This window comes from Streptomyces sp. NPDC001135 (assembly GCF_053598395.1).
The window spans coordinates 1-54,191 of record NZ_JBSFKD010000001.1 but is presented as its reverse complement, the minus strand read 5'-3'; the positions used below and the strand labels follow the sequence as shown (position 1 = coordinate 54,191).

Here is a 54,191-nt window from a genome sequence, read left to right as displayed (position 1 = left end):
AGCACCAGGCCCTGGGCGTTGCGCTGGGCCAGCCAGCGGCGGTGCAGCAGGCCGCGGTCGTCGGCGGCCACGGGCACCGGGAAGGCCAGGTCGATGTCACGGCTGGGCAGCAGCACCCGGACGTCGATCTTGGCCGGTTTCAGCCGCCCGGCGTGGATCTGCCGGAGCGGCTCCCCGATGGCCATCGTGAGCGAGACCGCGGTCAGGCACAGGGCGTCGATGCGCACGTGCGGGACGGCGAAGGCCTCCGCGATGCGGGGCGCGAGACCGACCATCGTGGGCTGCGGCGGCGCCGCCGGTCCGGCCGGCGGGCACACCGGCCCCGGCACCGCCGCCACCGTGGCCGGGCTGCCCTTGGAAACGTCGGTCAGCAGCCGCTCCGACTGCAGGATGCGCAACGCCTGCCGCACGGCGCCCCGTTCGACACCGAACTCGTCGGCCAGCGCGGCCTGCGTGGGCATGCGCTGACCCGCCCGCAGCACACCGGACCTGATCCGGGTGCGCAGTTCGTCGGCGATGTCGCGGGACGCGTGAGGCCGGTGTGACCTCGTCCGTCCATTGGCGGAGGCGTGCTCCGGGTCCACGAACAAACACTACAACTTCCCGCCAACTTACGGCAGTTCACCGACGGCTGGTTATGAGTCGCTTCCCAACGGAGATAAGTACAGTGGAGTTGGCTGCCAACTCGCATGACATGGTCAAGCTTCCCAGTGGTTGGCCGCCGGGCTCCCTTCCGGAGGGGAGCCGGGAGTCCGGACAGGGGACGGCCACCGAAGCGCACAGTCACAACTGAACACGACTTCGCACAGCCACAACTGAACACCGCGGCACAGCCACAACTGAACAGCTCGCTACGGATGAACGGTCAGCGTCACCGGGAGAGAGGAGCGGTCAGAAGATGTCCGGGCACCACGGCCGCCCGGACGAGCGGAACAGGGCGTCGGCCTTCCGGGCGGCGCCCTCTCGTTCTTCCTGGACCCGGCCGAGCGCGGCCAGCCGCAGCAGGGACTCGCCCCCGAGCCAGAGCGACGCCAACTCGCCCACGTCCAGCGTCAGATCGGCGCTCTCGGTGCTCGCCGGCGTGCAGGACGCCCCCTCGGGCGAGACCTCCAGCCGGAACCGGCCCCCGGCGAGACCGTCACCGTCCACGACCTCCAGCACGACCGTGCCCACCCGGTCGTACGTCCGCGCCTCCAGGGCCCGTACGACGTCCAGGATCCGGATCCAGAGCCAGTCCGCGTGCGAGGTGATCCGGGCCGCGCGCGGGTCGGGGAGATAGCGCGGGAGCAGGTCGTCGGGGCCGCGGTAGCCGCTGTCGACCTTCGTGATCCAGTCGATGGAGCACAGGAAGTGCCACAGGGCGCGCTCGGCCGCCGCGCTGGTGGCGACGAGCCCCCGGACACCGGCGGTCTGATCCGGCTGCTTGCCGGTCCAGGTCTCGTCGGACCGGTACGCCACCAGGCCCTCGACCTCGCCGTGGGCCGAGCGGTAGACGGCGTAGAAGGGCTCGGTCCAGTCGTCGTGGAAGCGGACGGCCCCGGTGTTCACCTGCCACCACAGCTCATCGCGGCTGACCGCGCCGGGCTGGAGACGACGGAACCGCTCGTACAGCTCGGGGCCTAGCTTGCGTACGTCCTCGCCGTCCACCAGGTCGATCCGGCCCCCGTCGTCCGGCCCCGACCAGCGCGGGTCGAGGCCGGCCCGGGGCACCTCGATGATCCACTGGTTCGACCAGGTGGCCGGGCCGAAGCCGTAGCGGCCGTAGATCGGGTACTCGGCGGAGATCAGGGTGGCGAGGACGTCACCGCGCTCCTTCGCCGCCGGGAGGTCCCGCGCCATCATCCGGCTCAGCAGGCCGCGGCGGCGGTGGGTGGGGCTGACACTGACGTTGGTAATGGCGTCCGCGGCCACGGGCGCGCCGCCCACCGCGGTCAGTTCCTGGTCGAAGGAGCGGAAGGTGGCCACACAGCGGCCGTCGTCGAAGGCCCCGAGCAGCCGGCCCGGCTCGAACTGCGCCCGCCGGGCGTCGATCTGTTCGGGGGTCAGGGCGGGCGGGCGCAGAAACCCGACGGCGTGCGCGCGCAGCCAGTCCTCGAACTCGACCTCGGTGACGATTCGGACGTCGCTCATAGGGCCACGGTAGGCCGCGCCCCGGAACCTGTCGCCCGCATGACGCCGCGCCCACCGCCCCCACCGTCCACCACCGTGTTGCACCATCCCCCGCCGTCCTCCCGTCGGCTCAGAGGAGCAGGTCGTCCACCTGGGCCTCGCCCACGCGGTAGCGGCGGGCGATCTCCGCGCTGCAGTCGTCGGCCGTGCGCTGCAGGTGCTGGCGGCGGCGGGAGACCTCCTGCTCGTAGCGGACCAGGCGGCCCATCGCGGTGGCCAGCTCCAGGTCGGTACGCGCCTGGAGATCGCTCAGCTCGACCTCGGCGAGCATCTCGGCGGCCAGTCGCCGGTACTCCTCGTTGTGCGGGGTGCCGAGCGTGACATGGCGGGCCGAGGAACGGTGCCGGGCCGGGGCGTCCTTGAGGATCTCCGGGAGCCGGTCGACCATGGAGCCGTCCGCCGGCGCCGGCACGGACGCCCGGCCGCGCCCGCACTGCTCGGCACGCAGGATGTCGATCCGGCCCTGCAGCAGCCGCCGCACATAGCTGAGGTCCGCCTCGTCGCGCTGGGCGTCGCGGCGCAGGGTGCGCAGCTCGGGCAGACTCAGCCGGGCCAGGTCGGGCTCCGGAGGCTCGACGGGCAGGGCCGGCTCCGCCGGAGTGTCGGCGCGCTGGGCGGGCGGCCGGTACGTCCCCTGTACCTCCCCCACCCCCTGCACCCCGTGTGCCCCGTGTGCCCCCTGCGTCTCCAGCCGCCCGCTGGTACTCGGTGTGCTCATGTGCTTCTGACCGTCCCCTCGACCGGCGTGTGGGAGCATCGTGCCACCCCAACTGGCCACTATGTGACCGAGTGCCCCCGAACAGCCCCAGATGGGGGGTAAGGGATCTATATTGGACCCCCTGTGACCACGTACCGGGCACCCGGCATGATGGTCCGCATGCGTGCGGTGGTGCAGAGGGTGGACGGCGCGAGCGTCGTCGTGGACGGCGAGACGGTCGGCGCGATCGAGGGCGAGGGGCTGTGCGTCCTCGTCGGGGTGACCCATGAGGACACCAAGGAGAAGGCGGCGCAGCTGGCCCGCAAACTCTGGTCGATCCGCATGCTGCAGGACGAGAGGTCGTGCAGCGACATCGACGCCCCGCTGCTGGTCATCAGCCAGTTCACCCTCTACGGCGACGCCCGCAAGGGCCGCCGGCCCACCTGGAACGCGGCGGCCCCGGGTGACGTGGCCGAGCCGCTGGTGGACGAGGTCGTGGCCCGGCTGCGGGCCCTCGGGGCGACGGTGGCCACCGGTCGCTTCGGCGCGAAGATGCGGGTGTCCTTGACGAACGACGGCCCCTTCACCGTGCTGCTGGAGATCTAGCCGGCCGGTGACCGCGGGAGGTGTGCCGTGCGGTCGCCGCCCCCGAGGGCGACGCCACGATCGAGAGTGAGGCCGCGCCGGGTACGGACCCTCCTGAGCGGCTCCTGACGGCGCACGACCGCTACGGCTCGACCACGACCTCCTGGGCGGCCGCCGTCTCTCCGGCCAGGAGCCTCGCGTCGACCGGCACATTGCGCTTGATCAGCGCCAGCGCCACCGGCCCCAGCTCGTGGTGCCGTACGGACGTCGTCACGAAACCGATCTTCCGGCCGTCCGGACCCTCGTCCGCGACACGGATCTCCGTGCCCGCCACCGGCAGGTGGACGTCGCTGCCGTCCAGGTGCAGGAAGACCAGGCGGCGCGGCGGCTTGCCCAGGTTCTGGACGCGGGCGACCGTCTCCTGCCCCCGGTAGCAGCCCTTCTGCAGATGCACGGCCGTGCCGATCCAGCCCAGCTCGTGCGGAATGGTCCGGTGGTCGGTCTCGAAACCGAGCCGCGGCCGGTGGTGCTCGACGCGCAGCGCCTCGTGGGCGAGGAGCCCGGCGGCCGGGCCGTGCGTGGCCGCGAAGGACTCCAGGTCGGCACGCGGCAGGAACAGATCACGGCCGTACGCCGTCTCCCGTACGACGACCCCGTCCGGTACCTCGGCGATGGACCCGGCGGGCAGGTGCACCACGGCGAAGTCACCCGTTCGGTCGGCGACCTCCACCCGGTAGAAGAACTTCATCGACTCCAGGTACGCGATCAGCGCGTCCTGCGTACCCGGCTCCACGTGGGCCCAGACGGTGCTGCCGTCGTCCACCAGGTACAGCGCGTGCTCGATGTGCCCGTGCGCGGACAGGATCAGCGCCTCGGTCGCCTCACCGGCAGGCAGTTCACTGACGTGCTGGGTGAGCAGGAGGTGCAGCCAGCTCAGCCGGTCGTCGCCGGTGACGGTGACGACGCCCCGGTGGGACAGGTCGACGAATCCGGTGCCGTCGGCGAGGGCGCGCTGCTCGCGGAACAGGTCGCCGTAGTGGGCGGCGACACCTTCGTCCACGCCCTCGGCTGGGACGGCGCCGGGCAGGGACAGCAGGGGGCTCTTCATGGGGCCAGCCTACGACGTGGTAGTTGAACTCTTCAGGGAACAGTCCCTGCACCGGCCGAAGATCGCGAAGTGCTTCATGTCGGTGTCGAACCCGAACTGCGTACGCAGCTTCGCCGTGAACTCCGCGGCGACGTCCACATCGGCCTCGATCACGTTCTCGCAGTCGCGGCACACCAGGTGCAGATGGTGGTGGCGGTCGGCGAGGTGGTAGGTCGGCGCACCGTGCCCGAGGTGGGCGTGGCTGACCAGGCCCAGTTCCTCCAGCAGCTCCAGGGTCCGGTAGACCGTGGAAATGTTGACCCCCGACGCCGTCTTCCTCACCTCGCTGAGGATGGCGTCGGGGGTCGCGTGCTCAAGGGTGTCCACGGCTTCGAGGACAAGCTGCCGCTGCGGCGTCAGCCGGTAGCCGCGCTGCCTGAGGTCGCTCTTCCAGTCGGTGCTCACCACACCGCCGAGTCTAGGACTACTTGAAGAAGGCGATGCCGTCGTCCGGCATGTCGTCCGGGAGGGCCTTGGCCCAGCGCTCGACGTCCTCCGGGGTGACGACCTTCTTCAGGTGCGCCGACATGTAGGGGCGCAGCTCGACCTCGGGGGTCTGCTTCTCGCCGACCCACATGAGGTCGCTCTTGACGTAGCCGTAGAGCCGCTTGCCACCGCTGTACGGCTGCGAGGCGGCCGTCCGGGCGACGGCGTCCGTGACCAGGTCGATCTGCGGCTTCTTGTCGGCCATCTCGCCGTACCAGATCTCGATGACACCGTCGTCGCGGGTCATCGTCACCTCGACCTTGCGGTCGGCGTCGATCCGCCAGAAGCCGGACTCCGACTCCAGCGGGCGGATCTTGTTGCCGTCGTTGTCCAGCACCCAGGTGCGGGAGTGGTACTCCAGGAAGTCCCGGCCGTCGTGGGTGAAGCTGACCTCCTGGCCGAAGTTGCACTTCTGGGAGCCGGGGAAGTCATGCACGCCCGCACCGGCCCAGTTGCCGAGCAGGAAGGCGAGCGGGACGAGGTCCTTGTGCAGGTCGGACGGGATCTCGATCATGAGGTGCGGTTTCCTAGGTGGGGGTCAGCGCTGGCCCTGGTACAGCTTCTTCACGGTCAGACCGGCGAAGGCGAGCACGCCGACGCAGACCAGGACCAGCAGGGTTTCGAAGAAGATCTCCACGGGTGCTCCTTGAGCGAGGGTGGGCATACGACAGAGCCGGGGCCCAGCTTACGCGGCCGGGGTCGGGCCCTCTTGACGAGGTGGGCCGACCAGGGGCCCGGCCCCATTCAGCCCGCCCGGCTCGCCCCGGGACCGGCCGGCACCGAACCTTGATCCAGGTCCCACCTGAGATCGGAGAGAAGAGCATGCTCAAGGTGCTGCGCACGATCGCGACGGGTGTGGCTGCCGGGCTGTTGCTGGCGGTCGCGCCGACTACCGCCCACGCCCAGAACTCCGGTTCCACGGCACACGCCCCCGCTCCCAGCGCCGAAGATCCTGCGGCCCTGTCGGACGTCACGGACCTGGTGGGCACCCCGCTGAACGCGGGCCTCTTCGGCTGAGCCCCGCCCTCGTCAGGATCCGGCCTTGACCCCGCCCACGAACACCGCCCAGGCGCCCGCGCCGATCAGCAGCGGGGTGCGGGTGGTGTCCTTGCTGTCGCGGACGGGGACGAGGGGGAGGTTGGCGCCGACTTCGACGCACTGGCCACCGTCCGAGTTGCTGTAGCTGCTCTTGCGCCAGTCGGCGGCGTGGAGGAGGTTGGCGGCGACTTCGACACACGCGCCGCCGTCCGGGTTGCTGTAGCTGCTCTTGCGCCACGTCACGCCGCTCAGGTCGATGGCTCGCACGGCATTTCCTCCAACGTCCGCAGGATGAACTTCCGCGACTCGGCCGGGTTCAGAGCCAGGTCACGCATCGCATCGTACGCACGGTGCAGCCGCTCAACAGAGCCGTTTTCCTCGACCAGTTCACCGCGCAGGGCGTTCTCCGTGTACGCCACCATCCGCCCGTCCAGCAGCCGCAGGAACATCACATCCGTGCTCACCAGACCGTGCAGTCCGACGCTCTGCGGCAGCACCTGGATCGTGACGTGCGGCTGCTCCGACACCTTCAACAGGTGCTCCAGCTGCCGTTGCCACTCGACCGCGTCCCGCAGCGGTGTCCGCAGCACCACCTCACCGAGGAGAGCCCGGAACGGCGGGGCGTCCTCGCCTTCCAGCAACTTCCGTCGCCCGGTGCGGGCCTCGACCTGCTGGTCCAGCTCCTCCCCTCTGGCGCCTCCCAGCGCGAGCACCTCACGGGCGTACCCATCCGTCTGGAGCAGGCCATGGACAGTGCTGACGCCGTAGTGCCACAGCCCCACGGCCTCCGACTCGAGGATCATGTACCGGCGGTACTGCTCCTTGAACTGCGTGGGGTCCGCCATCGCCAACTCCCACAGCGTCACCAGCAACCCAGGTGTCCCGTAGTACTGGTCCAGCGCCTGTACGACCTCCGGGCCGCCCAGCGTCCGCCCGCTCTCCATCTTGCTGAACTGGGACGCGTCCCAGCCCACCTCCTTCGCGAGGTCCCGCAGGCTCAGGCCGCGCTCGCTCCTCAGGCGCCGTAACTCCTCGGCGAACCGCGCCCTCGGCTCCTGACTCCGCCCCGTGATCACCAGCCGCTGCGGCATCCCGCTCCTGTTGAACTTGTTGAATTTGGCAGGCCCAGCGTTGAATTTGGGCCGCTCAACAGCCCAGACGCCCTGTCCGTGCGCCATGCTCATCAGCATCCCGAACACGCAGCGTAGCCACAGCCGTGCGCTGCGCACAGGCGTTCATGGAAAGGAGCTGGCCACGATGACAACGACGTCGGAGTCCCACGAGCCCGGGCGTCTCCTCTACGACCCCGCCACCCGCCGCGTCGGCGAGTACCAGGACCGCTCAGGCCCGTACGCGAGGCTGCGCCCCGTCGGCGGCGGCCGGGAATGGCAGGCCGACCCCGCCACGCTGCGCCCCGCCACCGACCGCGAACGCCTCAGCGCGAGCGTCCACGCGGCGAACGGCCGTACGCGGGCCGTGCCGCCCGACCCCGCCGACCTCAGCCGCCCGCCCCGGCCGGTCCCCGGCTGCGCCGCGTGCATGACGCTGGCCGAACGGCGGGACACCGCGCGGGTGGAGTACGACCGGAGCGCGGAGACCGACGCCAACGTGCTGATGCGGCAGCACCAGCGGCAGGAGCACCGCGCATGAGCGGCATCCAGGGCAGCCTGCCGTACGAGGAGTGCCGACGGGGTCGGCGGCAGGCGTTACCGGCCGGACGGACACCGCTCCATCTGCCCTACGCCCTGCCGCCGTTCCATCCGGGCACGCCGACGACGCCCGACTCGCCCGTGCCGCCCCCCGGGCCCGCCCCGGCCCGGCTCCCCGCCCCGCGGAGACGGGTCCGCAGGCGGCGGGTCCGGCCGGTGGACGACGCGCGCATGAGCGGTCTGCTCGGCGTGCTCTGCCTGACGGCGCTGCTCGCGGCGATCGTCTTCGCGGCCCTGCGCCCGCGCGGCTGACGCCGCCCGCGAGGGCTTACGCTTCCGGACATGACCAAGAAGCTCGTGATCAAGGTGACGGCCGGGGCGGACGCACCCGAGCGCTGCTCGCAGGCGTTCACCGTGGCCGCGGTGGCCGTGGCCAGCGGGGTCGAGGTGTCGCTGTGGCTGACCGGGGAGTCGTCCTGGTTCGCCCTGCCGGGGCGGGCCGCCGAGTTCGAGCTGCCGCACGCCGCGCCGCTGCCGGACCTGATCGAGTCGATCCTCGCCGCCGGGCGCATCACGCTGTGCACCCAGTGCGCGGCCCGGCGGGAGATCACCGAGAAGGACGTCATCGAGGGCGTACGGATCGCGGGCGCGCAGGTCTTCGTCCAGGAATCCCTCGCCGACGACACGCAGGCGCTCGTCTACTGATCCACAGTGATCGGCTGGGACGAGCGCCTGCTCACGCGTCTCAGAAGACGAGGGCGTCCGCCGCCGTGGGCTCCCAGACCGTGATCTTGGGGGCGTGGACGTACGTCTTCACGGGAACCCGGACGGTGTCACCGCCGTCGAGCTGCACGGAGAGCGTGGAGGTGTGGGTTGCACTGCCGGGGGTGTCCTGCTGGTCCAGGGAGACGCCCTCGTAGTTCGCCTGGCCCGGCTTGAGGATGTTGGGACCGCCGCCGATGCCGTCCGGGGTGGTGGCCTTGATCCTGCCGTCGAAGGTGACCAGGCCGATGATCCCCAGGTCGCACGGGCTGCCGCTGGTGTTCTTGGCGGTGATCAGCAGGTGGTTCAGGGGACGGGACACCGGCGCGGCGGTGACGGTGAGCTGGTCGGCCCGGCAGGAGGGAGCCTTCTTGTTCCCGGACGCGGTGGCGGTGCGGTGGGCGTCGCCCGTCGTGCTCGTGCGGGAGCCGGCCTGCGCCGTGCTGCCACCCGTGGACGAAGCGTGCGTTCCCGGCGTACCGGTGGTGTGGGACGGCGACGCGGTCGAGGCCCGGACGGCGGACGCGGACGGCGCGGTGCCGGAGGCCGACGAGGTGCCGCTGCAGCCGACGGCGGCGGCGGAGCCGAGGGCCAACGCGGCGGCGGTGACGAGGATGCGCTTGGCGGACATGTGTGTCTCCCGTTGGTGGTTCTCTCGGTGGCCGGACCCGGTGGACCGGCCGCTGCACCGAACTGTGGGGTGAGATGTGTCCCAGTCGCCATGACCGCCGGGAAATCTGGAACCCTGGAACGCTTGCGCGCACTCTCACCAGGGGAAACGGCAGAGCCTGGAATGCCGTTCCGGGATGGGGAGGGTGGCATGGGCCGGGAGACGGACGCGCTGGCGGAGTTGCTCCGCGCATTAAAGGACCGGTCCGGGCGCAGTTACGGCGCGCTCGGCAAACGGCTCCACGTCAGCACGTCCACCCTGCACCGCTACTGCAACGGCACGGCGGTGCCGACCGAGTACGCGCCGCTGGAACGGTTCGCCCGGGTCTGTGGGGCGAGCGCGGAGGAGCTGGTCGAGCTGCACCGCCGCTGGATCCTGGCGGGCGCCTCCCGCCGCCGGGACGGGGGACGGCCGGGTGGGGACGCCTCTGTAGCGGGTGCCGTCTCCGGGGGGCGTTCAGCCGATGCTGCGGACGGGGCGGGGACTGAGGCGGGGGCCGGCGCGGGCGAGGAGGTCCGTGACGGCGCCCCCCGGGGCCCTTCCGGAGACGTTCCGGGCCGAGAGGCCTCCCCGTGCCCGACTGCCGCCCCGGGCCGGGAAACCACCCCGCGCCCGGAAGCCGTCCCCGTCCCGGCGGCCCTGCGCACGTCACGTACCGCCCGCCTCCGTCGCCCCCGGCTGCTGATCGCCGCGGGCGTGGTGGCCGTCGCCGCCGTCGCCGTGCCGGCCCTGGTCACCGCCGCGGACGACTCCAGAAGGCCCTCCGCGCATTCTGCCGCCGGCGCGACCGCGGACGGGTCCGCAGCCCCCGTCCCGCGCGGCGGCACGGGCGGCACCACCGCCACCGCCACCCCCACCGGGTCGGGGTCTCCCGCCGGCACCCCGTCCCAGGCCGCCGGCCGGGCGGACTCCGCCGGTTCCTCCCCCAGCCCCTCGCACCCGGTGACCGCGCCCGCCGCGGCTCCCTTCCACGTCAACGTCCTGACCAACAACTGGGACAACTCCTGTGACCAGTGGTTCCTGCTGAACAGCGACCCGAGGAAGGTGTCTCCGCCCCCCGCGAGCCAGGCCACCGACGGCTGGGCCGCCGCGATGGGCGCCGTACCCGCCGGGCATCTGCGGCTGCAGGTGACCGTGCAGGGTGACAGCAGCCGGCCGGTGGTGCTGCACGGGCTCCACGTCCGCGTCACCGGCACCCGCAAGGCCCCCGCGTGGAACGCCTTCACCATGGGCGGGCAGTGCGGCGGTGATCTGGCCCCGGCGTCCTTCGCCGTCGACCTCGACGCTCAGGCCCCGAGCGCGAAGGCGGTGCCGGGACACGAGGGGTACAACAAGACCCGGGCCACGGACTTCCCGTACAAGGTGTCCGCCGACGACCCGGAGGTGCTGAACATCGACGCCGCCACGGCCGCCCAGGACGTCGACTGGTACCTCGAACTCGTCTGGAGCAGCGGCGACCGGCAGGGCACGACCCGCATCGACGACCACGGCAGGCCGTTCCGCACCGCCGGCATGCGTGGCGCCAAGCAGTACTGGTACAACGGGGCGGTCGGCGCGGGCGCCTGGCAGCCCTGGACGGACTGAAGCGCGGGCTACCGCCGCTTCTTGCCGTCCAGCTCGTCCCACCACTCGTCGGACTGGGGATCGCCGGAGGGATCGTCCCACCACCGGTCCTCCGGGCCCCGCCGGTTGGCGATCATCGCCGCGACCGGCGGGATGACCATGGCCACGACGCACATGCCGACGGCCGCCGGCACCGACCAGAGGCGCACGACCCCCCACGCCAGGACGAAGAGCCCGATGCACGTCCCCATCATGGCGAAGTAGATGTGGCGCCGGCGCGCGTACATGACTCCAGGGTAGGGCGGGCACCCCCTGTCACAAGTGATCCACAATTCCCCCTCGGCCGTCCCGGCGGAGTTACCGTGGCGTAGCCACACCTACCGACGACCCGGGGGAAACACCACATGCGCGCCCTGCGAATAATCCTGATCCTCGTCGTGATCCTGGGCGGGCTGTTCGTGATCGCGGACCGGGTCGCCGTGCACTTCGCCGAGGGTGAGGCCGCCGACAAGCTGAAGGCGACCGAGAACCTGGCCTCGACGCCGGACGTGGACATCAAGGGGTTCCCGTTCCTGACCCAGGTCGCGGGCGGGTCCCTCGACGACGTCGAGGTCGGGATCAAGGACTACCAGGCCGCCACCGGCAAGGCCGGGCAGACGATCAGGATCGACGACCTGAAGGCCGACATGAAGGGCGTCACGTTCTCCGGGGACTACAGCTCCGCCACCGCGGCCAGCGCCACCGGTACCGCGACGATCTCCTACTCCGAGCTGCTGAAGACCGCCAACTCCCAGCCGACCGAGGTCGCCCCCGGGATCACCGCCCGGATCGTCGGCCTCTCCGACGGCGGCAACGGCAAGATCAAGGTCATGGTGGAGGGCACCGTCTCGTCCCTCGGGATCAAGCAGACCGTGCCCGTGCTCAGCTCGGTGACCGTCGAGAACGACAAGGTGCAGGTCCACGCCGACTCGCTGCCCAGGCTCGGCGCCGCCGCGATCGCCGAGAACCGCATCCGCGAGATCACCGACTTCCAGCAGGCCGTCGACCGGCTGCCCGGCGGCATCAAGCTGGACAAGGTGCAGGCCGCGAAGGACGGTGTGGAGATCATGGTGAAGGGTTCCGACGTCAAGCTGGCGGGGTAACGGAACGGAAGGGCGGGGCAGGAGGGCGATCGTCCGGCCTCGTCCGACTGGCGAGACGGGGTCGTCCGCAGCGTAGATGCGAAGACCCGTGCGAGCGCTCGGCAGGCCGTACGACGGCCGCCGGGCGCTTCTTCGTTCCGCCATACGGACGATCGTGTCTCGCCATATGACACACCGGTGACATGCCCGCCCGGACGTCCCTACGATCGCACCCATGAAGCGACAGGCGGATCTCACGAAGCGGCGGGCAGTGGACCTGTGCCGCGTTGCCGCCATGCTCTGTCGCCCCTTCTGAGCGCAAGTCCCCGACTTCCGCGTCCCTCAGCCGCCCTGCTGCAAGGGCACCCGTGCGCCGCCGTTCCCCGACCGCGCGCACCCCTCTACTCGCACGCCCCGCCGCAACTGCCCCGGAGGAGAAAGAGCATGAGCCGCACCGACGTCCTGGTCGACGCCGACTGGCTGCAGGAGCACCTGGACGACCCGGCCATCGCCATCGTCGAGGTGGACGAGGACACGTCCGCCTACGAGAAGAACCACATCAAGAACGCGATCCGCATCGACTGGACCAAGGACCTCCAGGACCCGGTCCGCCGTGACTTCATCGACCAGGAGGGCTTCGAGAAGCTCCTGTCGAAGAAGGGCATCGCCAACGACACCCTGGTGATCCTCTACGGCGGCAACAACAACTGGTTCGCGTCGTACGCCTACTGGTACTTCAAGCTGTACGGCCACGAGAACGTCAAGCTCCTCGACGGCGGCCGCAAGAAGTGGGAGCTGGACGCCCGCGAGCTGGTCGCCGGCGACGAGGTCCCCGAGCGCCCGGCCACCGACTACAAGGCCAAGGCGCAGGACACCTCCATCCGGGCCTTCCGTGACGACGTCGTCGCCGCGATCGGCTCGCACAACCTGGTCGACGTGCGCTCGCCCGACGAGTTCTCCGGCAAGCTGCTCGCCCCGGCGCACCTGCCGCAGGAGCAGTCGCAGCGTCCGGGCCACGTCCCGACCGCCCGCAACATCCCGTGGTCGAAGAACGCCAACGACGACGGCACCTTCAAGTCGGACGAGGAACTCAAGGCCCTCTACGCCGAGGAGAACGTGGACCTCGCCAAGGACACGATCGCCTACTGCCGCATCGGTGAGCGCTCGGCCCTGACCTGGTTCGTGCTGCACGAGCTGCTCGGCGTCGAGAACGTCAAGAACTACGACGGCTCCTGGACCGAGTACGGCTCCCTCGTCGGCGTGCCGATCGAGCTCGGCGCCAACAAGTAATCCCAACCCCTCTGGAGAGACAGCATGTGCGGAGCGAAGGCCGGCGGCCCGGACGCCTCGACGATCAAGCCCGGTGAGACCACGATCCAGGGCCAGGTGACCCGCGACGGCGAGCCGGTGACGGGCTACGTCCGTCTTCTCGACTCGACCGGCGAGTTCACCGCGGAGGTGCCCACCTCGGCGACCGGCCAGTTCCGGTTCTACGCGGCCGAGGGCACGTGGACCGTGCGCGCGCTGGTGCCCGGCGGCACGGCGGACCGCACGGTCGTCGTGGCGGAGAAGGGCGCTCTGGCCGAGGTCGCCATCGCGGTCTGAGCGGGCCGCGGGCTGCGCGAAACAGCACCACAGTGACGGTCGAAGGGCCGCACCCCTAGGGTTGGACGCCGGTGGGGGTGCGGCCTTTCGGCTTTCCTCGCCGAAACACCAGGAAGAAACGTCAAGTGGAGTCTCGCGTGGACAAGCGATCGGAACCCGCGGATCACCCCGCCGACGACGAGCCGATGACCTCCGGCGAGAAGGCTCTGGCCCGGGCCGTGCTCGGCGGGGTCGTGCTGTTCGCGATCGTGCCCGTCGGCCTCATATACCTTCTGATCATCCTCGTCACCGCCGCACTCTTCCCCGGCGAAATCGAACTCGACGGAGCGGCCGCGGTGTTCTGGGCGCTGCTGTTCCTGGCTCCGTGCTCGGTCATCGCCATGGCGGTCACGATGCCGGTGCGGCACCTTGTGCGGGGCGCGTTCAGCGTCTCACCCGCGGCCGGCCATGCGGTGGACGCCGCTTTCGGCTGGGTGACGTATTTCCTCGTCGGCGCGATGCTGCTCGCGTGGACACCGGGAGTCCACGCGCATTCGCTGACGCCTGCGGTCGCCGTGGCGACGGCAGGCGTCGTGTTCGGATTGCTTGCCGAACGGCTGGGCATCGGCTAGGGGGTTTCGCCTAGCCCAGCGCGCGCCCCAGCAGCCACACCACCGGTGCCGCCGCCGACAGGGGCAGGGCCACGCCCGCGGTGAAGTGGACGAAGCGGGACGGGTAGTCGTAGCTCGCGACCCGGTGTCCGACCAGTGCGCAGACGCCGGCCGCCGCCCCCAGGGCGGCGCCCTTCGCGCCCAGGCCGGTCATCCCGCCGACGGCGATCCCCGCACCCGCCGCCGCCAGCAGCGACACCACCACCGACACCGGCGAGGGCAGCGGCAGGGCGCGGGCCAGGATCGCCACCGCCACCGCCGCCGCACCCACCGACACCGCGTGCGGATCGGCACCCAGGTAGCCGGTGGCCAGGACCGAGAGGGCCGCCGAGACGACCGTCGCCATCAGGCCGTACATCCGCTCGTCCGGCGAGGCGTGCGAGCGCAGCTGCAGGACCAGGCACAGCAGGACCCAGACGCCGAGCGGGCCGAGGATCGCGGCGGGCACGTGGTCGCGGCCGGCGGCCAGGACGGCCACGTCCGCGGCGAGCCCGCCCGCGAAGGCCAGCGCGATGCCCTGCCGGGCCGGCCACATGCCGTTCAGCCGGAACCAGCCCGCCGCCGTCACCGCCTGGAGCAGCACGAGCGGGACGACCAGCGCGTACGAGGCGACCGGCGCCGTCGCGGCCAGCAGCAGGCCCAGCACCGCGGTCAGCAGCGCCGGCTGCATACCGGGCTCGATGATCGGCGAACGCCCCTCGAGGCGCGCCCGCTGGGCATCGGTGATCCGCGAGTTGCCGCCGAGCGTGGCGGGACCGTAGTCGGGCTCGGACTCCTCCGCCACGGCCTCCGGCGCCGCTGCCGGTGCCGGTGCCGCTGCCGGTGCGGGCTGCGGCTGGGCAGCGGCCGGGTACGGCTGGGCGTACTGCTGCCCGTACTGGCCCTCGAACGTCTGCGGCGGCACATACGCCGCCTCCGCCGCCTGCACCGGCATCTGCACCGACCCGTGCGTCTGCGTCTCCCAGGTCTGCCCCTGCCACTGCTGGGTCAGCTGGGGGTCGTAGCCCGGCTGCCGGCCGTACTGCTGCTGGTCGTACCCGGCCCATTGCTGCTGCTGGTACGGGTCGTAGCCCTCGTAGGGGCCGCCCTGGTACGGCGGTCCCCCCTCGTAGGGCTGTCCGCCCTCGTAGGGCTGTCCGCCCTGATACGGCTGGTCGCTCATCGCCTCATCCTCCTGCGAACGGCGGGAGCACCTCGACCGTGCCGCCCTCGGCCAGCCGTACCGTCTCATGCGCGCGGGTCCCGACGGGGTCACCGTCGACGAGGAAGGAGCATCGCTGCAGTACGCGCGTGAGTTCACCGGGGTGTCGCGCGCGCACTGCGGCCAGCGCGGCGGCGAGCGTGTCCGCGTCGTACGGCTCCTCGGCGACCTGGGCCGCGGCCTTGGCGGCGGCCCAGTAGCGCACCGTGACCTTGGGCATCTCGTTCCTCAATCGGCGGCAAGAAAAGACAGAGACAGAAGACAGATGGTGTCAGGCTAGCCCGCCCGGCCCGCGGCCCAGTGCGCGATCCGGGCGAGGAGCGCGTCGCCGGCCGCGTGTTCGGCGTGGCCCATGCCCGGCTCCACCCAGAGTTCCCCGTGGTCACCGGCTGCCTCGGCGAGCATCCGGGGGTGGTCGAGGGGGAAGTAGGCGTCGCGGTCGCCGTGCACGATCAGCAGGGGCGTGGGGGCGATCCCGGGGACCGACTCCACCGGGGACAGGGGCACCGGATCCCAGTCGCGGTGGTGGATGCGGGTGCGCAGGCCGTAGCGGCCGACCAGGCGGCCCTCGGGACGGGTGACCAGCCAGTGCAGGCGGCGCATGGGGGCCGTCCCCCGGTAGTACCAGCGGGCCGGGGCGCTGACCGAGACCACCGCGTCCACCGTGCCGGGGTGCAGGGCCGCGTGCCGCAGGACCACCGAGCCCCCCATGGAGAAGCCGACGGTCACCACGCGCCCGTGGCCGAGAGCGCGGACCCGCTCGACGGCCGCGGCGAGGTCCAGCACCTCCTTGTCGCCGACCGTGGAACGGCCGCCGGAGCGTCCGTGGCCGCGGAAGGAGAAGGTGAGGACCGCGCCGTAACCGCGCAGGACGCCCGCCACCCGTCGTACGTGCGGCCGGTCCACGTCCCCGGTGAACCCGTGCGCGACGACGAACACCAGGTCGCCCTGAGGTGTACGGGAGGCGTCCGGCTCCGTTTCGTATACGACCGCGCCCGGGTCGTATACGGAATCGACCGGAACGCCGTCGGCCGTGCGCAGAAACGTCCGGATAGGCGCCCGTCTGCCTGTCTCGCGATACGGACGAACGATGGAACGTGCCGCATGACCTGCCGGACCGTTGCTCATGTGGGCTATTCTGCTGGGCAGAGGACTCGGGCAGCGCAGCCCCCGGGTCCTTTTGTGCTTTCGGAAGCGTTGTATACGAAGCGGGAAACCTCGGGTGACCGCCGGTGTACGGGGCCTTCGGGAACGCAGAGCAGTGCCCGTCCGCACAGCCTCGCAGGGACCGAGGAGGAACCAGACGTATGAGTTCTCTGCTGCTCCTGACCAACGCCCTCCAGCCGTCGACGGAGGTGCTCCCCGCCCTCGGCCTGCTGCTGCACAACGTGCGGGTCGCTCCCGCGGAGGGCCCCGCCCTGGTCGACACGCCGGGCGCCGACGTGATCCTCGTCGACGGCCGCCGCGACCTGCCCCAGGTGCGCAGCCTGTGCCAGCTGCTGCGCTCCACCGGCCCCGGCTGTCCGCTGATCCTGGTCGTCACCGAGGGCGGTCTCGCCGCCGTCACCGCCGACTGGGGCATCGACGACGTCCTCCTCGACACCGCGGGCCCCGCGGAGGTGGAGGCCCGGCTGCGGCTGGCCATGGGACGCCAGCAGATCGTCAACGACGACTCCCCCATGGAGATCCGCAACGGCGATCTGTCGGTGGACGAGGCGACGTACAGCGCGAAACTCAAGGGCCGGGTCCTCGACCTCACCTTCAAGGAGTTCGAGCTGCTCAAGTACCTCGCCCAGCACCCGGGCCGCGTCTTCACCCGCGCCCAGCTGCTGCAGGAGGTGTGGGGCTACGACTACTTCGGCGGCACCCGGACGGTCGACGTCCACGTACGGCGGCTGCGCGCCAAGCTCGGCCCCGAGCACGAGTCGCTGATCGGCACCGTCCGCAACGTCGGTTATCGGTTCGTCACGCCCGAGAAGGCCGACCGGACCGCCGAGGACTCCAGGGCGAAGGCCGACCGGGCCAAGGCCGACCGGACCGAGGCGGACCGGGCCGAGGCGCAGGATGCGGACGCATCGGCCGTCCGGGACGGCGCCGAGGTCCACGCGGACGCCTAGTTCCCGTCCGGCGGACCCCTGGTTCCCATCCAAGGGCTGGTACGCCCTGCCCAGGGCGGGTCAATCCGCGTAGACTCCGCGCGTGGCCAAGGTGACTCGGGATGACGTGGCACGGCTGGCTGGGACCTCCACCGCCGTCGTCAGTTATGTCATCAACAACGGACCCCGGCCGGTCGCCCCGGCCACGCGCGAGCGTGTCCTCGCGGCGATCAAGGAACTGGGGTACCGCCCCGACCGGGTCGCCCAGGCGATGGCGTCCCGGCGCACCGACCTCATAGGCCTGATCATCCCGGACGCCCGCCAGCCGTTCTTCGGCGAGATGGCGCACGCGGTCGAGCAGGCCGCCTCCGAGCGCGGAAAGATGGTCCTGGTCGGCAACACCGACTACATCGGTGAGCGCGAGGTCCACTATCTGCGCGCCTTCCTGGGCATGCGCGTCTCCGGGCTGATCCTGGTGAGCCACGCCCTGAACGACCTCGCCGCCGCCGAGATCGAGGCCTGGGACGCCCGGGTGGTCCTGCTGCACGAGCGTCCCGAGGCCATCGACGACGTGGCCGTGGTCACGGACGACCTCGGCGGCGCCCAGCTCGCCGTACGCCACCTGCTGGAGCACGGCTACGAGTACGTCGCCTGTATGGGCGGTACGGCGGAGACACCGGCCGTCGGCGACCCGGTCTCCGACCACGTCGAGGGCTGGAAGCGGGCCATGGACGAGGCAGGCCTGCCCACCGAGGGCCGGCTGTTCGAGGCGCCGTACAACCGCTACGACGCCTATCGCGTCGCGCTGGACATCCTCTCCGGCCCCGACCGGCCGCCGGCGATCTTCTGCTCCACCGACGACCAGGCGATCGGCCTGCTGCGGGCCGCGCGCGAGCTGCGCATCGACGTGCCCGGCAAGCTGGCGGTGGCCGCGTTCGACGACATCAAGGAGGCGGCGCTGGCCGACCCGCCGCTGACCACGGTCGCCTCGGACCGCTCGGCGATGGCCCGTGCGGCGGTCGACCTGGTCCTGGACGACGGACTGCGGGTGGCGGGGTCACGCCGGGAGCGCCTGAAGACGTTCCCGTCCCGGCTGGTGGTCCGCACGAGCTGCGGCTGCGAGGCCTGAGCCGCACAGGTCTTTATACAGGGCAAACGAGGTTCTGCCGGGCTTCTCAGCGAGCACTCAGGAACCTCTCATGGTCACGGGGGATTCTTCTGGACATGACCGAGAGCCAGGGTTCCCACCCCCAGCAGCCCAGCAGCTACTCCGCTCCCGTGAACCCCGAGTGGCCGCCTCCGCCGCCGTACCAGCCGGTGACGGCGGTGGCACCCGAGCCGCGCAAGAAGCGCAACGGCGGCCCCGTCGCCCTCCTCGCGGCCGTCGCGATCGTGGCGGCGGCGGTCGGCGGCGCCACGGCGTACGGCTTCCAGGAACTGGCCGGCAAGGACACGGTCGCCTCCGCCGGTACGACCACGCGTGTGGTGCCGACCGGCAAGAAGGGCGACGTCGCCGCGATCGCCGCCGCGGTCAGCCCGAGCGTGGTCGAGATCAACGCGACCCTGGGCAACGGCTCCTCCACCGGCTCCGGCGTGGTCATCGCCTCGAACGGCGAGATCGTCACCAACAACCACGTCGTCTCCGGCGCGCAGTCCATCAAGGTGCGCACCAGCGACGGCAGCAGCTACACCGCCGACGTCGTCGGTACCGACAGCTCCAAGGACCTCGCGCTGATCAAGCTGCGCGGCGCCTCCGGGCTGAAGCCCGCCTCACTCGGCAACTCGTCGGGCGTCCAGGTCGGTGACTCGGTCGTCGCGATCGGCTCCCCCGAGGGCCTGACCGGCACCGTCACCAGCGGTATCGTCTCCGCGCTCAACCGGGACGTGACCGTCTCCACCGACGAGAACCAGGGCCAGGGCGGCGACGGTCAGTGGCCGTTCCAGTTCGGCGGCCGTGAGTTCAACGGCGACACGGGCTCGTCCACGACGACCTACAAGGCCATCCAGACCGACGCCTCGCTGAACCCCGGCAACTCCGGCGGCGCGCTGATCGACGCGAGCGGCAACGTCATCGGCATCAACTCCGCGATGTACTCGTCGAGCCAGCAGTCCTCCTCGTCCTCGGACGCGGGCAGCATCGGTCTCGGCTTCGCGATCCCCGTCAACACCGTCAAGTCCGACCTGGCCAAGCTGCGGGCGGGCGACAAGAGCTAACGCTTCACCCTCAGTCAGCAGGGAGTACGTCATGATCCAGCATGTCTCGCACAAGACCGCCGGCCGCCGTCCCGCCGACGTCACCCTCGCCCTGTCGATCGTCCGCGATCTGCACGCGCCCGTCCCGGCGCCCCGCGTCCCCGAAGTGGCCCTGCCGTCGGCCCCGCGCGAGCTGATGGGCCTGCGCACCTCCGCCGCCCGCCCCCACCGCCGCAAGGTGCCGCTGCGCCGCCTCACCGCGGTCCAGGCCTGACCCGGACGCTGCGCCACCCGGCGCGACCCCGGCGCTGTGCCGCCCGGCCCGTCGGGCGTGGCAGGCTGAGAGACACCCGTTCATCCTGTCCCCGCACCCCCTGAGGAATCGCGAGCGATGAGCCCCGCCGAAGGCGACCGTGACCCCCAGCGCATCCTGATCGTCGACGACGAGCCGGCCGTGCGCGAGGCGCTGCAGCGCAGCCTCGCGTTCGACGGGTACGACACGCAGGTGGCCGTCGACGGCGCGGACGCGCTGGAGAAGGCCTCCGCCTACAAGCCCGACCTGGTCGTCCTGGACATCCAGATGCCGCGCATGGACGGTCTGACCGCTGCCCGCCGCATCCGCGGCGCCGGCGACACGACTCCCATCCTGATGCTGACGGCCAGGGACACGGTCGGGGACCGGGTGACCGGTCTGGACGCGGGCGCCGACGACTACCTGGTCAAACCCTTCGAACTGGACGAGCTGTTCGCCCGTATCCGCGCGCTGCTGCGGCGCAGCTCGTACGCGGCGGCGGTGTCGGCTCAGGCCCAGGAGGACGAGGCGCTGACCTTCGCGGACCTGCGGATGGACCTGGCGACCCGCGAGGTGACCCGGGGCGGCCGGCAGGTGGAACTGACCCGCACGGAGTTCACCCTGCTGGAGATGTTCATGGCGCATCCGCGCCAGGTACTGACCCGCGAGCAGATCCTGAAGGCGGTCTGGGGCTTCGACTTCGAGCCGTCCTCCAACTCGCTCGACGTCTACGTCATGTACCTGCGCCGCAAGACCGAGGCCGGCGGCGAGCCGCGCCTCGTGCACACGGTGCGGGGCGTGGGATACGTCCTGCGCCAGGGCGGCGCCGAGTGAACAAGCTGGTACGGCGCTACCGCTCGCTTCCGATCCGGGCCCGGCTCGCGATGCTGGTCGCGGCGGCGGTGGCGTTCGCGGTCGCGGCGGTCTCGGTCACCTGCTGGTTCATCGTGCAGCGCAAACTGGACGTGCAGGTCAACAAGACCCTCGACAACTTCAACCAGCGGCTGTCCGAGGACCAGATCACCGCGGTCCTGGCCACCTGCCCGACGAGCGCGGACGAGCCGCCACCCAACGCGGTGCGTCCCACCTTCTACTACATGCAGGTGATCAGGTCGGACGGCCAGGCCTGCGTGTTCAACTACTCCAGGGGAGCGGTGACGCCCTCGGCGCAGGACGCGGCGGTGGCCGCGAAGGGGGACGTCCGCATCTATCACGACGCCAAGGACACCCACGGCAATGACGTACGGGTCAAGACCGTGCCGATACTGGTGGGAGGCCCCGGCATCGTTCCCCAGCGCTACCCCGGGGTCGCCCTGATGGTCGCCGTCTCCCTCAAGGACACCCAGCGGACCCTCAACGACCTGGCACTCGTCCTGCTCCTCGTCTCCGGCATCGGAGTGATCGGCGCGGGAGCCGCGGGTCTCGTGGTGGCCCGTGCGGGGCTGCGCCCGGTCGACAAGCTCACCGAGGCCGTGGAGGAGGTGGCCCGGACCGAGGATCTGACGATCCGCATCCCGGTGGAGGACGACAGCGAGGACGAGGTCGCCCGGCTCTCCCGGTCCTTCAACTCCATGACCGCCTCGCTGGCCAGTTCCCGCGACCTCCAGCAGCAGCTGATCGCCGACGCCGGCCACGAGCTCCGTACGCCCCTGACGTCGTTGCGCACGAACATCGAGCTCCTCACCCGCAGCGAGGAGACGGGCCGGCCGCTTCCGCCGGAGGACCGCAAGGCCCTGCTCGCCTCGGTGAAGGCGCAGATGACGGAACTGGCCGCGCTGATCGGCGACCTGCAGGAGCTGTCCCGCTCGGAGGGCCAGCGCGGCGAGCGCCTCCAGATGGTGGCACTGCGGGACACCGTCGAGGCGGCCCTGCGCCGCGCCCGGCTGCGGGGCCCGGAGCTGACGATCACGGCGGACCTGGAGCCCTGGTACGTCCGGGCGGAGCCCTCCGCGCTGGAGCGGGCGGTCGTCAACATCCTCGACAACGCGGTGAAGTTCAGCCCCGAGGGCGGCACGATCGAAGTGCAGCTGAGCGAGGGCGTACTGACGGTCCGGGACCACGGCCCCGGTATCCCCGAGGACGAACTCCCCCACGTCTTCGACCGCTTCTGGCGCTCCCCGAGCGCGCGCGCGTTGCCGGGCTCGGGCCTCGGCCTGTCCATCGTGGCCCGCACGGTCCAGCAGGCGGGCGGCAAGGTCACCCTGACCCGGGCGAACGGCGGCGGCACGACGGCGTCGGTACGCCTGCCGGGCGCGCCGACGCCTCCGCCGGAGACCCCGGGGACACCTGAGACACCGGGGACGTCCGGGGCGCCGGCCGGCTGAGCGGATCCCGCGGGCGCACCCGGTCGGCTCAGTCCGGCTTCGGCCGGGTGCGCAGGTGCGCGATCTGGGCGCGGCTGAGGTCGTTCGCGCGGCGCATGTGCCGGATGATCACCTGGAGTTCGGCGTCGGTGTGGTCGTCGAAGATGGCCTGCCAGCCCTGCCGCAGATCACCCCACACGGCGGCGACCCGGGCGATGTGCTCCGGGACCGGGGTGACCAGGACGCGGCGGCGGTCCTGCCGGTCGGGGGTGCGGACGACATAGCCGCCGCGTTCGAGCCGGTCCACCAGGCGGGTGGCCGAGCCGGTGGTGAGGCCGGTCATGTCGGCGATCTGGCGGACCGTGAGAGGTTCCGGCTCGGCCGTCAGCAGGCTCAGACACTGCACGTCGGTGGGGTGCAGGCCGAGGTGGTCGGCGACGGCCTGGTTGAACAGGACGTAGGCCGCCAGATAGCGGCGCGATTCCGTGGACAGTTCCTCGTACAGCCGGTCCCGGCTCGGCTCCGTCATATGGCTCGCCTCCAAATCGCTGCGCGGCGCAGCAACCGACTGCTATTCTCCTGCGTGGCGCAGCTAATGCGTCACACAGTCATTCTATTCCACGGGGGACACCCATGCTCACCGTCGCCGTCACCGGCGCCACCGGCGCCCAGGGCGGGGCCACCGCCCGCGCCCTGCTGGCCGCCGGCCACCGCGTCCGCGCCCTGACCCGCCGCCCCGACGCACCGGCCGCCACCGCCCTGCGCACCCTCGGTGCCGAGATCCGCCCCGCCGACTTCGACGACCGCGCCTCCCTCGACGCGGCCCTCACCGGCGCCGACGCGCTCTTCGGGGTCACCACCCCGTTCGGCACCGACACCGGCACCGAAGTCCGGCAGGGCCGGGCCCTGGTCGACGCCGCCGCGGCCGCTCGCGTCGGCCACGTCGTCCTCACCTCGGCCGCGCACGCCGACCGCGGCACCGGCATACCGCACTACGAGAGCAAGTACGCGGTCGAGCGGCATCTGCGCGAGTCCGGGGTGCCCTGGACGGTGATCGCCCCGGCCGCCTTCATGGACAACCACGCGGGCGGCTGGGCCCTGGAGGGGCTGCGCGAGAACACCTTCGGCTGGCCCATGCCCGCCGACCGGCCGATCACACTCATCCCCGCCGCCGACATCGGCGCGTTCGCGGCCCTGGTGACGGAGCGCCGCGAAGAGTTCTCCGGCAGCCGCATCGACATCGCCTCCGACATCTGTACGCCCGCACAGATCGCGGCCGTCCTCGCCACCGCCACCGGCCGCCCGGTCACCCACCACGAGGTGCCCCTGCGGTACGTCCGGGCCCACTCCGCCGACCTGGCGGCCATGTTCGAGTACTTCAACACCCACGGTCTGGACGTCGACGTCGCCGGCCTGCGGCGCGCCTGGCCCGAGGTGGGCTGGCACACCTTCGCGCAGTGGGCGTCCGCACAGGACTGGCCGCGGCTGCTGACCGGCCCCGCCCCGGAGGGATCCCCCGCGTGAAGCCCATCGGCTACTGGCTCAACCGCACCGACAAGGCCCTGACCCGCGCCATGAACGCCACGCTGACGGAGTTCGGTCTCACCCGCGTCGACTGGCAGGTGCTCAACGTCGTCCGCGACACCCCTGGGGCCGGCGACCGCGACGTCCTGTCGGCCCTCGCCGCCAACGCCGACGTCCTCACGCTGAGGGCGTCCGTCGACGCCGTACTCACCGGCGGCTGGGCGACCCGCACCGCACCGGACCGGCTCACCCTCACCCAGGACGGCCGGCGCCGGCTGGCGGCCGTGGCCGAGCGGGTCGACGCGTTCCGCGGCCAGTGCACGACCGGCATCTCACCGGACGAGTACCGCACCGCCGTCCGGGTCCTGGAACGCATGGCCGCCAACGCGGAGGAGGTCACCGCGGAGGAGGGCACCGCGGAGGACGGCAACCTTGTGCCGGGCCGGTGACGACTGCTCGGCGATCACCCCCGGATCGCGTACGGCCTCCCGCTCGCGCTCGCCGCCACCCGGGGAAGCCGTCACCGGGCCCCAGCGGAGGGCGTGTTCGTGCTCGGCGCGACGCATGTGCCCTGGGACGTGGACCCCGCGCATCCTGCTCTGGGCGGGACTGGTGCCGATCGCGGCGACGATCTGGTTCGGCCGGAAGAAGACCACCTGGCCGGAAAAGGGCAATTCCGGTGAGACCTCAATCAATGAGTCACCTGCCGTACCCTCTACCCATGAGCAGCGACGACACCGTACGGGCCTTCCCCGCCCGCTCCATCGAGACCCATTCCGCGCTCACCCCGGACCAGGCCGAGGCCGTGCTGGCCCTGCTCGCCGAGGCCGCCCGGGTCGACGGGCAGCAGCCGGTGTCCGAGCAGGGGCGGCTGCAGCTGCGCGGGGGTGCCCGCGAGGGCGTCTCGCATCTGCTGCTGACCCTCGGCGGCGAACTCGTCGGCTACGCCCAGCTGGAGGACACCGACCCGGTGGAGGCACCGGCCGCCGAACTCGTCGTCCACCCCACGCACCGCGGGCACGGACACGGCCGGGCGCTCGGCTCGGCGCTGCTCGCCGCCTCCGGCAAGCGGCTCCGGGTCTGGGCGCACGGCGGGCATTCCGCCGCCCGGCATCTCGCCCAGGTGCTCGGCCTGACCCTGTTCCGCGAACTGCGCCAGATGCGGCGGCCGTTGACCGACCTGGCGCTGCCCGACCCCGTACTGGCGGAGGGCGTGACCGTGCGGGCCTTCGTGCCCGGCAAGGACGACGCCGCCTGGCTCGAGGTCAACGCCGCCGCCTTCGCCCACCACCCCGAGCAGGGCTCGCTGACCCAACGGGACCTCGACGACCGCAAGTCCGAGCCGTGGTTCGACCCGGCCGGGTTCTTCCTCGCCGAACGGCGTGGGGAGTTGGTCGGCTTCCACTGGACCAAGGTGCACGCCGAGGAGGGGCTCGGCGAGGTGTACGTCCTCGGCGTGCGGCCGGGCGAGCAGGGCGGCGGGCTCGGCAAGGCCCTCACCACGATCGGCCTGCGCCACCTGGCCGCCCAGCAGCTGCCCACCGCGATGCTCTACGTAGACGCCGACAACCAGGCGGCGGTGTCGGTGTACGAGCGGCTGGGCTTCAGCACGTACGAGACGGACCTGATGTACCGCACGGAGACCTGAGCACGGGCCGCCGGTACCGGCGGCCCGACGGCTCGCACAGCACCACCGCCCACCACCGCCCGGCGGCCGGTCAACAGACGCACGAGCACGACGACGCGGAGCCGACGGAGGCGATCAGGGCGACACGCGCGGCACCGAACTGGGCGGCGCGAATCAGCGCGGCGGCGAGCAGGGCGACGGCGAACTGGGCGGCGCGAATCAGCACGCCGCGGATCAGCGCGGCGGCGATGGACCGGCCGGGTCCGGCTCGCCCGTGTGGCGTGCGGGGGCCGCGTCCGCGGCGAGGGCCGGGCACGAACGCGGTGCCGGCCGTCGGGCATCCACGTCACTTTCGCGATCACGACCCCCGGGAGCCTCCCCCCGCTATCCCGCACGTCATGTCTCCGTAACCATCGATTCAGCCAGGCTTGCGACGCTCGGCGAATGAAGCCCGCCGTGCCAGAGCCTTCGCCGCCCCCCGAGGGGCCCGCGGGAAACGGGACCGTGACGCTCCCTCCCGCACGTTCCGACGCGCCCGTCTCGCCCTTGGCGCGGAAGAATGGGTTCATGAGTCAGCAAGACACCCAGGCAGCCGAGGTCCAGCACGTCCAGCCCTCCGTGGGCTCCATCGCAGCGCACCGCCCGCACACGGTGTCCGCGACCGTCTCCGACCTGGAACCCGACATCGATGCCGACCTCGACGCGTACGAAGAGTCGCAGGTCGACGGCGCACCGTTGCCGCAGGGCCGGTTCCTCGACCGTGAACGCAGCTGGCTCGCCTTCAACGAGCGCGTCCTCGAGCTGGCCGAGGACCCGAACACGCCCCTGCTGGAGCGTGCGAACTTCCTCGCGATCTTCGCCAGCAACCTGGACGAGTTCTTCATGGTCCGGGTGGCAGGCCTGAAGCGCCGCATCGCCACCGGCGTGGCCACACGCTCCGCCTCCGGGCTGCAGCCGCGTGAGGTACTGGAGATGATCTGGGCCCGCTCGCGCGAGCTCATGGCCCGGCACGCCGCCTGCTACCACGAGGACGTCGCCCCCGCACTCGCGGACGAGGGCATCCACCTGGTCCGGTGGAACGAGCTGGCCGAGAAGGAGCAGGCCCGCCTCTTCACGCTCTTCCGCCACCAGATCTTCCCGGTCCTCACCCCGCTGGCCGTGGACCCCGCGCACCCGTTCCCGTACATCTCCGGCCTGTCCCTGAACCTGGCCGTCGTCGTACGCAACCCGGTCAGCGGCCACAAGCACTTCGCCCGCGTGAAGGTGCCGCCGCTGCTGTCCCGCTTCCTGGAGGCCGCCCCGGGCCGGTACGTCCCTCTGGAGGACGTCATCGCCGCCCACCTCGAGGAGCTGTTCCCGGGGATGGAGGTGCTGGAGCACCACGCCTTCCGGCTGACCCGGAACGAGGACCTGGAGGTCGAGGAGGACGACGCCGAGAACCTCCTCCAGGCCCTGGAGAAGGAGCTCATGCGGCGCCGCTTCGGCCCGCCGGTGCGCCTGGAGGTCGAGGAGTCCATCGACCGCGAGGTGCTGGACCTGCTGGTCCGCGAGCTGAAGATCAGCGAGGCCGAGGTGTACCCGCTCCCCGGCCCCCTGGACCTCACCGGCCTCTTCCGCATCCACAGCCTCGACCGGCCCGAGCTGAAGTACCCGAAGTTCGTCGCCGGCACCCACCGCGACCTCGCCGAGGTCGAGTCGGCGTCCCCGCCGGACATCTTCGCCGCCCTGCGCACCCGGGACGTGCTGCTGCACCACCCGTACGACAGCTTCTCCACCTCCGTGCAGGCCTTCCTGGAGCAGGCGGCGGCCGACCCGGACGTCCTCGCGATCAAGCAGACCCTGTACCGCACCTCCGGCGACTCCCCGATAGTCGACGCGCTCATCGACGCCGCCGAGTCCGGCAAGCAGGTCCTCGTCCTGGTCGAGATCAAGGCCCGCTTCGACGAGCACGCCAACATCAAGTGGGCGCGCAAGCTGGAGGAGGCCGGCTGTCACGTCGTCTACGGCCTGGTCGGCCTGAAGACGCACTGCAAGCTGTCCCTGGTGGTCCGCCAGGAGGGCGAGACCCTGCGCCGCTACAGCCACGTCGGCACCGGCAACTACCACCCGAAGACGGCGCGCCTGTACGAGGACCTGGGCCTGCTCACCGCCGACCCGCAGGTCGGCGCGGACCTGTCCGACCTGTTCAACCGCCTGTCGGGCTACTCCCGCCGCGAGACCTACCGCCGCCTGCTGGTGGCCCCCAAGTCCCTGCGGGACGGCCTGATCTCGCGCATAGACAAGGAAGTCCAGCACCACCGCGCGGGCCGTCCGGCCTTCGTCCGCGTCAAGGTCAACTCCATAGTCGACGAGGCGGTCATCGACGCCCTCTACCGCGCGTCCCAGGCGGGCGTGCCGGTGGACGTGTGGGTGCGCGGCATCTGCGCGATCCGCCCCGGCGTCGCCGGCCTGTCCGACAACATCCGGGTCCGCTCGATCCTCGGCCGCTTCCTGGAGCACTCCCGCGTCTTCGCCTTCGGCAACGGCGGCGAACCCGAGGTGTGGATCGGCAGCGCCGACATGATGCACCGCAACCTCGACCGCCGGATAGAGGCCCTGGTGCGGGTCGTCGACCCCGCCCACCGCGCAGCCCTCAACCGGCTGCTGGACACCGGCATGTCCGACACGACCGTCTCCTGGCACCTCGGCCCCGACGGCGAGTGGACACGGCACGCGACCGACGCGGACGGCCAACCCCTGCGCAACGTCCAGGAGATGCTCATAGACGCCCGGAGGCGCCGGCGTGGCACAGCGACACCTTGACCCGACGGATCCCACGGCCGAGGTGGTGACCGGGGACGCCCTCGCGGCGTTCCTGCGCGCCCAGGCCACGGAGTTCCTCCGCGCCCTGCGCCTGCACCGCGAGACGGGGGGCACCACGGCGAACGGCACGGAGGAGTCCGTCGACGCGGCACGCCTGCTGCGGCGCTCGGCCCGCCGCATCAGCGGCAGCCTGCACACCTTCCGCCCCCTCCTCGACCCCGACTGGTCCGAGGAGATGCGCCCCGAACTGGCGTGGCTTTCGGGCACGTTGGGCCTTGAGCACGCATACGAGTCCCGCCTGGAACGCCTGCTCCTGGCCTTGCACCGCCTGTCGGGGGCGGCGGTGCTCCCGGTCCAGGCGGTCGATGCGGCAGCCGTCGTGGCCGCGGGCAGCCGTGCCGCCGGGGCGGCGGCCGTGCCCCTGAAAGCGGCAGCCGCCAACGCCAGTGGCCCGGCCGGCCAGACGCCCCCCGCGGAACGCGGCAACCTGACCGTCGGCGCGGCGAAGGCGGGCGCCCTGCTGGAACGCCAGCTGACGCTGGCCCGGACCCGGGCCCACTCCACGGCGCTGCAGGCCCTCGGCTCCTCCCGCTTCCACGCCGTCGCCGACAAGGTCGCCGTACTCGCCAGCGAGGTCCCCCTCACCCCCGCCGCCCCCACCACCGACCTGCACCCCCTGGCAGCCGCCGCGGAGGAACGGCTGACAGACGCCATCACCGCGCTCCCTCTGGTCACCGCGGGCCACCCGTACAACGCGGAGGCCCTCGTCCACGGCCTGTCCCCGGATCCGTCCCCCCACCCCCAGGACGGCCCCTGGCACCAGGTACGCCTGCTGCTGCGCCTGCACCGGTACGCCCGGGAGGTGCTGCACGAGGGCAACGCCCCGGTGGACGTACCGCTGTTGACGGCGGGGCAGGCACTGAACCGGCACCGGGACGCCTCGGAGGCGGCAGCGGCGGCGGCCCAGGCGGCCCGTACCCCCCGGATCGCCCCGGCGACGGCGTACGCGCTCGGAGTGCTCCACGCCGACCAGCGGCACGAGGTGGAGGCCGCCAGGTTCGCCTTCCAGCAGGCCTGGCAGAAGCAGACCGTGAGCGCGCCCTGAGTCGCCGTTCGGGCGCCGAGGGGTAGCTCTCGCGGGGGAGGCGGATCGTCCGTGCGGACGACGCACGCCGTCGCGGTCCGGGCCATGGTCGAGTCATGTCGATCACGCGTTCCCCAGCTTCGTCTGGGCGACGGGCACCACCTTCGGCGCGCGGTCGACGGTGTCGCCGTCGCTGGTGGAGCTCGCTCGCGACGGAGTGCCGTGGTTTGTGGCCGTCCTGCTGGTGACCGGCTTCCTGAAGCTCTTCGGGGCGCTGGTCGGCATCGGCCTCACGCGCCCGCGGGGTTCACGGATCAGCCGACTCATGGTGTTCTGCGGTGGCGGCGCGATCCTGCTCACGTGGCACGGTGGCCTGTGTCCGTGGCCTCGACGGCCACCGGGACCGGATGAGAGCGCTGGTGCCCCGCGTGCGGCACGAGGAAGCGGCGGGGTCCGCCCAGGGGCCGCCCCGGGGTCTCCCGCGCGGGTCCGGCTGTTGACCGTCGCGGCCTGCTGCCCGCCCCGCTGTCCGGTGTCTCCGGGCCGGCCGCGACGGCCCCGCCCACACCTCGGCCCCCGGCGCACGCTCCGTCCGGCGGACGATCGACCCGCGTCCTGCCCGCCCCGCCCGTGCCCGGGACCTCTGCCGTCGGCGCCGCTGCCGGCACGTCAGTCCCCCCGGTGCGTCTCGGTGTCGATGGCGGCGAGGACCGGGGGGATCAGCTCCCTGTCCCGTTCGTAGGTCAGGCGTTCGCGAGCTTCGTCCGGCGGCAGCCAGAGCAGCCTGCTCACCTCGTCGCCGGGTTGGAAGCTTCCGCCCGTCGACTCCGCGGACCAGTACACGACTTCCTTCTGTCGGCCCCGGTGGTCGATGTAGCGGGAGGACGGCAGGGCGGCGCCGAGCCGGCAGGTGTGACCGGTCTCTTCCCGTACTTCTCGCAGGGCGGCCGCGCGGGCCGTCTCACCCTTCTCGATCTTCCCTTTGGGCCAGGACCAGTCCGACCACTTGGGCCTGAAGACCAGGGCCAGTTCGACGCTGCCGGAGGATGAGCGGCGCCAGAGCACACAGCCGGCCGCACGAACCAGTGAGGTACGTCCCATGCGTCCATGGTGCCCGGCTCCAGGGCCGCGCCCGGCCAGGCGCAGCACGGTGTGCGTCCTCCTCGCGAACGGCCCCCCGGGGCGGGTGGGTTGCGGAGCGGCCGAGGCGGTTTCCGGCCACTTCATCCGGATGCCGCGGTCACCGCTCCGTCAGATGGACCTCCGCGTCGGTGCGGGCCTGGCTGCGGGCCCTGCGGGCGGGGCCGCGCCAGCCGCAGCTGCAGCGGGCCACGCAGAAGCGGCCCTCTTCGACCGTCGTGACGAGGTGTTCCTGCCCGGACCGGGCGTGTTCCGGCCCGTCCTGCCGTGCCGCGGTGACTGTCACCCCGACAACGTTACCCACCCGTGCGCAAAAGGGTTCGCACGGCTGTCTCCACGCCCGGCCCGCGCGTGACGGCGCCTCCTACCCGTCGTTAACCGGACGACAGGGGGCCCGTGACGGACGTACCGGCTGGGGGTAGGCAGGCGATGGATCGGCGGCAGCACAGGAACGCGGGCAGGACGTTCGTCGCGGTCGGCATCATGCTCGGCCTCGGGGCGGGTGCCACGGGCTGTTCCGGCACCGGGGCCGCCGCCGAGGACGTCGGGGGCGGGGGCGATCCGGTCGCCGTTCTGCACCGGACCGCCGACACACTGAGCGGCGCGGGCAGTTCCAAGGCCACCACGTCCATGGAGATGGCCACGGGCGGCACCCGCGTCACCATCCGCGGCAAGGGTGTCTACGACTTCCACAGCCGGCTCGGCCGGCTCACGGTGGTCCTCCCCGAGGACCCGTCGGGCACCGCCGAGCACCAGCCGATCACCGAACTCCTCGCTCCCGGCGCCCTGTTCATGAAGAACCGGGGTGCGGGGGTGCCGGCCGACAAGTGGGTGCGGGTGGACACCGCCACCCTGTCCGACGGCAACCTGGTCACCGGTGGCGCGACCGACCCGTACGCGGCGGCCGAGGTGCTGCGCGGGACCCGTACGGCGGCCTACGTCGGAAGGACCGAGGTCGGCGGCACGGCCGTACGGCACTACCGGGGCACGGCCGATCTGCGCAGCGCGGCCCGCCTGGCCTCCGCCGATTACCGGCAGCCGCTGGCCGCGGCGGCGAAAGGGTTCGCCACCACGCGGGTCCCGTTCGACGCCTATCTGGACGACCAGGGCCGCATCCGCAAGCTCAGACAGCACTTCAGCTTCGTCAACAGCCGGCAGAAGATCCCGGTTGCGGTCGCCTCGACGACGCTGCTGTACGACTTCGGCGTCCCCGCCGGCGTACGGCTGCCACGCTCGGCGGACATCTACGCGGGCCGTATCGCCGAGGGCGGCGACTAGTCCGTACCACCACCCCGTAAGTAGCCCGTCCGTGCCATGCGCGGTGTGTAGAGGGCTGCCTACTCTAGGAAGTCGGTGACGGCAGGGAAGAGGTGAGGCGGGTGGCTCCGGTCGGCGGTACGGCGGTGCAGGACCATGTGGCCCTCGCCGAGATCGAACTGTGCGGAGAGCTGATCATCGCGGCCTCCGCGGCCGAGGACCGGCTCAGCCTGGAGAGCATCGACGAGGTGCTGCGGGTGTCCGAGGAACGTGACGGCTAGGACCGCAGGAGGCGGCCGATCGCCTTCGTCGCCTCGTCCACCTTGGTGTCGATCTCGTCGCCGCCCTTGAGTGCCGCGTCGGCCACGCAGTGCCGCAGGTGCTCCTCCAGCAGTTGCAGCGCGAAGGACTGCAGCGCCTTGGTGGAGGCCGAGACCTGCGTGAGTATGTCGATGCAGTACGTGTCCTCGTCGACCATGCGCTGCAGGCCGCGGATCTGCCCCTCGATCCGGCGCAGCCGCTTGAGGTGCTCGTCCTTCTGCTTGTGGTAGCCGTGCGTGGCGCCGGCCTCGGTCGTCGTCATCGCGGGCCTCCCCTTCGGAACGAGCTGCGGATACATACCCCTACTGGGTATATGGTAACGAATTCTGCGGGGTAGGAGGGCCTTGGTGCGCCCCCGTGCTGATCACTCTTCCCGATGGGCGACACTGGGATGCGGCCCGATAGCCGTGGCCGGATGATGCGCCTAGCATCAGCCTGACCGAAACCGAAGCACCCCGAGGACCCCACGTGCGCTTTCGTCTGACCCCCAGGGAGACGAGCTTCTACGACATGTTCGCCGCCTCCGCGGACAACATCGTCACGGGCTCGAAGCTCCTGATGGAACTGCTCGGGGCGGACGCACCTGCCCGAGCCGAGATCGCAGAGCGTATGCGGGCCGCGGAACACGCGGGTGACGACGCCACGCACGCGATCTTCCACCAGCTGAACTCCTCGTTCATCACGCCGTTCGACCGCGAGGACATCTACGCCCTCGCCGGGTCCCTCGACGACATCATGGACTTCATGGAGGAGGCCGTCGACCTGGTCGTCCTCTACAACGTCGAGGAGCTGCCGAAGGGCGTCGAGCAGCAGATCGAGGTGCTGGCCCGGGCCGCCGAGCTGACGGCGGAGGCGATGCCGAACCTGCGCACGATGGACAACCTCACCGAGTACTGGATCGAGGTGAACCGTCTGGAGAACCAGGCGGACCAGATCCACCGCAAGCTTCTCGCGCACCTCTTCAACGGCAAGTACGACGCGATCGAGGTGCTCAAGCTCAAGCAGATCGTGGACGTCCTGGAAGAGGCGGCGGACGCGTTCGAGCACGTGGCGAACACGGTGGAGACCATCGCCGTCAAGGAGTCCTGAGGCGTCGATGGCCACCTTCGCCCTGGTCGTGACCATCGCGGTCGCGCTCTTCTTCACGTATACGAACGGCTTCCACGACTCGGCGAACGCGATCGCCACGTCGGTGTCGACGCGGGCGCTGACCCCGCGGGCGGCCCTCGCCATGGCGGCGGTCATGAACCTGGCCGGTGCCTTCCTCGGCTCGGGTGTCGCCAAGACGGTCAGCGAGGGCCTGATCGAGACGCCTTCGGGCTCGACGGGGATGGGCATCCTCTTCGCGGCCCTGGTCGGCGCGATCACCTGGAACCTGATCACCTGGTACTTCGGCCTGCCGTCCTCCTCCTCCCACGCGCTGTTCGGCGGCCTGGTGGGCGCGGCCCTGGCGGGCGGTACCGCCGTCCACTGGAACGGCGTGGTGGACAAGATCATCATCCCGATGTTCCTGTCCCCGGTGGTCGGCCTGGTCGGCGGCTACCTGGTGATGACGGCGATCCTGTGGACGTTCCGCCGGTCCAACCCCCACAAGGCCAAGCGGGGCTTCCGTATCGCCCAGACCGTCTCGGCGGCGGGCATGGCCCTGGGACACGGCCTCCAGGACGCCCAGAAGACCATGGGTGTGGTCGTGATGGCCCTGGTGATCTCCGGCCATGAGACGTTCGGCGACCCGATCCCGGTCTGGGTGAAGATCGTCTCGGCGGTCATGCTCTCCCTCGGCACCTACGCCGGCGGCTGGCGCATCATGCGCACGCTGGGCCGCAAGATCATCGAGCTGGACCCGCCGCAGGGCTTCGCGGCGGAGGCCACGGGCGCGTCGATCATGTTCGGCACGGCGTTCCTCTTCAAGGCCCCCATCTCCACGACCCACGTCATCACCTCGGCGATCATGGGCGTGGGCGCCACCAAGCGCGTCAACGCCGTCCGCTGGGGTGTGGCCAAGAACATCGTCCTGGGCTGGTTCATCACGATGCCGGCGGCCGGCCTGGTCGCCGCGCTGGGATTCGGCCTGATCAAGCTGACGGTGCTGTAACGCCCTTTCGCGCCCACCCGACTCGGCCGGCTGAATCGCCGGCCCTCTCCCCACACGGGCTGCACCTCGCACAGAAATGCGCGGACCCGGACCTGCCCGCCGCCCTGGCGGTGGCCCGGCAGAGCACATGGGCCGCGGCGCACTGTCAGTACGCCGCTCAGCCCACCCCCGACCGTCCCGACGGAGCGATCATCGCCACCACCTCCCGGACCGGTGGATCGGCGAGCCGGTGCGGGTGCTGGACCTCAGTCCGTAAACGCTGGCCGAACGCAATGGGCCCGCCCCCGGGAGCCAGGGGCGGGCCCTCTTGCGTCCTCGCGGTGGCACCGCCATGCAGCACCGCGAGGGGATCAGGGGACGATCAGCCGAAGCGGCCGGAGATGTAGTCCTCCGTCGCCTGGACCGACGGGTTGGAGAAGATCCGCTCGGTGTCGTCGATCTCGATCAGCCGGCCGGGCTGGCCCACCGCCGCCAGGTTGAAGAACGCCGTACGGTCCGAGACACGCGCGGCCTGCTGCATGTTGTGCGTCACGATGACGATCGTGAAGCGCTCCTTCAGCTCGCCGATCAGGTCCTCGATGGCGAGGGTCGAGATCGGGTCCAGGGCGGAGCAGGGCTCGTCCATCAGCAGGACCTTCGGCTCCACCGCGATCGCGCGGGCGATGCACAGGCGCTGCTGCTGGCCGCCGGAGAGACCGGAGCCCGGCTTGTTCAGGCGGTCCTTGACCTCGTTCCAGAGGTTCGCGCCCTTGAGGGACTTCTCGACGATGTCGTTCAGTTCCGCCTTCTTGTACTTGCCGTTCAGGCGCAGGCCCGCCGCCACGTTGTCGAATATCGACATCGTGGGGAAGGGGTTGGGGCGCTGGAACACCATGCCGACCTCGCGGCGGACGGACACCGGGTCGATACCGGTGCCGTACAGGTCCTCGTCGTCCAGCAGCACCTTCCCCTCGACGCGGCCACCGGGGGTGACCTCGTGCATCCGGTTCAGCGTGCGCAGGAACGTCGACTTGCCGCAGCCGGAGGGGCCGATGAACGCCGTCACCGAGCGCGGCTCGACGGTCATCGAGATGTCTTCGATCGCCTTGTGGGAGCCGTAGTAGGCGGTGAGTCCGCTTACGTCGATTCGCTTGGCCATGTCTTCTACTTCACTTCCGGAGATTCAAGCTCGGTCGCTTTGGCCGCGTCAGCGACCGGTCTTCGGGGCCTTCCAGCGGGCGATGCCGCGGGCCACCAGGTTGAGGATCATCACGAAGGCGATCAGCGTGAGGGACGCCGCCCACGCGCGGTCGTACGCCGCGTTGGCGCCCGCGCTCTGCGCGTACTGCTGGTAGATGTACAGCGGCAGCGACGCCTGCGCACCCTCGAACGGGTTGTTGTTGATGAACGGGTTGCCGAACACCAGCAGCAGCACCGGGGCGGTCTCGCCCGCGATACGGGCGATGGCCAGCATGACGCCGGTGGTGATACCGCCGATGGAGGTCGGCAGGACCACCTTCAGGATGGTGCGCCACTTCGGCACACCGAGCGCCAGCGAGGCCTCGCGCAGCTCGTTCGGGACGAGCTTGAGCATCTCCTCGGTGGAGCGGACCACGACCGGCATCATCAGGATGGCCAGGGCCAGCGAACCGGCGAAGCCGAACGGCTGCATCTCGAAGATGAGCATCAGCGACAGGATGAACAGGCCGGCGACGATCGACGGGATGCCCGTCATGACGTCCACGAAGAACGTGACGGCCTTGGCGAGCTTGCCCCGCCCGTACTCCACCAGGTAGATCGCGGTGAGGATGCCGATCGGCGCACCGATGACGGTGGCGAGGCCGACCTGCTCCAGGCTGCCGATGATGGCGTGGTAGATACCGCCACCGGGCTCGGAGTCGGCGACGACCCCCATGGAGTGGGTGAGGAAGTAGACGTCGAGGACCTTCACACCGCGCGAGACGGTGACCCAGATCAGGGAGACCAGCGGGACGACGGCGAGCAGGAAGGCGACCCAGACGAAGGAGGTGGCGACCCGGTCCTTGGCCTGCCGGCGGCCCTCCACCTTGGAGGCGATGGCGTAGGTACCGAGGACGAAGAGGATCGCGGCGATCAGACCCCACTGGACCTTGCTGTGCAGACCGCCGGCCAGGCCGATGGCCACGGCCAGGACGATCGAGCCGGCGGCGATGGCCCACGGGGACCACGTCGGGAGGCTGGCGCCGCGCAGCGTGCTGGGGCGCTTGTCGGTGACGGCTGCGGTGGTCATGCGTTGGCCCCCGAGTACTCCTTGCGGCGGGCGATGATCGCGCGGGCCGCGCCGTTGACCAGCAGGGTGATGACGAACAGGACGAGACCGGAGGCGATCAGCGCGTCGCGGCCCTGTTCGGTGGCCTCACCGAACTTGCTGGCGATGTTCTGGGCGAAGGTGCCGCCGCCCGGGTTCAGCAGGCTGAGGTGGATGACGTAGTCCGGGGAGAGCACGGTGGCGACGGCCATCGTCTCGCCGAGGGCGCGGCCGAGACCGAGCATGGACGCGGAGATCACACCGGAGCGGCCGAAGGGCAGGACGGCCATGCGGACGACCTCCCAGCGGGTGGCGCCGAGGGCCAGCGCGGCCTCCTCGTGCATCCGCGGGACCTGCCGGAACACCTCGCGGCTGACGTTGGTGATGATCGGCAGGATCATGATCGCCAGCAGGATGCCGACGGTGAGCATGGCGCGGGGGGCGCCGTCCTCCCAGGAGAAGACGCCGGTCCAGCCGAGGTAGTCGTTCAGCCAGCCGTACAGGCCCGTCATGTGCGGGACGAGGATCAGGGCGCCCCAGAGGCCGTAGACGATGGACGGCACGGCGGCGAGGAGGTCGATCACATAGGCGATGGGGCTCCTCAGCCGGCGCGGGGCGTAGTGGGTGAGGAACAGCGCGATCGCGACGGCGACGGGGACCGCGATGACCATGGCGATGATCGAGGAGACGACCGTGCCGTAGGCCAGCACCGCGATGCCGAAGCTCGGCGGGGTGAGGTTGGTGTTCCACTCGAAGGTGGTCAGGAAGTTCCCGTGGTCCTTGCTGATCGCGAGGGAGGCACGGTAGGTGAGGAAGACCGCGATCGCGGCCATGATCACCAGCAGCAGGATGCCGGAGCCGCGGGACAGGCCGAGGAATATGCGGTCGCCGGGGCGGGTCGCGCCGCGGGCGTTGCGCTTCTGCTCGGTCGCCGTGGGCTGGGGCGTGGGGGGAGGTGCGTCGGTTGTCTTGGTCGATATGTCCATCGGGATCTCCGGTCTGCGGAGCCGGGCGCCCTCACGGGCTGCGGCTCATGGCGGCGGTGCACCGGACGGTGCGGCCCGGGCCCTGTCGGGCACGGGCCGCACTCTCGGATCAGGTCAGCTCAGGCCCTCGATGGTGGTGCGGACCTTGGCGATGATCTCGTCGGGGATCGGGGCGTAGTCGATGCTCGACAGCGCCTTCTGACCGTCCTCGCTCGCGATGTAGCGCAGGAAGGCCTTGGTGGCCGGCAGGGTGTCGGCCTTGTTGCCCTTGTCGCAGACGATCTCGTACGTCACCAGGGTCATCGGGTAGGCGTTCTCGGCCTTGGTGGCGTAGTCCAGCTTCAGCGACAGGTCCTTGCCGGTACCGACGACCTTGGCGGCCGCGATGTCGGCGGTGGCGCTCTCCACGGACGGCTTGACCGGGGTCTTGGCGCCGGTGGCGATGGCGACGGTGGTCATGTCCTTGGCGTAGGACAGCTCGAAGTAGCCGATCGCGCCGGAGTTCTGCTTGACGCCCTGGGCCACACCGGCGGAGCCGGAGGCCGCCTGGCCGCCCTGCGCCTGCCAGGCCTTGCCGCCGGAGTACTTCCAGTTGGCCGGGGTGGTGGCGATCAGGTACTTGGTGAAGTTGTCCGTCGTACCGGAGTCCTCGGAACGGTGGAAGGCCTGGATCTTCAGGTCGGGCAGCTTCGCCGACGGGTTCAGCTTCTTGATCGCCGGGTCGTTCCAGTTCTTGATCTTGCTGTCGAAGATCTTGGCGATCGTCGGGGCGTCCAGGACCAGGTTGTCGACACCCGGGACGTTGTAGCCGAGGGCGATCGGGCCGCCGACCATCGGCAGGTCGATGCCCTGGCCGCCGGAGCAGACCTTCTTGGAGGCGGTGACGTCCTCCGGCTTCAGCGCGGAGTCCGAACCGGCGAACGCGAGCTGGCCCTGGTTGAAGGAGGTGACACCGGCGCCGGAGCCGCCGCCCTTGTAGTTGATCTGCACGCCACAGGCCTGCGAGAACGTCTTGACCCACGCGTCTATCGCGTTCTTCTGCGCGGAGGAGCCGTCCGCCAGCAGCTGGCCCTTGGCGCCGTCGCACTTGACCGAGGAAGCGTTGGCGGAGCCGGACGGGTTGCCGGAGCCCTTGCCGCCGCCGTTGTCGTCGGAGCCGCACGCCGTCAGGGCCAGGGCGCCGGTCACGGCGATCGCACCGAGCGAAAGGGCGCGCAGCCGGTTCTTGCGCTGAAGCTTCACTTTCGGGAGTTCCTTCCAGGAGCCGCCGCTGTCGGCGGCGTGCGAGGTGGTGAGGTGCCGAGCCCATGAACGAGCGCGCTCCGCACCGTGCACGGCCGAAATTAGGCAGAACAGGTGAAGCCGCCGATGGCCGGAAGTGAACGGGGAGTGAACCCCTGCCGTCGGCCCGGTGAGGTCACGGAATGCTTACGGGGAGAACACATGGAGGTTCCGACGGCCGGGTTACGCGAACACGTCTTCGACGTTCGATTCCCCGTGTGCGAACTGTTACGAACCAACGCGCGCATGGGGCCGTCTCACCCCAGGAAGGGCCAAGGTGGCCCGCGGAGAGGCGACAGACGACGATGCACATGGAACGCCGTACGTTCATCGCGGGCGGCACGGCCGCGCTGGCCGCGACCGCACTGACCGGCTGCGGCGCGGGCTCGGGCCCGGGCAGGTCCACCACGTCGGCGACCACGGGCTCATCGTCCCTCACGTCCCTCAAGACCACCAGCGCGAACGCCGCCGCGAACTGGGCGGCCCTCGCCCGCGACCTGGACGGCCCCCTGATCCGTCCCGGCGACGCGACGTGGAACACCGCCCACCAGCTGTACAACACCCGCTTCGACGGTCTGAAACCGGCCGCGGTCGCCTATGCGGCGCACCCCGACGACATCCGTACGACGCTGGCGTACGCCCACGCGCACGGCATACGGGTCTCGATACGCAACGGCGGCCACTCCTACGCGGGCTACTCCTCCGGCGACAACCGCCTCGTCCTCGACGTGTCCCGGCTGAACCGCATACGCGTCAGCGGCGGGACGGCGGTGGTCGGCGCCGGCTCCAAGCTGATCGACGTCTACCGGGCGCTGGCCGCGAAGGGCGTGACCATACCCGCCGGCTCCTGCCCCACCGTCGGCGTCTCCGGCCTGGTCCTCGGCGGCGGCCACGGCGTCGCCTCCCGCGCCTACGGCCTGACCTGCGACAGCCTCACCCAGGCGACGCTGATCACGGCCGACGGCACCCAGGTGACGGCCGATGCGCGGAACCACTCCGACCTGTTCTGGGCGCTGCGCGGCGCGGGCAACGGGAACTTCGGCGTCGTCACCGAGCTGCAGTTCAAGACCCATCCGGCACCGCAGGCGGTCACCGCGTACATGACGTGGCCCTGGGCGAAGGCGGCCGCGGTGCTGAAGGCCTGGCAGGAGTGGGGCCCGAGCCAGCCCGACGAGATCTGGTCCTCCCTGCACCTCGCGGCCTCGCCGGGCGGCACCCCGGCCATCTCCGTGGCCTGCTTCTCCCTCGGCACCTACGGCGAACTGCAGAACGCCGTGGACCGCCTGGCCCACGCGGCCGGCGCGAACGCCACCTCCGTCTCCCTGCGCCGCCGGGGCTACGAGGAGGCGATGGAGATCTACGCCGGCTGCTCCTCCTTCTCCACGGACGCCCAGTGCCATCTGCCCGGCTCCACCCCGGGCCGCTCCCCGCAGGGCAAGCTCGGCCGCGAGACGTACGCGGCCCGCTCCGACTTCTTCGACCGCTCCCTGTCCGCGGCGGGCATCCAGACGGTGCTGCGGCAGATCAGCTCGGTGCGGGGCGGCGCGGGCAGCATCGCGTTCACGGCCCTCGGCGGCGCGGTCAACCGCGTCTCGCCCACGGCGACGGCGTTCGTCCACCGCCGCTCCCGGATGCTGGCGCAGTACATCGCGTCCTGGGGAGCGGGGGCCTCCGGCGGTTCGGCCCAGTCGTGGCTGACCTCGGCCCACCAGGCGATGTCTCCCTACGCCTCCGGCGCGGCGTACCAGAACTACACGGACCCGACGCTGAGGAACTGGAAGAAGGCGTACTACGGGGACGCGGTGACACGGCTGGGGAAGGTGAAGCAGCAGTACGACCCGCAGCGGTTCTTCTCGTACGCGCAGGGGCTGTAGGGCGGGACCGGTGGCGGGTGGCGCGGCCGGGACTCCGACTGCGGGTCCGTCGTGGCTGGTCGCGCGGTTCCCCGCGCCCCTGGGGAACCGCGGTACCGGCTACGCCGCCAAGTCCCGTTCCTCGGACCCGACCGGCTTACGGGCGCTGGGGAGCACCGCACCCTCACGCGCCCCGCTCACCGGCCGGCGCCGCACGATCCACCCCGCCCGCGGCGACCGCTCCACCGCCCGCATCAAGGGGGTGAGCAGTGCCATGGCCGGCGGCGACAGCAGCAGCGCGACCGCCGTACCGAGTGCGAAACCGCCGACGACGTCCGTCGGGTAGTGCACCCCCATGTACACCCGGCAGAAGCCCTCCAGCAGCGCCAGCCCGATCCCGGCGATGCCGAACCGCCGGTTGGCGACGAACAGGCCCACACCCAGCGCCATGGTGATCGTCGCGTGGTCGCTGACGAAGGAGAAGTCGGTCTTGCCGGAGACGAGGACGTCCAGTCCCTGGTGCTGCACGAAGGGGCGGGGTCTTTGCACGAACCCCCGGATGGGGACGTTCACCAGCACCGCGGTGCCGGCCGCGAGCGGCGCCCACACCAGCGCGGCGACGGAGGAGGCGGCATCCTCACCGCCCCGGCGCCGCACGGACCACCAGCACCACAGCACCAGCAGGACCATGGCCAGCGGCAGGCCGTACTCGCCGACGAACTCCATGACCCGGTCGAACCAGTGCGGGGCTTCCTTGGCCAGGCCATTGATGTCGTAGAGCAGGTCGACGTCGGGGTTCGATCCGGATTCGGCGAGTACAGCCATGGTGCTGCGGCCCCTTCGTCGGCTACCGGACGCACCTCGTGTGCGCCGCTCCTACCCCCGTGGTTCGTAGATCCGCTTCCGCTGCACTGCCGTACCGCCGTACTGACGTCCGCTCGGCTACGTCAACAGGAACGCACGGCCACCATCAATACGTTCCACTCTCCACTGAAAGATCACGCAGACGTTATCGAAGAGAGACTCATCACCGCAGCTCAGGGGGGTGGTTCACGCACGGTGCACACCGTCTCAAACCGTCGTGGGGAGCGCTTTTGCGCCATCCGCGGTGACCCGGGTGGCGCCGAAGTAGTCGCCCGTGTCGACGGGATCGAACCGGATGACGGCCCCGGTGCGCGGCGCGTCGATCATGTACCCGCCGCCCACGTAGATGCCCACGTGGTGGATGGCCCGCGAGTCGCTGCGGTCGGTGGAGAAGAACACCAGGTCACCCGGCAGAAGCTGATCCCGTGAAGGATGCGGGCCGGCGTTGTACTGGTCGTTGGCGACGCGCGGCAGGGTGATCCCGACCTTCGCGTACGCCGCCTGGGTGAGGCCCGAGCAGTCGAACCGCCCGCCCTGCGCGGCCGATCCCTCGCCGCCCCACAGATAGGGCGTACCCAGCTTGCTCTGCGCGAAGGCGATGGCACCGGCGGCCTGCCGGGTGGGGTCGAGCCGGCTGACGGGCGCGGCGAAGCTCTGCTCCAGGCTGCGGATCCGCTTGACGTAGTTCTGTGTCTCGCTGATGGACGGTACCCCGCCGGCCCTTATGACGCGGTAGGCACCGGCGTTGTATGCGGCGAGCATGTTGTCGGAGACGTTGCCCGGCACGCCCTTGACGTCCTTGGCGAGTTCGCAGTCGTACGAAGCGGCCGACGGGATCGCGTCGTTGGGATCCCAGATGTCCCGCTTGCCGTCCCCGTTGCCGTCGATGCCGTGCGTGGCCCACGTGCCGGGGATGAACTGGGCGATGCCGCGCGCGTCGGCGGGGCTGACGACGGTCGGGTTCCAGCCACTCTCCTGGTACAGCTGGGCGGCGAGCAGCGCCGGGGTGAGCGCCGGGCACAGATTGCCCCACCGCTGCACGAGCGAGGTGTAGGCGGCCGGTACGGCCCCCTTCGCGAGCCCCCGGCTGCCCGAGGTGGCCGAGTTGAGGAGGTTCCCGGCGACGACGTACACCCCGACGACGAGCAGCATGACGAAGCTCAGCCCGCCCCCCACGAGGGCACCACCGACGACCCACGCCTTACGCACCGTCAACCGCCCCTCGCCACCGGCAGGTCCATCCGCAGCAGTCTAGGAGCGGATCCGTTCCGGCACGAGAACCCCGGGGTGCGGACCGGCTTCTGACGCGCGATCACCCGGCGGGCGTGCGGGGCAGCGGTTCAGGAGACGCCGGCCGCGTCCTTGTACAGCTCGGCCGCCTCGCCGCGCAGCACCACGCTGTACGACACGTCGTCGGTGGAGCCGCCGTACTCGTGTCCGCCGAGGATGCCGACGACCTGGCCGTCGCCGTTGACCCAGGGGCTGCCGCTGGTGCCGCTGGCGAAGGCGGGGCAGTTGATGCGCTGCTGGGTTGTGCTGTGCGGGGCCGGCTTGTTGGTGCAGCTGATGGGCGTCTCGCGGGCGTCGGGGTAGCCGACGACCGTCACGGCGGTGGCGCCGGTGGCCATGCCGGGTGCGAACCGGTTGCCGCCCACCACGTCCTCGACGCGCTTGCCGTCCAGCTCGGCGACGGTGACGAAGGCCAGGTCGCTGTCCTCGTCCTGGTCCTTGGCCCAGCCGTCGGGCAGGTACCTCCTGCTCACCTTCCACACCCCGACCGGCGCCTTCCCGTCCCGGTAGCCCGGCACGAACACCAGGTCGCCGTCGCCGTCGTCGCCGCTGACGCAGTGTGCGGCGGTGGCGATGAGGTCGCGCTGCGGGCTGTGCACGACCGAGGCCGTGCAGAAGTGCCCGCCGGACAGGTGGCCGGCCCGGTCCGCGCCGAACAGCGCGCCGACGCGCAGCGTCTGCCGGTTCGCGACGGCGTCGACGGTGACCCCGAAGGGTCCCGGTCCGTCATCGGCGGCCGCCACGGATGCCGAGGTCACGGCGAGCATCACCACAGCACCGAGCAACGCGGGACGCGAGGTGACCGAGATGCCTGAGGAGCGCTTCATCAGCCACCACTCTGTCCCAGGAAGGTGAGAATCGCGCCCCGACTTCGCTGAGATTTTCCTGTGAAACGTCCGGCGGGCGCCGATCCCGGCCCAGCGATGAACTCCTGCACATACCGGGACGTACTCCCTATAGGCGCTCTTTGTCCGGAAGGACAGCCGTTCGCCCAGAAGAGATCAGAAGGTGATGAGCCGGATGGCAACCTCGACCCCCATGACCCGCACCCGTACGCGTACCCGTACGGCACTCGACACGACGGCGGTCGCCTTCACCGCCGCCCTCGTCCTGGCCGCCTGCTCGGGCGGAGGAAACGGCGGTCACGCGAACCCGAGCGGCTCCGCGACGGCAGGCTCGGGGACCCGGGTGACGGTCACCGAGACGGAGTACGCGCTGCACCTGTCCCGGTCGTCCTTCACACCGGGCACCTACACCTTCGTCTCCGACAACCACGGCAAGACCACCCACGCCCTGTCGATCGACGGCCCCGGCGTGGAGGACGCCAAGACCAAGAACATCGACAGCGGCGGGCAGGCCACGCTGACGGTGACCCTCAAGAAGGGCACCTACGACCTGTACTGCCCGATCGACGGCCACAAGCAGCTGGGCATGGACCGGCACATCACGGTCGGCTGACCGGCTCCAGCCCCCAGGACACCCCGGTCAGCTCCTCCGACAGCGTCCACAGCCGGCGGGCCGCCCGGGGGTCGCTGGCCGCCGTGCTGCGTCCGACGAGGCTGGGGGCGCCGCGCATCTCGCCGAGGCCGGCGGGGCCGACGTACGACGCTCCGGGGAGGTCCTGGCTCGCGGCGTAGAGGGTGGGCAGGGCACCCGCCTTGTCGGTCTGCGCGAACACCCGGTTGCCGACGGCCATGACAGCCCTGGCCAGCGGGTTTTGGGCATGGCTCTGCAGGTTGGTGGCCGCGTAGCCGGGGTGGGCGGCGAGGGCGCGTACGGGGGATCCGGCCTCGGTGAGGCGGCGCTGGAGTTCCAGGGTGAACAGGAGATTGGCCAGCTTGGACTGGGCGTAGGCGCGGACCGGGGTGTAGCGGCCGCGCAGATTGACGTCGGCGAAGTGGATCACACCTTCGCCGAAGCGGTGGGCGCCGGAGGACACCGTCACCACCCGGCCGGTGAGGTGCGGCAGCAGCAGGTTGGTCAGCGCGAAGTGCCCGAGGTGGTTCGTGCCGAACTGCATCTCGAAGCCCTGCCTGGTGCGCTGCTCCGGCAGCATCATCACGCCCGCGTTGTTGATCAGCAGGTCTAGCGGGCGGTCCCAGGCGTCCGCGAACTCCCGCACCGAGTCCAGGTCGGCCAGGTCCAGGCGGCGCACCTCGGTGCTGCCGGCCACCTTCGCCGCGGCGGCGCCGCCCCGCGCGAGGTCCCGTACGGCGAACACCACGTGCGCGCCGGCGCGGACCAGCGCCTCGGCGGTCGCGAGGCCGAGGCCGCTGTTGGCACCGGTGATCACGGCCGTACGGCCGTTCAGGTCGGGGAGGTGGTTCGGGTTCCAGGTATCAGCCATGCCCTCAAAGTAGGCGCCGACAACAATGATGTCAATGACAACATCGGGGTACGATGGTCCGCATGCCGCGCATGTCCCCGTCCCCGACCAACCGCCCCTATCACCACGGGGACCTGCGCGCCGCCCTGCTCAAGAGCGCCGAGCGCACCCTGCGCGAGAAGGGGGTCGGCGCGCTCTCGCTGCGCGAGCTGGCCCGTGACACCGGCGTGAGCCACGCCGCCCCCGGCCGGCACTTCAAGGACAAGCAGGCCCTGCTCGACGCCCTCGCACTGGACGGGTACGAGCGCCTGAACCAGGCGCTGAACGCCGCGACCGACCGGCCGGAGCAGTCCTTCGAGGAGCGGATGACGGCCCTCGCACGGGCCTACCTCGGCTTCGCCGTCGACAACCCGGAGCTGCTGGAGCTGATGTTCGCGCGCAAGCACGACCCCGACAGCTCCGCACAGCTCGCCGCGGCCGTCGACGAATCCCTCGGCTCCTTCACCCGGATGATCGCGGACGCACAGGGGCGCGGCGAGATAGTCGAGGGCGATCCCGAGCGGATCACCCTGGTCGCCGCCGCGAGCCTGCACGGCCTCGCCGCCCTCATCGCCAGCTGCGCCCTCGACGCCGAGGAGACGATGAGCGGCCTGGACGCACACGTCCACCTGCTGCTGCACGGTCTGACGCCCCGCTGAGCGGCGGTCGACCGCGCCGTACGGAACCTGTGCCCCTGGTCAAGCGGCGCCCAGCACAGCGCCATGCGCACGACCACCCCCAACTCCCCCCACATACGCGTCAGACGCACTTCTGCACCGCCCGGTCCGGCTACGACGGCCCGACCGGCTGGGGCACCCCGGAGGGGGCGGACGCCTTCACCGCGAGCTGAGCCGACCACCCCGTCGGGTCACGGGGAGCCGCCGGGCGAGGGGGACGAGGGGTCCCCTCGGCGGCACGGAAAGGGGAACGGGCCACGGCATCCAGCCGCGGCCCGTTCTCCTTGTCCGCGTTCGCTCCGCCGGCCGTGAGAACATCGTCTCGACGCCTCACCCGACCGGCCGTCAGAAACCGGCGCAGGTCGTGAAGGAGGACAACGACCGAACCACACGACAGGTTCCGGTCGCACCTCGTTGCCCGGCGTGACCTGCCGTGATACACAGAGTGACCGTACGGGCTATTCATACGAAACCCGCCAGCCAATGACGTCAAGTCGACATACGTTGGCGACGTTGTCGGCGACAATGAGGCCTGACCTCTGCACACCGCAGGGGGCCAAGCGGAACTACCCACCAGGGGCGGTGACTTACATGCTCTTTGCGGCCGACAAGGGAGACATCAACACCATCATCGGCGGGATCGCTCCGGACTGGGGGCCCTTCGGCAGCCTGGGCAACGAGGCCAAGGTGATGATCGAGGTGGTCATGGCCGTGGCCATCCTGCTCTGCCTCGGCATCGCGGTCTGGGGCGCGGCCAAGCAGCGGATCGGCGCCACGGCCCTGCGCGACACCTTCAGCGCCGAACAGGGCAAGGGCCTCATCATCGCCGGCCTGACCGGGGTCTTCATCATCGGCTCCCTCGGCACCCTGTTCACGATCGTGTACGGCATGGCGGTCTGACCCCGCCTTCCCCCTCCGGCTGAGGTTGCGTCTCCCATGTCCCTGATGTCGAGTCACCACACCGCGCCCGCGCGGGAACCAGCACGGCTACCGTCGTATCTCTACGAGGTGGAGAGGGCGAACGCGGCATGAACCCCGGAGACGAACAGGCCTACACCGACTACGGCGACACCGGCCACACCCGGACCCGCCTCCCCGACAGCGACCCCTACGGCGGCGCCCCCCGCCGCGGCCCGCGCCGCTCGTCCTCCCGAAGCCTGGTCACGGTGGTCGGCGTGGTGGTCCTCCTCATCGCAGCGATCGCTTTCGCCAACAGAGGCGACCACTCCTCCGCCGACGGTCCGGCCGCGAAGACCGACAGGCCGACGGCGGCTCCCACAGCCGCCAGCGGGACGCGGCCCGTGGACACCAAGTCCGCCGGGGTACCGACGGGATTCGCCCACACAGAGCAGGGAGCACAGTCAGCGGCCTCGAACTACGCCGTGGCGCTGGGCTCGACGGACATGTTCAAGAAGGGCAGCCGCAACACGCTCCTGCAGCTCCTTTACACCCGCGAGGCGGCGGCTCGGCTCGAGGGACCAATGGACCAGGCCTACTCCACCGACTTCCTCGCCAAGATGGGCCTCGACGCAGCGGGCAACCCGCCCAAGGGCAACACGTTCGTCTCCCGAGTGATCCCGGTCGGCACGACCGTGCAGCAGTACACGGCCAACGACGCCAAGGTCACGGTCTGGTACCTGGGGCTCATCGGCATGGCCGGCACCACCTCGACCGACCCGGTCACCTCGTCCTGGAAGACGTGGACGTTCGACCTACAGTGGTCCGACGGCGACTGGAAGATCGTCTCAGACACACAGAAGGACGGCCCCGCGCCGGTCCCCGGCGACGACAAGGCCGCCACCTCCGACGAGATCAGCAAAGCCATCGAAGAGTACGGAGGGTTCACGTATGCCCGGTAGCCCGCAACGTGCGCTCAAGCTCGCCGGAGTCGTGACAGCCGTACAGACCAGCGCCGTGCTGCTGGCCACGCGTGCCTTCGCCGCGCCCTCGCCCACCCCTCACGGCAGCCCGTCGCCCTCACCGACGAAGGGCAAGTACAACTGCGGCGTCATCTCCGGCGAGGCCAAGAAATACTGCGAACGCGGCAACACCTCCAGCGGATCCGGAGGTGCGAACGTCCCGGACACCTCCACCCTCGACCCCCTGTCCTCGCTGGCCAAGGGCTGCGCCGAGGCCGCCTCCTGGACGGTGGGCAAGCTCAGCAAGGCCGTGAAGGAGACCGCCAACGTCGACTTCACCAATCCCAAGTTCCTGCAGCAGTACGCCATCGTGTTCGCCGCGTCCACGATCCTCACCCTCCTGCTGTGGCTGCTCGCCGTGGCCAAGCGAGCCGTGCGCGGCGTGCCGCTCACCACCGCCATCTCCGAAGCCGTCGGCTTCCTGTGGCTCACCGTGCTCGCCTCCGCCTTCACCCCGCTGATCCTGTACACCGTCGTATCCGCCACGGACGGCGTGACGGACGTCCTCGCCAAGGCCACCGGCGACCAGGCCGACACGTTCTTCGGCACCTTCTCCGGCGCCCTCAACAAGGGCACGGACATCGGCGGCGGACCGATCATGCTGATCGTCGTCTCCCTCGTGAGCATCCTCGCCGCCGGCGTCCTGTGGCTGGAGCTCGTCATCAGGGCCGCGCTCCTCTACGTCGGCGCCCTCCTCGGCACCGTCGTCTACGCCGGACTCGTCGACAAGAACCTGTGGGGGCACGTGCGCCGCTGGGCGGGCATCATGATCGCCGTGATCCTCGTCAAGCCCGTCATCGTGATCGTCCTCGGGCTGGCCGGAGCCCTGTCCAGCGGCAACGGCCCCGACGCCTTCTCCGCCGTGGTCTCCGGCCTCGCCATCATCCTGCTCGCCATCTTCGCCAGCGCGATGATCTACCGCTTCGTCCCCGGCTTCGGCGACGAGATCGCGAACGGCCGCAACAACCGCATCATGCAGGGCGCCGAGAGCAAGGCCGCCGCCGTCATCAGCTCCCCCGCCACCCTCGTCGCCCAGGGCATCAAGACCCACAGCACCCGCGCCGGCAACAACCAGGCGGCACCGAGCGGCTCCAGCGGCCCCCGCCCCGCCAACCCCGCCACCGGCGGAGTCGCCGCCCACAGCAGCCGTACCCCCACCGGGGGCGGCGGAGCCGTCCCCTCCGCCACGCCCGCGCCCCGCGCGCCGAGCCCGGTCAACACCCCGCACGCAGGCAACACCCGCAACAACCGCACGGGAGGTGAAGGGCGTTGACGACCGAGTCCCACCTGTCCCATCCGGTCACGCCCCGCCGTACATACCTGATCGGCCGCGCCCGGCCGAACGGGATCATCGGCCGAAACCGCGAGTCCGGCGAGATCGTGCTGATCATCGCGGGCGCGTTCCTCGGCATGATGTGCGGCCTCCTCGTCCCGGTCCTGTCCCTGCGGATCGTGCTGCTGACGGGCTTCCCGCTGCTCGCGCTCGCCGCGGTCTACGTGCCGTACAAGCGCCGTACCTTCTACAGGTGGTTCGAGATCAACCGCAGCTACAAGCGCACCGTCAAGAGCGGCCAGGCGGTCTACCGCTCGGCCGCCGGGGAGGCCGGCACCCGCCTCGACGGGCGCGAGGTCGAAGTCGGCCCTCCCCCCGGCATCGGCCGCATCACCTGGCTCGCCGCCCCCTTCGGGCCCGACGAGATCGCCGTACTGCTGCACGCCGACCGCAAGACGGTCACCGCCGCCATCGAGATCGAGGGCCCCGGCGTCGGCCTGCGCGACTCCGAGGACCAGGAGGCCCTGGTCGACCGGTTCGGCACCCTGCTCAAGCACGTCGCCAACGGCGACGGGTTCGTGACACGGCTGCAGATGCTCGCCCGTACCCTGCCCGCCGACCCCGACGCACACGCCAAGGACGTCGCCCTGCGCGGCGACGACCGCTCCCTGGACTGGCTCCAGCAGTCGTACGACCAGCTGCAGTCCATGGTGTCCACGAGCAGCGAGCAGCACCGCGCCTACCTCGTCGCCTGCATGCACTACAACCGCGAACTGGCGGCCGAGGCCCAGGCGATGGCCCGCGCCGTCCGCAGCAGCGGCAGCAAGGTCGACCGGGACGCCGGACTCGCCGTCGTCATGGCCCGCGAGCTCACCGACATCTGCTCACGGCTCCAGGAAGCCGACATCCGGGTACGGCAACCGCTGGGACAGGGGCGCCTGGCCTCCCTGATCCACTCCATGTACGACCCCGACCACCCCATCGACCACATCCAGGCCATGACCCAGCGCAACGCCTGGCCGGCCGAGCTCGACGCCATGGAGCCCACCTACCTCCAGGCCAAGACCCGGGAGTCGACGACCCGCGCACCCTGGTGCCACGCCACCGCCTGGGTGAAGGAGTGGCCGATGACCCCGGTCGGGGTCAACTTCCTCGCACCCCTCCTCGTCCACACCCCCGACGTCATCCGAACGGTCGCCGTCACGATGGATCTCGAGCCCACCGAGGTAGCCATCGAACGCATGCTGACCGAGAAGACCAACGACGAGGCGGAGGCCTCCCGCGCCGCCAAGATGAACCGGACCGTCGACCCGCGGGACATCGCCGCCCACAACCGGCTCGACCAGAGAGGCGAAGACCTCGCCAGCGGAGCGGCAGGGGTCAACCTGGTCGGCTACATCACCGTGTCCGCCCGCTCCCCGGAGGCCCTCAACCGCGACAAGCGGACCATAAGGGCCTCCGCCGGAAAGTCGTACCTGAAGCTCGAGTGGTGCGACCGCGAGCACCACCGCGCCTTCGTGAACACACTTCCCTTCGCCACCGGCATCCGCAGGTAGGGGCTGATTCGCCGATGCGGGATCCGCTGTCCGTCCTCACCGACGCCTTCACCTCCTTCCTCTTCGGGAAGGTGGAAACGACCCGGCTGCCGGTACGCACCTCCACGGGCCAGGCCCAGGCGGTCTACCTGCCCACGGCCGCACCCGGCCTCGGCGACTCCGGTGTCATCATCGGCCGCGAGGTGTACTCCGGAAAGGGCTACATCTACGACCCCTTCCAGCTGTACGGCCAGCAGCTCCCGGCCCCGCACTGGCTCGTCCTGGGCGAGTCCGGCAACGGCAAGTCGGCCCTGGAGAAGACGTACGTCCTGCGCCAGCTGCGCTTCAAGGACCGTCAGGTCGTCGTCCTGGACGCCCAGGGCGAGGACGGCGTCGGCGAATGGAACCTGATCGCGCAGGAGCTGGGGATAACGCCTATCCGGCTGGACCCGACGGCCGCCCTGGACCACGGGATCCGGCTCAACCCCCTCGACCCGGCGATCACCACCACCGGGCAGCTCGCGCTGCTCCGGACGATCATCGAGGTCGCGATGGGCCACGGCCTCGACGAACGCTCCGGCTTCGCCCTCAAGGTCGCCCACTCCTACGTCAACGAGACGATCCTGCACCGCCAGCCGGTCCTCTCCGACATCGTCGAGCAGCTACGGCACCCCGAGCCGGAGTCGGCCGAGGCGATGAACGTCGCCATAGACGACGTACGCGCCTGGGGCCTCGACGTCGCCCTGGTCCTGGACCGCCTCGTCGACGGTGACCTGCGCGGCATGTTCGACGGACCGACCACGGTCGGCATCGACCTCGACGCCCCGCTGATCGTCTTCGACCTCTCCCACATCGACCGCAACTCCATCGCCATGCCGATCCTCATGGCGATCGTCGGCGTGTGGCTGGAGCACACCTGGATCCGCCCCGACCGGAAGAAGCGCATCTTCCTGGTCGAGGAGGCGTGGCACATCATCAACAGCCCGTTCGTCGCCCAGCTGTTCCAGCGCCTGCTGAAGTTCGGCCGCCGGCTCGGCCTGTCCTTCGTCGCGGTCGTCCACCACCTGTCCGACGTGGTCGACGGGGCCGCGGCCAAGGAGGCGGCGGCGATCCTGAAGATGGCGTCCACCAGGACGATCTACGCCCAGAAGGCGGACGAGGCACGGGCCACCGGCCGGGTCCTGGGTTTGCCGAGGTGGGCGGTGGAAATCATTCCGACACTGACGCCCGGCATCGCCGTATGGGACGTCAACGGCAACGTCCAGGTGGTCAAACACCTGGTCACGGAGACGGAACGCCCGCTGGTCTTCACCGACCGCGCGATGACCGAGTCCTCCAGCGACCTCACGGCCGACGAAGCCCTGCACGCCGCCGAACTGGAGGCCGAGCAGCGGGCGGCGGCCTTCGTGGAACAGCACCTGGGCGACTCCGAATCGACGGTGGCCTAGGGCACGGACAAGGGCGGCCCAGGTCAGAGGCAGAGGCAGAGGCAGAGGCAGGAGGAACGGGTGAGACCGGACGCCGGCGACCGCCGCGACAGCCGCCGGGACGGCCAGGGCGGCATCCCCGACGGCCTCCTGATCGGCATCCTCGCGTTCCTCCTCGGCATGACCCTGCTGGTGTGGACGGCCACGGGCCTGGCCGCCCTCTTCGCCCAGGGCGCCTGGCCCGACGGCGTCACCTTCCCCCGCACCCCCCTGGCCATGCGCCACCTCATCGGCGTACCCCACGACATCACCGGCGCCTGGCCGGACACCCCCGCGTCCCAGCTGCCCGGCTGGGGGCTGTTCTGGGGCCTGTTCATCGGCCAGCTGATGGTCCTGTTCGTCCTCACCGTGTTCGTGATGGGAACGGTGGCACGGTGGCGGGCGGGGAGAGCCACCCGGCGGGCCGGGAAGGGGATGACGCAGGAGGCTGCGGCAGCAGCCGCACCCCAGGCCGTCGCACAGACACCGACAGTGGCCCCTGTGCCCGCACCGGCACCGGCACCCGCACCCGCGCCTCCTCCCGCACCCGCAGCGACACCAGCACCCGCGAGCCCGGCCGTGCCCCATGCCGAGGTGCCGGCACCGCGCAGCGAGCCCGACCCCCGGGAACCGGGCGCCCTCCCGACTGACGGTGAACGGGTGGGCAGGAAAAAGATCCTCATCGCACCCAGGGAGAGCCGCCACACGACCGCGGCCCGGGCCGTGCGGGACGCCGAAGGACCCGCCCTCGTCGTCACGTCGAACCCGGAGCTGTGGGCGGACACCAAAGACGCGAAGGCAAAACTCGGCCCCACCCTCCTCTACGACCCCGCTCACCTCTGCGACACCCCCGCCCGCCTGCACTGGTCCCCCACCACGGGCTGCGAGGACAAACAGACCGCGCTGAACCGAGCGGTAGCGCTTCTCGCCCCCGTGCGCCCCACCGCCAAGATCGACCAGGCGGTGGCCGACACGGCCACGACCCTCCTGCGCAGCTACCTCCACGCCGCCGCCCTGGAGAACCGCACCATCCGCCACGTCCAGCGCTGGTCCCAGGGCGCCCAGGTCCAGGAGGCCGTACGCACCCTCCGTACCCATCCCAAGGCCGCCCCCGGTGCCGCGGGCGAACTCGAGGCCGCACTCACCGCACACCCCGAGCGCCGCGACATCGCCCAGGAACTGACCGGTCGCGCCCTGTCCGCCCTGTCCACCGTGAACATCCGCGAGGCCTGCACCCCCAACCGAACTGATGCGCTCGCCTTGGATTCCTTCGTCCACGAAGGGGGCACGCTTTATGTGGTAGGGGAATCCATCGAGGACCCCAGGACGCACCCCGGCGCCATGCCGCTCCTGACGGCCCTCGTCTCCAGCGTGGTCGAGCGCGGCCGGCGCATGGCCGAACGGTCATCCTCCGGTCGGCTCGACCCACCACTGACCCTCGTGCTGGACGACATCGCGGCGGTCGCCCCCTTCCCCCAGCTCCCGGACCTCCTGGCCACCGGAGCCGACCAGGGCCTGCCGACCCTGGCCCTGCTCCGCTCCCGCGAACAGGCCCGCAGCCGCTGGCCGCACCAGGAACTACCGGTCTAGGCCCTGGACCACCGCTTCAGGAGGGCCGCTCCAGCACGAACTCCAGCTCGATCTCCGCCGTGTCCTTCAGCGGCACGGTCACCCCGCTCGGCACGAACCCGGCCTTCCGGTAAGCCCCTTGGGCGCGGCCGTTGTCCTGGTGCACCAGCAGCCGCACCCGTTCGGCACCGCGTTCCCAGGCCCACGCCACACCGGCCTCGAACAACGCCTGGAGCAGCCCGTTCCCACGGTGGTCGGGTCGTACGAACACCCCGACCACATGTCCCTGCCGGCGCTCGACCGGAAACCCGGCCCAGTCCCGCGTTCCGGCCTCCTCGATCAGTACGGTGACCGAGCCGACCCATGTCCCGTCGGGAGCCTCGGCGATGAACTGCCGGGAACCGCCGGCCTCTTCGGCGGACCGCTCGGCACGCTCCTGGTAGAAGGAGTCGGGCCTGCCGAGGGCATCCTCGTACGTTTCCAGAAACGCGATGTCCGCGACCGGGTCCCGCAGCGCGACGAGCCGCAGCTGCTTCGCCTTCGCCCACTCGGTGGGTCGTATGGCACGGACGATGTAGTCATTACTGGTCAGGGGCTTCATGGGGCCCACCGTAATTCCGACCCCGAACGCAGAAAACCCCCGCATCGATTGATGCGGGGGTTTTCTCAAAATTTGTTCGGCGGTGTCCTACTCTCCCACAGGGTCCCCCCTGCAGTACCATCGGCGCTGTGAGGCTTAGCTTCCGGGTTCGGAATGTAACCGGGCGTTT

The 54,191-nt window shown here is 70.9% G+C and carries 62 protein-coding genes and 1 rRNA gene (1 of these 63 running past the window's edge); 35 read left to right on the top strand and 28 right to left on the bottom strand.

The features are described 5' to 3' along the window. From ACWC94_RS00315 to ACWC94_RS00305, 3 genes are all read right to left on the bottom strand, one after another. A protein-coding gene (locus tag ACWC94_RS00315; protein ID WP_450794090.1) for a winged helix-turn-helix domain-containing protein crosses the window boundary here: on the bottom strand, positions 1-590 show its 5' portion. It extends 322 nt beyond the left edge of the window; the window shows 590 of its 912 coding nt (coding positions 1-590); its start codon is at positions 588-590; its stop codon lies beyond the left edge, outside the window. A 301-nt stretch (positions 591-891) separates the two neighbouring features. After that, on the bottom strand, positions 892-2,130 hold the full coding sequence (locus tag ACWC94_RS00310; protein ID WP_450794089.1) for a GNAT family N-acetyltransferase: 1,239 nt from the start codon (positions 2,128-2,130) through the stop codon (positions 892-894). 109 nt (positions 2,131-2,239) lie between these two features. Continuing rightward, on the bottom strand, positions 2,240-2,887 hold the full coding sequence (locus ACWC94_RS00305) for an RsiG family protein (RefSeq protein WP_450794088.1): 648 nt from the start codon (positions 2,885-2,887) through the stop codon (positions 2,240-2,242). Between the two features lie 159 nt (positions 2,888-3,046). Here ACWC94_RS00305 and dtd point away from each other — a divergent pair, with 159 nt between their 5' ends. Continuing rightward, positions 3,047-3,472 (top strand): D-aminoacyl-tRNA deacylase, encoded by a 426-nt coding sequence (gene dtd, locus ACWC94_RS00300; RefSeq protein WP_116154474.1) that lies wholly within the window; start codon positions 3,047-3,049, stop codon positions 3,470-3,472. Positions 3,473-3,593: 121 nt separating this feature from the next. On the opposite strand, the gene ygfZ is transcribed toward dtd, so the two are convergent. The 3 genes from ygfZ to ACWC94_RS00285 are packed head-to-tail and all read right to left on the bottom strand — an operon-like array spanning position 3,594 to position 5,598. Beyond that, positions 3,594-4,559, bottom strand: a complete 966-nt coding sequence (gene ygfZ, locus ACWC94_RS00295) for a CAF17-like 4Fe-4S cluster assembly/insertion protein YgfZ (protein WP_450794087.1) — start codon at positions 4,557-4,559, stop codon at positions 3,594-3,596. Positions 4,560-4,568: 9 nt separating this feature from the next. Next, positions 4,569-5,006 carry a Fur family transcriptional regulator gene (locus ACWC94_RS00290; protein ID WP_450794086.1) on the bottom strand — a complete coding sequence of 146 codons (438 nt, stop codon included), beginning with the start codon at positions 5,004-5,006 and terminating at the stop codon, positions 4,569-4,571. A gap of 16 nt (positions 5,007-5,022) precedes the next feature. Further along, positions 5,023-5,598: an FABP family protein gene (locus ACWC94_RS00285; RefSeq protein ID WP_450794085.1), complete on the bottom strand. Its 576-nt coding sequence runs from the start codon at positions 5,596-5,598 to the stop codon at positions 5,023-5,025. Positions 5,599-5,906: 308 nt separating this feature from the next. On the opposite strand from ACWC94_RS00285, the gene ACWC94_RS00280 reads away from it, so the two are divergent. Then, positions 5,907-6,101, top strand: coding sequence for a hypothetical protein (locus ACWC94_RS00280; protein WP_450794084.1), 195 nt, complete (start codon positions 5,907-5,909; stop codon positions 6,099-6,101). A gap of 12 nt (positions 6,102-6,113) precedes the next feature. On the opposite strand, the gene ACWC94_RS00275 is transcribed toward ACWC94_RS00280, so the two are convergent. Then, a complete protein-coding gene (locus ACWC94_RS00275; RefSeq protein WP_450794083.1) occupies positions 6,114-6,389 on the bottom strand; it encodes a DUF397 domain-containing protein in 276 nt (91 codons plus the stop codon). Next, positions 6,371-7,213: a helix-turn-helix domain-containing protein gene (locus tag ACWC94_RS00270; RefSeq protein WP_450794082.1), complete on the bottom strand. Its 843-nt coding sequence runs from the start codon at positions 7,211-7,213 to the stop codon at positions 6,371-6,373. The genes ACWC94_RS00275 and ACWC94_RS00270 overlap by 19 nt, the downstream gene beginning before the upstream one ends. 166 nt (positions 7,214-7,379) lie before the next feature. Here ACWC94_RS00270 and ACWC94_RS00265 point away from each other — a divergent pair, with 166 nt between their 5' ends. The 3 genes from ACWC94_RS00265 to ACWC94_RS00255 are packed head-to-tail and all read left to right on the top strand — an operon-like array spanning position 7,380 to position 8,476. Further along, complete coding sequence (locus ACWC94_RS00265) at positions 7,380-7,772, top strand: hypothetical protein (RefSeq protein WP_450794081.1); 393 nt, start codon at positions 7,380-7,382, stop codon at positions 7,770-7,772. Continuing rightward, positions 7,769-8,083: a hypothetical protein gene (locus ACWC94_RS00260; RefSeq protein ID WP_450794079.1), complete on the top strand. Its 315-nt coding sequence runs from the start codon at positions 7,769-7,771 to the stop codon at positions 8,081-8,083. The genes ACWC94_RS00265 and ACWC94_RS00260 overlap by 4 nt, the downstream gene beginning before the upstream one ends. Positions 8,084-8,113: 30 nt before the next feature. Beyond that, positions 8,114-8,476, top strand: a complete 363-nt coding sequence (locus ACWC94_RS00255) for a DsrE family protein (RefSeq protein WP_363216958.1) — start codon at positions 8,114-8,116, stop codon at positions 8,474-8,476. 40 nt (positions 8,477-8,516) lie between these two features. On the opposite strand, the gene ACWC94_RS00250 is transcribed toward ACWC94_RS00255, so the two are convergent. Then, positions 8,517-9,164 (bottom strand): hypothetical protein, encoded by a 648-nt coding sequence (locus ACWC94_RS00250; protein ID WP_450794078.1) that lies wholly within the window; start codon positions 9,162-9,164, stop codon positions 8,517-8,519. 189 nt (positions 9,165-9,353) lie between these two features. Here ACWC94_RS00250 and ACWC94_RS00245 point away from each other — a divergent pair, with 189 nt between their 5' ends. Next, complete coding sequence (locus ACWC94_RS00245; RefSeq protein WP_450794077.1) at positions 9,354-10,787, top strand: helix-turn-helix domain-containing protein; 1,434 nt, start codon at positions 9,354-9,356, stop codon at positions 10,785-10,787. An 8-nt stretch (positions 10,788-10,795) separates the two neighbouring features. On the opposite strand, the gene ACWC94_RS00240 is transcribed toward ACWC94_RS00245, so the two are convergent. After that, positions 10,796-11,053 (bottom strand): DUF3099 domain-containing protein, encoded by a 258-nt coding sequence (locus ACWC94_RS00240; protein ID WP_450794076.1) that lies wholly within the window; start codon positions 11,051-11,053, stop codon positions 10,796-10,798. A 117-nt stretch (positions 11,054-11,170) separates the two neighbouring features. Between ACWC94_RS00240 and ACWC94_RS00235 the strand changes: the two genes are divergently transcribed. The 5 genes from ACWC94_RS00235 (at position 11,171) to ACWC94_RS00215 (ending at position 14,103) form a co-directional block, all read left to right on the top strand. Next, complete coding sequence (locus ACWC94_RS00235; RefSeq protein WP_450794075.1) at positions 11,171-11,908, top strand: LmeA family phospholipid-binding protein; 738 nt, start codon at positions 11,171-11,173, stop codon at positions 11,906-11,908. Positions 11,909-12,122: 214 nt separating this feature from the next. Continuing rightward, positions 12,123-12,203 (top strand): Ms5788A family Cys-rich leader peptide, encoded by an 81-nt coding sequence (locus tag ACWC94_RS00230; RefSeq protein ID WP_350751515.1) that lies wholly within the window; start codon positions 12,123-12,125, stop codon positions 12,201-12,203. 128 nt (positions 12,204-12,331) lie between these two features. Further along, on the top strand, positions 12,332-13,177 hold the full coding sequence (locus ACWC94_RS00225) for a sulfurtransferase (RefSeq protein ID WP_450794074.1): 846 nt from the start codon (positions 12,332-12,334) through the stop codon (positions 13,175-13,177). 24 nt (positions 13,178-13,201) lie between these two features. Further along, entirely contained in the window at positions 13,202-13,492 is a 291-nt protein-coding gene (locus tag ACWC94_RS00220; protein ID WP_043502058.1) for a DUF1416 domain-containing protein, read from the top strand. Between the two features lie 185 nt (positions 13,493-13,677). Beyond that, positions 13,678-14,103: a hypothetical protein gene (locus tag ACWC94_RS00215; RefSeq protein ID WP_450794073.1), complete on the top strand. Its 426-nt coding sequence runs from the start codon at positions 13,678-13,680 to the stop codon at positions 14,101-14,103. A gap of 10 nt (positions 14,104-14,113) precedes the next feature. Here the strand turns inward: ACWC94_RS00215 and ACWC94_RS00210 are convergent, their stop codons facing one another. From ACWC94_RS00210 to ACWC94_RS00200, 3 genes are read right to left on the bottom strand one after another with little or no spacing between them, the layout of a single operon-like run. Next, on the bottom strand, positions 14,114-15,304 hold the full coding sequence (locus ACWC94_RS00210; protein WP_450794072.1) for a hypothetical protein: 1,191 nt from the start codon (positions 15,302-15,304) through the stop codon (positions 14,114-14,116). Positions 15,305-15,308: 4 nt separating this feature from the next. Beyond that, positions 15,309-15,563: a MoaD/ThiS family protein gene (locus tag ACWC94_RS00205; protein WP_450794071.1), complete on the bottom strand. Its 255-nt coding sequence runs from the start codon at positions 15,561-15,563 to the stop codon at positions 15,309-15,311. Between the two features lie 56 nt (positions 15,564-15,619). Then, positions 15,620-16,471 (bottom strand): alpha/beta hydrolase, encoded by an 852-nt coding sequence (locus ACWC94_RS00200; protein WP_450794070.1) that lies wholly within the window; start codon positions 16,469-16,471, stop codon positions 15,620-15,622. 179 nt (positions 16,472-16,650) lie between these two features. Between ACWC94_RS00200 and ACWC94_RS00195 the strand changes: the two genes are divergently transcribed. The 6 genes from ACWC94_RS00195 (at position 16,651) to ACWC94_RS00170 (ending at position 22,248) form a co-directional block, all read left to right on the top strand. Further along, the gene (locus tag ACWC94_RS00195) at positions 16,651-17,460 is read left to right on the top strand and encodes a winged helix-turn-helix transcriptional regulator (RefSeq protein WP_450794069.1); all 810 of its coding nucleotides are present in this window, start codon (positions 16,651-16,653) and stop codon (positions 17,458-17,460) included. A gap of 82 nt (positions 17,461-17,542) precedes the next feature. Further along, positions 17,543-18,568, top strand: coding sequence for a LacI family DNA-binding transcriptional regulator (locus ACWC94_RS00190; RefSeq protein WP_450794068.1), 1,026 nt, complete (start codon positions 17,543-17,545; stop codon positions 18,566-18,568). A 95-nt stretch (positions 18,569-18,663) separates the two neighbouring features. After that, a complete protein-coding gene (locus tag ACWC94_RS00185; RefSeq protein ID WP_450794067.1) occupies positions 18,664-19,653 on the top strand; it encodes a S1C family serine protease in 990 nt (329 codons plus the stop codon). A 31-nt stretch (positions 19,654-19,684) separates the two neighbouring features. Continuing rightward, a complete protein-coding gene (locus tag ACWC94_RS00180; RefSeq protein ID WP_450794066.1) occupies positions 19,685-19,906 on the top strand; it encodes a hypothetical protein in 222 nt (73 codons plus the stop codon). A gap of 117 nt (positions 19,907-20,023) precedes the next feature. Next, entirely contained in the window at positions 20,024-20,758 is a 735-nt protein-coding gene (locus ACWC94_RS00175) for a response regulator transcription factor (RefSeq protein ID WP_450794065.1), read from the top strand. Further along, a complete protein-coding gene (locus ACWC94_RS00170) occupies positions 20,755-22,248 on the top strand; it encodes a HAMP domain-containing sensor histidine kinase (RefSeq protein WP_450794064.1) in 1,494 nt (497 codons plus the stop codon). The genes ACWC94_RS00175 and ACWC94_RS00170 overlap by 4 nt, the downstream gene beginning before the upstream one ends. Before the next feature lie 28 nt (positions 22,249-22,276). Here the strand turns inward: ACWC94_RS00170 and ACWC94_RS00165 are convergent, their stop codons facing one another. Next, the gene (locus tag ACWC94_RS00165; protein ID WP_450794063.1) at positions 22,277-22,756 is read right to left on the bottom strand and encodes a MarR family winged helix-turn-helix transcriptional regulator; all 480 of its coding nucleotides are present in this window, start codon (positions 22,754-22,756) and stop codon (positions 22,277-22,279) included. 104 nt (positions 22,757-22,860) lie between these two features. Between ACWC94_RS00165 and ACWC94_RS00160 the strand changes: the two genes are divergently transcribed. The 3 genes from ACWC94_RS00160 to mshD all read left to right on the top strand — a co-directional run bounded on the left by ACWC94_RS00160 (position 22,861) and on the right by mshD (position 25,399). Continuing rightward, positions 22,861-23,751: an NmrA/HSCARG family protein gene (locus ACWC94_RS00160; protein WP_450794062.1), complete on the top strand. Its 891-nt coding sequence runs from the start codon at positions 22,861-22,863 to the stop codon at positions 23,749-23,751. Then, positions 23,748-24,200: a MarR family winged helix-turn-helix transcriptional regulator gene (locus tag ACWC94_RS00155; protein WP_450794061.1), complete on the top strand. Its 453-nt coding sequence runs from the start codon at positions 23,748-23,750 to the stop codon at positions 24,198-24,200. Before ACWC94_RS00160 ends, ACWC94_RS00155 begins: the two co-directional genes overlap by 4 nt. 272 nt (positions 24,201-24,472) lie before the next feature. Then, positions 24,473-25,399 carry a mycothiol synthase gene (gene mshD / locus ACWC94_RS00150; protein ID WP_450794060.1) on the top strand — a complete coding sequence of 309 codons (927 nt, stop codon included), beginning with the start codon at positions 24,473-24,475 and terminating at the stop codon, positions 25,397-25,399. A 70-nt stretch (positions 25,400-25,469) separates the two neighbouring features. Here mshD and ACWC94_RS00145 read toward each other — a convergent pair whose 3' ends face one another. After that, on the bottom strand, positions 25,470-25,604 hold the full coding sequence (locus tag ACWC94_RS00145; protein ID WP_450794059.1) for a hypothetical protein: 135 nt from the start codon (positions 25,602-25,604) through the stop codon (positions 25,470-25,472). 218 nt (positions 25,605-25,822) lie between these two features. Here ACWC94_RS00145 and ACWC94_RS00140 point away from each other — a divergent pair, with 218 nt between their 5' ends. Then, a complete protein-coding gene (locus ACWC94_RS00140) occupies positions 25,823-28,180 on the top strand; it encodes an RNA degradosome polyphosphate kinase (RefSeq protein WP_450794058.1) in 2,358 nt (785 codons plus the stop codon). After that, positions 28,161-29,285 carry a CHAD domain-containing protein gene (locus ACWC94_RS00135; protein WP_450794057.1) on the top strand — a complete coding sequence of 375 codons (1,125 nt, stop codon included), beginning with the start codon at positions 28,161-28,163 and terminating at the stop codon, positions 29,283-29,285. Before ACWC94_RS00140 ends, ACWC94_RS00135 begins: the two co-directional genes overlap by 20 nt. A 648-nt stretch (positions 29,286-29,933) precedes the next feature. Here the strand turns inward: ACWC94_RS00135 and ACWC94_RS00130 are convergent. Together ACWC94_RS00130 and ACWC94_RS00125 are read right to left on the bottom strand one after the other, a co-directional pair. After that, complete coding sequence (locus ACWC94_RS00130; protein ID WP_450794056.1) at positions 29,934-30,365, bottom strand: NUDIX hydrolase; 432 nt, start codon at positions 30,363-30,365, stop codon at positions 29,934-29,936. Between the two features lie 139 nt (positions 30,366-30,504). Beyond that, positions 30,505-30,690 carry a hypothetical protein gene (locus ACWC94_RS00125; RefSeq protein WP_450794055.1) on the bottom strand — a complete coding sequence of 62 codons (186 nt, stop codon included), beginning with the start codon at positions 30,688-30,690 and terminating at the stop codon, positions 30,505-30,507. 143 nt (positions 30,691-30,833) lie between these two features. Here ACWC94_RS00125 and ACWC94_RS00120 point away from each other — a divergent pair, with 143 nt between their 5' ends. Continuing rightward, a complete protein-coding gene (locus ACWC94_RS00120) occupies positions 30,834-31,682 on the top strand; it encodes a hypothetical protein (protein WP_450794054.1) in 849 nt (282 codons plus the stop codon). A gap of 101 nt (positions 31,683-31,783) precedes the next feature. Beyond that, positions 31,784-31,942, top strand: coding sequence for a hypothetical protein (locus ACWC94_RS00115; protein ID WP_450794615.1), 159 nt, complete (start codon positions 31,784-31,786; stop codon positions 31,940-31,942). Here the strand turns inward: ACWC94_RS00115 and ACWC94_RS00110 are convergent. Further along, a complete protein-coding gene (locus ACWC94_RS00110) occupies positions 31,939-32,244 on the bottom strand; it encodes a metal-sensitive transcriptional regulator (RefSeq protein WP_208900074.1) in 306 nt (101 codons plus the stop codon). The genes ACWC94_RS00115 and ACWC94_RS00110 overlap by 4 nt on opposite strands. Positions 32,245-32,450: 206 nt before the next feature. On the opposite strand from ACWC94_RS00110, the gene ACWC94_RS00105 reads away from it, so the two are divergent. Together ACWC94_RS00105 and ACWC94_RS00100 are read left to right on the top strand one after the other, a co-directional pair. Continuing rightward, positions 32,451-33,071, top strand: coding sequence for a DUF47 domain-containing protein (locus ACWC94_RS00105; protein WP_031173265.1), 621 nt, complete (start codon positions 32,451-32,453; stop codon positions 33,069-33,071). A gap of 7 nt (positions 33,072-33,078) precedes the next feature. Next, a complete protein-coding gene (locus ACWC94_RS00100) occupies positions 33,079-34,077 on the top strand; it encodes an anion permease (RefSeq protein ID WP_450794053.1) in 999 nt (332 codons plus the stop codon). 361 nt (positions 34,078-34,438) lie between these two features. Here ACWC94_RS00100 and pstB read toward each other — a convergent pair whose 3' ends face one another. The 4 genes from pstB to pstS all read right to left on the bottom strand — a co-directional run bounded on the left by pstB (position 34,439) and on the right by pstS (position 38,571). Then, positions 34,439-35,215: a phosphate ABC transporter ATP-binding protein PstB gene (pstB, locus tag ACWC94_RS00095; protein WP_450794052.1), complete on the bottom strand. Its 777-nt coding sequence runs from the start codon at positions 35,213-35,215 to the stop codon at positions 34,439-34,441. Positions 35,216-35,263: 48 nt separating this feature from the next. Beyond that, positions 35,264-36,325 carry a phosphate ABC transporter permease PstA gene (gene pstA, locus ACWC94_RS00090; RefSeq protein WP_450794051.1) on the bottom strand — a complete coding sequence of 354 codons (1,062 nt, stop codon included), beginning with the start codon at positions 36,323-36,325 and terminating at the stop codon, positions 35,264-35,266. After that, the gene (pstC, locus tag ACWC94_RS00085) at positions 36,322-37,329 is read right to left on the bottom strand and encodes a phosphate ABC transporter permease subunit PstC (protein ID WP_450794050.1); all 1,008 of its coding nucleotides are present in this window, start codon (positions 37,327-37,329) and stop codon (positions 36,322-36,324) included. Before pstC ends, pstA begins: the two co-directional genes overlap by 4 nt. A gap of 114 nt (positions 37,330-37,443) precedes the next feature. Then, positions 37,444-38,571 (bottom strand): phosphate ABC transporter substrate-binding protein PstS, encoded by a 1,128-nt coding sequence (pstS, locus tag ACWC94_RS00080; RefSeq protein WP_450794049.1) that lies wholly within the window; start codon positions 38,569-38,571, stop codon positions 37,444-37,446. Positions 38,572-38,921: 350 nt separating this feature from the next. Here pstS and ACWC94_RS00075 point away from each other — a divergent pair, with 350 nt between their 5' ends. Continuing rightward, on the top strand, positions 38,922-40,484 hold the full coding sequence (locus ACWC94_RS00075; protein WP_450794048.1) for an FAD-binding oxidoreductase: 1,563 nt from the start codon (positions 38,922-38,924) through the stop codon (positions 40,482-40,484). A gap of 99 nt (positions 40,485-40,583) precedes the next feature. Here ACWC94_RS00075 and ACWC94_RS00070 read toward each other — a convergent pair whose 3' ends face one another. The 3 genes from ACWC94_RS00070 to ACWC94_RS00060 form a co-directional block, all read right to left on the bottom strand. Then, positions 40,584-41,288 carry a phosphatase PAP2 family protein gene (locus ACWC94_RS00070; protein WP_450794047.1) on the bottom strand — a complete coding sequence of 235 codons (705 nt, stop codon included), beginning with the start codon at positions 41,286-41,288 and terminating at the stop codon, positions 40,584-40,586. A gap of 246 nt (positions 41,289-41,534) precedes the next feature. Continuing rightward, positions 41,535-42,542: a C40 family peptidase gene (locus ACWC94_RS00065; protein WP_450794045.1), complete on the bottom strand. Its 1,008-nt coding sequence runs from the start codon at positions 42,540-42,542 to the stop codon at positions 41,535-41,537. Between the two features lie 125 nt (positions 42,543-42,667). Further along, the gene (locus tag ACWC94_RS00060; protein WP_450794044.1) at positions 42,668-43,444 is read right to left on the bottom strand and encodes a trypsin-like serine peptidase; all 777 of its coding nucleotides are present in this window, start codon (positions 43,442-43,444) and stop codon (positions 42,668-42,670) included. Between the two features lie 193 nt (positions 43,445-43,637). On the opposite strand from ACWC94_RS00060, the gene ACWC94_RS00055 reads away from it, so the two are divergent. Then, positions 43,638-44,075 (top strand): cupredoxin domain-containing protein, encoded by a 438-nt coding sequence (locus ACWC94_RS00055; protein ID WP_450794043.1) that lies wholly within the window; start codon positions 43,638-43,640, stop codon positions 44,073-44,075. On the opposite strand, the gene ACWC94_RS00050 is transcribed toward ACWC94_RS00055, so the two are convergent. Further along, positions 44,062-44,964, bottom strand: a complete 903-nt coding sequence (locus tag ACWC94_RS00050; protein WP_450794042.1) for an oxidoreductase — start codon at positions 44,962-44,964, stop codon at positions 44,062-44,064. The genes ACWC94_RS00055 and ACWC94_RS00050 overlap by 14 nt on opposite strands. 53 nt (positions 44,965-45,017) lie before the next feature. Here ACWC94_RS00050 and ACWC94_RS00045 point away from each other — a divergent pair, with 53 nt between their 5' ends. The 7 genes from ACWC94_RS00045 (at position 45,018) to ACWC94_RS00015 (ending at position 53,442) form a co-directional block, all read left to right on the top strand. After that, entirely contained in the window at positions 45,018-45,641 is a 624-nt protein-coding gene (locus tag ACWC94_RS00045; protein WP_450794041.1) for a TetR/AcrR family transcriptional regulator, read from the top strand. 609 nt (positions 45,642-46,250) lie between these two features. After that, complete coding sequence (locus ACWC94_RS00040; RefSeq protein ID WP_014673544.1) at positions 46,251-46,559, top strand: hypothetical protein; 309 nt, start codon at positions 46,251-46,253, stop codon at positions 46,557-46,559. A 128-nt stretch (positions 46,560-46,687) separates the two neighbouring features. Next, positions 46,688-47,518 (top strand): hypothetical protein, encoded by an 831-nt coding sequence (locus tag ACWC94_RS00035; protein WP_450794040.1) that lies wholly within the window; start codon positions 46,688-46,690, stop codon positions 47,516-47,518. Next, on the top strand, positions 47,508-48,851 hold the full coding sequence (locus tag ACWC94_RS00030; protein WP_450794039.1) for a hypothetical protein: 1,344 nt from the start codon (positions 47,508-47,510) through the stop codon (positions 48,849-48,851). The genes ACWC94_RS00035 and ACWC94_RS00030 overlap by 11 nt, the downstream gene beginning before the upstream one ends. Beyond that, complete coding sequence (locus tag ACWC94_RS00025) at positions 48,848-50,407, top strand: SCO6880 family protein (RefSeq protein WP_450794038.1); 1,560 nt, start codon at positions 48,848-48,850, stop codon at positions 50,405-50,407. Before ACWC94_RS00030 ends, ACWC94_RS00025 begins: the two co-directional genes overlap by 4 nt. A gap of 14 nt (positions 50,408-50,421) precedes the next feature. Beyond that, positions 50,422-51,834 carry an ATP-binding protein gene (locus ACWC94_RS00020; RefSeq protein WP_450794037.1) on the top strand — a complete coding sequence of 471 codons (1,413 nt, stop codon included), beginning with the start codon at positions 50,422-50,424 and terminating at the stop codon, positions 51,832-51,834. 60 nt (positions 51,835-51,894) lie between these two features. Then, a complete protein-coding gene (locus tag ACWC94_RS00015; RefSeq protein WP_450794036.1) occupies positions 51,895-53,442 on the top strand; it encodes a type IV secretory system conjugative DNA transfer family protein in 1,548 nt (515 codons plus the stop codon). Between the two features lie 16 nt (positions 53,443-53,458). Here ACWC94_RS00015 and ACWC94_RS00010 read toward each other — a convergent pair whose 3' ends face one another. Both ACWC94_RS00010 and rrf read right to left on the bottom strand, forming a co-directional pair. Further along, positions 53,459-54,022: a GNAT family N-acetyltransferase gene (locus ACWC94_RS00010; RefSeq protein ID WP_450794035.1), complete on the bottom strand. Its 564-nt coding sequence runs from the start codon at positions 54,020-54,022 to the stop codon at positions 53,459-53,461. A gap of 74 nt (positions 54,023-54,096) precedes the next feature. Beyond that, a 5S ribosomal RNA gene (gene rrf, locus ACWC94_RS00005) occupies positions 54,097-54,191 on the bottom strand; the annotation flags it as partial.

Coding starts and splice junctions, on each gene's coding strand:
- ACWC94_RS00030 (WP_450794039.1), top strand. CDS start 47,508: ATGCCCGGTAGCCCGCAACGTGCGCTCAAGCTCGCCGGAGTCGTGACA.
- ACWC94_RS00050 (WP_450794042.1), bottom strand. CDS start 44,964: ATGGCTGATACCTGGAACCCGAACCACCTCCCCGACCTGAACGGCCGT.
- ACWC94_RS00035 (WP_450794040.1), top strand. CDS start 46,688: ATGAACCCCGGAGACGAACAGGCCTACACCGACTACGGCGACACCGGC.
- ACWC94_RS00235 (WP_450794075.1), top strand. CDS start 11,171: ATGCGCGCCCTGCGAATAATCCTGATCCTCGTCGTGATCCTGGGCGGG.
- ACWC94_RS00060 (WP_450794044.1), bottom strand. CDS start 43,444: ATGAAGCGCTCCTCAGGCATCTCGGTCACCTCGCGTCCCGCGTTGCTC.
- ACWC94_RS00205 (WP_450794071.1), bottom strand. CDS start 15,563: ATGCCCAAGGTCACGGTGCGCTACTGGGCCGCCGCCAAGGCCGCGGCC.
- ACWC94_RS00195 (WP_450794069.1), top strand. CDS start 16,651: ATGAGTTCTCTGCTGCTCCTGACCAACGCCCTCCAGCCGTCGACGGAG.
- ACWC94_RS00210 (WP_450794072.1), bottom strand. CDS start 15,304: ATGAGCGACCAGCCGTATCAGGGCGGACAGCCCTACGAGGGCGGACAG.
- ACWC94_RS00045 (WP_450794041.1), top strand. CDS start 45,018: ATGGTCCGCATGCCGCGCATGTCCCCGTCCCCGACCAACCGCCCCTAT.
- ACWC94_RS00270 (WP_450794082.1), bottom strand. CDS start 7,213: ATGCCGCAGCGGCTGGTGATCACGGGGCGGAGTCAGGAGCCGAGGGCG.
- ACWC94_RS00200 (WP_450794070.1), bottom strand. CDS start 16,471: ATGAGCAACGGTCCGGCAGGTCATGCGGCACGTTCCATCGTTCGTCCG.
- ACWC94_RS00240 (WP_450794076.1), bottom strand. CDS start 11,053: ATGTACGCGCGCCGGCGCCACATCTACTTCGCCATGATGGGGACGTGC.
- ACWC94_RS00280 (WP_450794084.1), top strand. CDS start 5,907: ATGCTCAAGGTGCTGCGCACGATCGCGACGGGTGTGGCTGCCGGGCTG.
- ACWC94_RS00140 (WP_450794058.1), top strand. CDS start 25,823: ATGAAGCCCGCCGTGCCAGAGCCTTCGCCGCCCCCCGAGGGGCCCGCG.
- ACWC94_RS00120 (WP_450794054.1), top strand. CDS start 30,834: ATGGATCGGCGGCAGCACAGGAACGCGGGCAGGACGTTCGTCGCGGTC.
- ACWC94_RS00265 (WP_450794081.1), top strand. CDS start 7,380: ATGACAACGACGTCGGAGTCCCACGAGCCCGGGCGTCTCCTCTACGAC.
- ygfZ (WP_450794087.1), bottom strand. CDS start 4,559: ATGAAGAGCCCCCTGCTGTCCCTGCCCGGCGCCGTCCCAGCCGAGGGC.
- ACWC94_RS00180 (WP_450794066.1), top strand. CDS start 19,685: ATGATCCAGCATGTCTCGCACAAGACCGCCGGCCGCCGTCCCGCCGAC.
- ACWC94_RS00010 (WP_450794035.1), bottom strand. CDS start 54,022: ATGAAGCCCCTGACCAGTAATGACTACATCGTCCGTGCCATACGACCC.
- ACWC94_RS00305 (WP_450794088.1), bottom strand. CDS start 2,887: ATGAGCACACCGAGTACCAGCGGGCGGCTGGAGACGCAGGGGGCACAC.
- ACWC94_RS00230 (WP_350751515.1), top strand. CDS start 12,123: ATGAAGCGACAGGCGGATCTCACGAAGCGGCGGGCAGTGGACCTGTGC.
- dtd (WP_116154474.1), top strand. CDS start 3,047: ATGCGTGCGGTGGTGCAGAGGGTGGACGGCGCGAGCGTCGTCGTGGAC.
- pstA (WP_450794051.1), bottom strand. CDS start 36,325: ATGACCACCGCAGCCGTCACCGACAAGCGCCCCAGCACGCTGCGCGGC.
- ACWC94_RS00220 (WP_043502058.1), top strand. CDS start 13,202: ATGTGCGGAGCGAAGGCCGGCGGCCCGGACGCCTCGACGATCAAGCCC.
- pstC (WP_450794050.1), bottom strand. CDS start 37,329: ATGGACATATCGACCAAGACAACCGACGCACCTCCCCCCACGCCCCAG.
- ACWC94_RS00310 (WP_450794089.1), bottom strand. CDS start 2,130: ATGAGCGACGTCCGAATCGTCACCGAGGTCGAGTTCGAGGACTGGCTG.
- ACWC94_RS00160 (WP_450794062.1), top strand. CDS start 22,861: ATGCTCACCGTCGCCGTCACCGGCGCCACCGGCGCCCAGGGCGGGGCC.
- ACWC94_RS00225 (WP_450794074.1), top strand. CDS start 12,332: ATGAGCCGCACCGACGTCCTGGTCGACGCCGACTGGCTGCAGGAGCAC.
- ACWC94_RS00215 (WP_450794073.1), top strand. CDS start 13,678: ATGACCTCCGGCGAGAAGGCTCTGGCCCGGGCCGTGCTCGGCGGGGTC.
- ACWC94_RS00175 (WP_450794065.1), top strand. CDS start 20,024: ATGAGCCCCGCCGAAGGCGACCGTGACCCCCAGCGCATCCTGATCGTC.
- ACWC94_RS00055 (WP_450794043.1), top strand. CDS start 43,638: ATGGCAACCTCGACCCCCATGACCCGCACCCGTACGCGTACCCGTACG.
- ACWC94_RS00285 (WP_450794085.1), bottom strand. CDS start 5,598: ATGATCGAGATCCCGTCCGACCTGCACAAGGACCTCGTCCCGCTCGCC.
- ACWC94_RS00165 (WP_450794063.1), bottom strand. CDS start 22,756: ATGACGGAGCCGAGCCGGGACCGGCTGTACGAGGAACTGTCCACGGAA.
- ACWC94_RS00075 (WP_450794048.1), top strand. CDS start 38,922: ATGGAACGCCGTACGTTCATCGCGGGCGGCACGGCCGCGCTGGCCGCG.
- ACWC94_RS00250 (WP_450794078.1), bottom strand. CDS start 9,164: ATGTCCGCCAAGCGCATCCTCGTCACCGCCGCCGCGTTGGCCCTCGGC.
- pstB (WP_450794052.1), bottom strand. CDS start 35,215: ATGGCCAAGCGAATCGACGTAAGCGGACTCACCGCCTACTACGGCTCC.
- ACWC94_RS00185 (WP_450794067.1), top strand. CDS start 18,664: ATGACCGAGAGCCAGGGTTCCCACCCCCAGCAGCCCAGCAGCTACTCC.
- mshD (WP_450794060.1), top strand. CDS start 24,473: ATGAGCAGCGACGACACCGTACGGGCCTTCCCCGCCCGCTCCATCGAG.
- ACWC94_RS00260 (WP_450794079.1), top strand. CDS start 7,769: ATGAGCGGCATCCAGGGCAGCCTGCCGTACGAGGAGTGCCGACGGGGT.
- ACWC94_RS00110 (WP_208900074.1), bottom strand. CDS start 32,244: ATGACGACGACCGAGGCCGGCGCCACGCACGGCTACCACAAGCAGAAG.
- ACWC94_RS00255 (WP_363216958.1), top strand. CDS start 8,114: ATGACCAAGAAGCTCGTGATCAAGGTGACGGCCGGGGCGGACGCACCC.
- ACWC94_RS00245 (WP_450794077.1), top strand. CDS start 9,354: ATGGGCCGGGAGACGGACGCGCTGGCGGAGTTGCTCCGCGCATTAAAG.
- ACWC94_RS00100 (WP_450794053.1), top strand. CDS start 33,079: ATGGCCACCTTCGCCCTGGTCGTGACCATCGCGGTCGCGCTCTTCTTC.
- ACWC94_RS00070 (WP_450794047.1), bottom strand. CDS start 41,288: ATGGCTGTACTCGCCGAATCCGGATCGAACCCCGACGTCGACCTGCTC.
- ACWC94_RS00130 (WP_450794056.1), bottom strand. CDS start 30,365: ATGGGACGTACCTCACTGGTTCGTGCGGCCGGCTGTGTGCTCTGGCGC.
- ACWC94_RS00040 (WP_014673544.1), top strand. CDS start 46,251: ATGCTCTTTGCGGCCGACAAGGGAGACATCAACACCATCATCGGCGGG.
- ACWC94_RS00020 (WP_450794037.1), top strand. CDS start 50,422: ATGCGGGATCCGCTGTCCGTCCTCACCGACGCCTTCACCTCCTTCCTC.